At 41.3% G+C, this 57,671-nt stretch carries 44 protein-coding genes, 3 tRNA genes, 2 other RNA genes and 2 pseudogenes (1 of these 51 running past the window's edge); 36 read left to right on the top strand and 15 right to left on the bottom strand.

The window, feature by feature from the left end; genetic code table 11:
- The 8 genes and pseudogenes from ATH1_RS20950 to ATH1_RS0112380 all read right to left on the bottom strand — a co-directional run.
- Nucleotides 1-221: hypothetical protein (locus ATH1_RS20950; RefSeq protein ID WP_010422239.1), on the bottom strand; the 221-nt coding region annotated here is incomplete at its 3' end.
- Nucleotides 222-242: 21 nt separating this feature from the next.
- Nucleotides 243-368 (bottom strand): annotated as a pseudogene (locus ATH1_RS20955) (DUF1156 domain-containing protein); the annotation flags it as partial.
- Entirely contained in the window at nucleotides 365-1,024 is a 660-nt protein-coding gene (locus tag ATH1_RS0112355; RefSeq protein WP_044115248.1) for a DUF4276 family protein, read from the bottom strand. The gene ATH1_RS0112355 and the pseudogene ATH1_RS20955, both read right to left, overlap by 4 nt.
- Before the next feature lie 8 nt (nucleotides 1,025-1,032).
- Nucleotides 1,033-2,133, bottom strand: a complete 1,101-nt coding sequence (locus tag ATH1_RS0112360; RefSeq protein WP_010422243.1) for an AAA family ATPase — start codon at nucleotides 2,131-2,133, stop codon at nucleotides 1,033-1,035.
- Nucleotides 2,102-2,593, bottom strand: a complete 492-nt coding sequence (locus ATH1_RS0112365) for a hypothetical protein (RefSeq protein WP_010422247.1) — start codon at nucleotides 2,591-2,593, stop codon at nucleotides 2,102-2,104. Before ATH1_RS0112365 ends, ATH1_RS0112360 begins: the two co-directional genes overlap by 32 nt.
- A gap of 473 nt (nucleotides 2,594-3,066) precedes the next feature.
- Nucleotides 3,067-3,468, bottom strand: a transfer-messenger RNA (tmRNA) gene (gene ssrA / locus ATH1_RS20635).
- Between the two features lie 74 nt (nucleotides 3,469-3,542).
- Nucleotides 3,543-4,193, bottom strand: coding sequence for a ribulose-phosphate 3-epimerase (gene rpe, locus ATH1_RS0112375; RefSeq protein ID WP_010422252.1), 651 nt, complete (start codon nucleotides 4,191-4,193; stop codon nucleotides 3,543-3,545).
- A gap of 315 nt (nucleotides 4,194-4,508) precedes the next feature.
- Nucleotides 4,509-5,378, bottom strand: coding sequence for a sigma-70 family RNA polymerase sigma factor (locus ATH1_RS0112380; protein WP_010422254.1), 870 nt, complete (start codon nucleotides 5,376-5,378; stop codon nucleotides 4,509-4,511).
- Between the two features lie 656 nt (nucleotides 5,379-6,034).
- On the opposite strand from ATH1_RS0112380, the gene rho reads away from it, so the two are divergent.
- From rho to def, 7 genes are all read left to right on the top strand, one after another.
- Nucleotides 6,035-7,783 (top strand): transcription termination factor Rho, encoded by a 1,749-nt coding sequence (rho, locus tag ATH1_RS0112385; RefSeq protein ID WP_010422257.1) that lies wholly within the window; start codon nucleotides 6,035-6,037, stop codon nucleotides 7,781-7,783.
- Between the two features lie 225 nt (nucleotides 7,784-8,008).
- Nucleotides 8,009-9,196 (top strand): AAA family ATPase, encoded by a 1,188-nt coding sequence (locus ATH1_RS0112390; RefSeq protein WP_010422260.1) that lies wholly within the window; start codon nucleotides 8,009-8,011, stop codon nucleotides 9,194-9,196.
- A 352-nt stretch (nucleotides 9,197-9,548) separates the two neighbouring features.
- On the top strand, nucleotides 9,549-13,085 hold the full coding sequence (gene nifJ, locus ATH1_RS0112395) for a pyruvate:ferredoxin (flavodoxin) oxidoreductase (protein WP_010422264.1): 3,537 nt from the start codon (nucleotides 9,549-9,551) through the stop codon (nucleotides 13,083-13,085).
- Nucleotides 13,086-13,432: 347 nt separating this feature from the next.
- The gene (locus tag ATH1_RS0112400; RefSeq protein WP_010422266.1) at nucleotides 13,433-14,443 is read left to right on the top strand and encodes a dihydroorotate dehydrogenase-like protein; all 1,011 of its coding nucleotides are present in this window, start codon (nucleotides 13,433-13,435) and stop codon (nucleotides 14,441-14,443) included.
- 201 nt (nucleotides 14,444-14,644) lie between these two features.
- Nucleotides 14,645-17,356 carry a pyruvate, phosphate dikinase gene (ppdK, locus tag ATH1_RS0112405; RefSeq protein WP_010422269.1) on the top strand — a complete coding sequence of 904 codons (2,712 nt, stop codon included), beginning with the start codon at nucleotides 14,645-14,647 and terminating at the stop codon, nucleotides 17,354-17,356.
- 89 nt (nucleotides 17,357-17,445) lie between these two features.
- Nucleotides 17,446-17,865, top strand: a complete 420-nt coding sequence (gene ruvX / locus ATH1_RS0112410) for a Holliday junction resolvase RuvX (RefSeq protein ID WP_010422272.1) — start codon at nucleotides 17,446-17,448, stop codon at nucleotides 17,863-17,865.
- 168 nt (nucleotides 17,866-18,033) lie between these two features.
- The gene (gene def / locus ATH1_RS0112415; protein WP_010422275.1) at nucleotides 18,034-18,591 is read left to right on the top strand and encodes a peptide deformylase; all 558 of its coding nucleotides are present in this window, start codon (nucleotides 18,034-18,036) and stop codon (nucleotides 18,589-18,591) included.
- 40 nt (nucleotides 18,592-18,631) lie between these two features.
- Here def and ATH1_RS0112420 read toward each other — a convergent pair whose 3' ends face one another.
- Entirely contained in the window at nucleotides 18,632-20,341 is a 1,710-nt protein-coding gene (locus ATH1_RS0112420; protein WP_010422279.1) for an asparagine synthase-related protein, read from the bottom strand.
- 460 nt (nucleotides 20,342-20,801) lie between these two features.
- On the opposite strand from ATH1_RS0112420, the gene ATH1_RS0112425 reads away from it, so the two are divergent.
- The 15 genes from ATH1_RS0112425 (at nucleotide 20,802) to ATH1_RS0112490 (ending at nucleotide 38,681) form a co-directional block, all read left to right on the top strand.
- Nucleotides 20,802-21,572, top strand: a complete 771-nt coding sequence (locus ATH1_RS0112425; protein WP_010422281.1) for a polysaccharide biosynthesis/export family protein — start codon at nucleotides 20,802-20,804, stop codon at nucleotides 21,570-21,572.
- Nucleotides 21,569-23,917, top strand: a complete 2,349-nt coding sequence (locus ATH1_RS0112430) for a GumC family protein (RefSeq protein ID WP_010422286.1) — start codon at nucleotides 21,569-21,571, stop codon at nucleotides 23,915-23,917. The genes ATH1_RS0112425 and ATH1_RS0112430 overlap by 4 nt, the downstream gene beginning before the upstream one ends.
- A complete protein-coding gene (locus tag ATH1_RS0112435; protein ID WP_010422289.1) occupies nucleotides 23,901-25,151 on the top strand; it encodes an O-antigen ligase family protein in 1,251 nt (416 codons plus the stop codon). The genes ATH1_RS0112430 and ATH1_RS0112435 overlap by 17 nt, the downstream gene beginning before the upstream one ends.
- Complete coding sequence (locus tag ATH1_RS0112440; protein WP_010422291.1) at nucleotides 25,126-26,508, top strand: MATE family efflux transporter; 1,383 nt, start codon at nucleotides 25,126-25,128, stop codon at nucleotides 26,506-26,508. The genes ATH1_RS0112435 and ATH1_RS0112440 overlap by 26 nt, the downstream gene beginning before the upstream one ends.
- A gap of 294 nt (nucleotides 26,509-26,802) precedes the next feature.
- A complete protein-coding gene (locus tag ATH1_RS0112445) occupies nucleotides 26,803-28,050 on the top strand; it encodes a glycosyltransferase (RefSeq protein WP_010422294.1) in 1,248 nt (415 codons plus the stop codon).
- Nucleotides 28,051-28,058: 8 nt separating this feature from the next.
- Nucleotides 28,059-28,901: a glycosyltransferase family 2 protein gene (locus ATH1_RS0112450; RefSeq protein WP_010422297.1), complete on the top strand. Its 843-nt coding sequence runs from the start codon at nucleotides 28,059-28,061 to the stop codon at nucleotides 28,899-28,901.
- A 47-nt stretch (nucleotides 28,902-28,948) separates the two neighbouring features.
- Nucleotides 28,949-30,115: a sugar-transfer associated ATP-grasp domain-containing protein gene (locus ATH1_RS0112455; RefSeq protein ID WP_010422299.1), complete on the top strand. Its 1,167-nt coding sequence runs from the start codon at nucleotides 28,949-28,951 to the stop codon at nucleotides 30,113-30,115.
- A 10-nt stretch (nucleotides 30,116-30,125) separates the two neighbouring features.
- Nucleotides 30,126-31,301 (top strand): sugar-transfer associated ATP-grasp domain-containing protein, encoded by a 1,176-nt coding sequence (locus ATH1_RS0112460; protein ID WP_044115243.1) that lies wholly within the window; start codon nucleotides 30,126-30,128, stop codon nucleotides 31,299-31,301.
- A gap of 4 nt (nucleotides 31,302-31,305) precedes the next feature.
- Nucleotides 31,306-32,529, top strand: a complete 1,224-nt coding sequence (locus ATH1_RS0112465) for an asparagine synthase-related protein (RefSeq protein ID WP_010422305.1) — start codon at nucleotides 31,306-31,308, stop codon at nucleotides 32,527-32,529.
- A gap of 234 nt (nucleotides 32,530-32,763) precedes the next feature.
- Nucleotides 32,764-33,894 (top strand): glycosyltransferase, encoded by a 1,131-nt coding sequence (locus ATH1_RS0112470; protein WP_139035398.1) that lies wholly within the window; start codon nucleotides 32,764-32,766, stop codon nucleotides 33,892-33,894.
- A 3-nt stretch (nucleotides 33,895-33,897) separates the two neighbouring features.
- Entirely contained in the window at nucleotides 33,898-34,989 is a 1,092-nt protein-coding gene (locus ATH1_RS0112475) for a glycosyltransferase (RefSeq protein ID WP_010422310.1), read from the top strand.
- The gene (locus ATH1_RS0112480; RefSeq protein ID WP_010422313.1) at nucleotides 34,986-36,431 is read left to right on the top strand and encodes a glucosamine inositolphosphorylceramide transferase family protein; all 1,446 of its coding nucleotides are present in this window, start codon (nucleotides 34,986-34,988) and stop codon (nucleotides 36,429-36,431) included. Before ATH1_RS0112475 ends, ATH1_RS0112480 begins: the two co-directional genes overlap by 4 nt.
- A 31-nt stretch (nucleotides 36,432-36,462) precedes the next feature.
- Entirely contained in the window at nucleotides 36,463-36,846 is a 384-nt protein-coding gene (locus ATH1_RS20960; protein WP_010422315.1) for a glycosyltransferase family protein, read from the top strand.
- The gene (locus ATH1_RS20965; RefSeq protein WP_010422318.1) at nucleotides 36,839-37,534 is read left to right on the top strand and encodes a glycosyltransferase; all 696 of its coding nucleotides are present in this window, start codon (nucleotides 36,839-36,841) and stop codon (nucleotides 37,532-37,534) included. Before ATH1_RS20960 ends, ATH1_RS20965 begins: the two co-directional genes overlap by 8 nt.
- Entirely contained in the window at nucleotides 37,512-38,681 is a 1,170-nt protein-coding gene (locus ATH1_RS0112490) for a glycosyltransferase family 4 protein (RefSeq protein ID WP_010422321.1), read from the top strand. The genes ATH1_RS20965 and ATH1_RS0112490 overlap by 23 nt, the downstream gene beginning before the upstream one ends.
- Nucleotides 38,682-38,844: 163 nt before the next feature.
- Here the strand turns inward: ATH1_RS0112490 and ATH1_RS0112495 are convergent, their stop codons facing one another.
- A complete protein-coding gene (locus ATH1_RS0112495) occupies nucleotides 38,845-40,368 on the bottom strand; it encodes a pectate lyase family protein (protein ID WP_010422324.1) in 1,524 nt (507 codons plus the stop codon).
- 417 nt (nucleotides 40,369-40,785) lie between these two features.
- On the opposite strand from ATH1_RS0112495, the gene ATH1_RS0112500 reads away from it, so the two are divergent.
- The 12 genes and pseudogenes from ATH1_RS0112500 (at nucleotide 40,786) to trkA (ending at nucleotide 54,618) form a co-directional block, all read left to right on the top strand.
- Nucleotides 40,786-41,553 carry a hypothetical protein gene (locus ATH1_RS0112500; protein ID WP_245531786.1) on the top strand — a complete coding sequence of 256 codons (768 nt, stop codon included), beginning with the start codon at nucleotides 40,786-40,788 and terminating at the stop codon, nucleotides 41,551-41,553.
- 414 nt (nucleotides 41,554-41,967) lie between these two features.
- Complete coding sequence (locus ATH1_RS0112505; RefSeq protein ID WP_010422329.1) at nucleotides 41,968-42,501, top strand: acyltransferase; 534 nt, start codon at nucleotides 41,968-41,970, stop codon at nucleotides 42,499-42,501.
- A 65-nt stretch (nucleotides 42,502-42,566) separates the two neighbouring features.
- Complete coding sequence (locus ATH1_RS0112510) at nucleotides 42,567-43,835, top strand: pectate lyase (RefSeq protein ID WP_245531787.1); 1,269 nt, start codon at nucleotides 42,567-42,569, stop codon at nucleotides 43,833-43,835.
- 491 nt (nucleotides 43,836-44,326) lie between these two features.
- Entirely contained in the window at nucleotides 44,327-44,578 is a 252-nt protein-coding gene (locus tag ATH1_RS0112515; protein WP_010422333.1) for an acyl carrier protein, read from the top strand.
- 3 nt (nucleotides 44,579-44,581) lie between these two features.
- Nucleotides 44,582-46,573, top strand: a complete 1,992-nt coding sequence (gene asnB, locus ATH1_RS0112520) for an asparagine synthase (glutamine-hydrolyzing) (RefSeq protein ID WP_010422336.1) — start codon at nucleotides 44,582-44,584, stop codon at nucleotides 46,571-46,573.
- 5 nt (nucleotides 46,574-46,578) lie between these two features.
- Nucleotides 46,579-47,586 carry an NAD(+) synthase gene (gene nadE / locus ATH1_RS0112525; RefSeq protein ID WP_010422339.1) on the top strand — a complete coding sequence of 336 codons (1,008 nt, stop codon included), beginning with the start codon at nucleotides 46,579-46,581 and terminating at the stop codon, nucleotides 47,584-47,586.
- Nucleotides 47,587-47,597: 11 nt separating this feature from the next.
- A complete protein-coding gene (locus ATH1_RS0112530) occupies nucleotides 47,598-49,178 on the top strand; it encodes a class I adenylate-forming enzyme family protein (protein WP_010422342.1) in 1,581 nt (526 codons plus the stop codon).
- A 304-nt stretch (nucleotides 49,179-49,482) separates the two neighbouring features.
- Nucleotides 49,483-50,619, top strand: coding sequence for a sugar transferase (locus ATH1_RS22800; RefSeq protein ID WP_010422345.1), 1,137 nt, complete (start codon nucleotides 49,483-49,485; stop codon nucleotides 50,617-50,619).
- Between the two features lie 124 nt (nucleotides 50,620-50,743).
- Nucleotides 50,744-50,979: pseudogene (locus tag ATH1_RS22805) on the top strand (hypothetical protein).
- Nucleotides 50,980-51,072: 93 nt separating this feature from the next.
- The gene (locus ATH1_RS0112540) at nucleotides 51,073-52,656 is read left to right on the top strand and encodes a ComEC/Rec2 family competence protein (RefSeq protein ID WP_010422347.1); all 1,584 of its coding nucleotides are present in this window, start codon (nucleotides 51,073-51,075) and stop codon (nucleotides 52,654-52,656) included.
- Nucleotides 52,604-53,164: a hypothetical protein gene (locus tag ATH1_RS0112545; protein WP_139035400.1), complete on the top strand. Its 561-nt coding sequence runs from the start codon at nucleotides 52,604-52,606 to the stop codon at nucleotides 53,162-53,164. Before ATH1_RS0112540 ends, ATH1_RS0112545 begins: the two co-directional genes overlap by 53 nt.
- 113 nt (nucleotides 53,165-53,277) lie before the next feature.
- Nucleotides 53,278-54,618, top strand: a complete 1,341-nt coding sequence (trkA, locus tag ATH1_RS0112550; protein WP_010422353.1) for a Trk system potassium transporter TrkA — start codon at nucleotides 53,278-53,280, stop codon at nucleotides 54,616-54,618.
- Between the two features lie 21 nt (nucleotides 54,619-54,639).
- Here the strand turns inward: trkA and ATH1_RS0112555 are convergent, their stop codons facing one another.
- The 5 genes from ATH1_RS0112555 to ffs all read right to left on the bottom strand — a co-directional run bounded on the left by ATH1_RS0112555 (nucleotide 54,640) and on the right by ffs (nucleotide 55,874).
- A complete protein-coding gene (locus ATH1_RS0112555) occupies nucleotides 54,640-55,257 on the bottom strand; it encodes an L-threonylcarbamoyladenylate synthase (RefSeq protein ID WP_010422356.1) in 618 nt (205 codons plus the stop codon).
- 102 nt (nucleotides 55,258-55,359) lie between these two features.
- Nucleotides 55,360-55,432: transfer RNA gene (locus tag ATH1_RS0112560), tRNA-Gly, on the bottom strand.
- A 76-nt stretch (nucleotides 55,433-55,508) separates the two neighbouring features.
- A tRNA-Tyr gene (locus ATH1_RS0112565) sits at nucleotides 55,509-55,591 on the bottom strand.
- Nucleotides 55,592-55,699: 108 nt separating this feature from the next.
- Nucleotides 55,700-55,773, bottom strand: a tRNA-Thr gene (locus ATH1_RS0112570).
- A 7-nt stretch (nucleotides 55,774-55,780) separates the two neighbouring features.
- Nucleotides 55,781-55,874: signal recognition particle sRNA small type (ffs, locus tag ATH1_RS20650), an RNA gene on the bottom strand.
- A 417-nt stretch (nucleotides 55,875-56,291) separates the two neighbouring features.
- On the opposite strand from ffs, the gene ATH1_RS0112575 reads away from it, so the two are divergent.
- Both ATH1_RS0112575 and ATH1_RS0112580 read left to right on the top strand, forming a co-directional pair.
- The gene (locus ATH1_RS0112575; protein WP_010422358.1) at nucleotides 56,292-56,861 is read left to right on the top strand and encodes a DUF4199 domain-containing protein; all 570 of its coding nucleotides are present in this window, start codon (nucleotides 56,292-56,294) and stop codon (nucleotides 56,859-56,861) included.
- Nucleotides 56,861-57,671 carry the 5' portion of a glycosyltransferase family 2 protein gene (locus ATH1_RS0112580; protein WP_010422362.1) on the top strand. The gene runs 137 nt beyond the window's last position, so the window shows 811 of its 948 coding nt (coding positions 1-811); its start codon is at nucleotides 56,861-56,863; its stop codon lies off the right edge, out of view. Before ATH1_RS0112575 ends, ATH1_RS0112580 begins: the two co-directional genes overlap by 1 nt.

A 57,671-nucleotide genomic window follows, 5' to 3' on the forward strand; every position in this document is an offset into this window, starting at 1 on the left:
GCCGACTGCGCACATAAAGGTAATTGTCCGGGCAATCTTTTTTTGCAACGCAGGTTGTCCTCTATGGGGTCGATGACAGTGGTCCACGGAATGTCGTCGTAGGGTTTGTAAGGGTCACCCTGTTGTTTGTTGTTATCTTTGCCCAGCAAATGGCCCACTGCTTCTTTAAAGGTCCAGGGACAATCCGGTTCAAGCGGGTCGGGCACCAGAGTGGCAGACACTACGGCCCGGCAAACGGGCAGTGGCCGGCGTGCCCATCACAGGTGCAGGGTAGAGATGTGACCATGTCGAATGGATTTATCGCGTACGCTTTCGGCCGATATTTCTTTTACCGGCATAGCTGTTTCTATAAGCTTTTTGCAGTTCATGAGTAGTTTTCTATATTATCGATCCACTGGTTGAAACGGGGACATTTTTCCCTTATTTTTGACAGGCCTGTTTCCTGGGCAAGAATGGGCCCCATCACTACTTTGTCGTAGTTTTTTAAATGATAAAGAAGTCTACTGGAAGGGGCAGATTGTGGCTGGTCATTGATTTCTTCCGGGTTGGGATATTCCTCAAACACCCGTTCAAAATTCTCGTAGTCGTTTATTTCCGAAACAGGGAAGTTGCTTTTTAGTACATTTATGTCACAAAAAAGCAATCCTTCAAACTCATGTAACTGAAGGTAGGGTAGAAATCTGGTTCTCAGGTTTTCGGGAATGTCATTTTTCATCCCTTCCTCCAAAATGGCCATTCTTTTAGTTTTATCTCCTTCTTTATGTGCAGATTCCCATTGTGGGTAGTTAAATCGTGCCGGAATGCCATAATAATCAATGAGAGTGGTTACTAATGCAGATATATCCTGCTTTAGCAATGAAATAATTTGTGCTTTCAGATTAATCCAGGGAACAATCCCACCACCTGATTTTTTTATTAAAGGCGTTTGAATAGAGATGTTTTGTCTAATGAAAAATGGTTCTAAAACATCTTTACAAAATTCTTTTTCTGTGAGTCCCTCGCAAATTATGATTACTCTTTTCATGGAAGTACTCATTTGGGCTGTCCTCCATTAATTAAATGACGTTGCCATAAATCACCAATGTCGTATTCGTCAAGCCAGATGGATAATTCGGTGGCATTCAAACTGGCAAAAAGGCTTTCTCCATTTTTCTGATCGACTGTAACGATTTGTTCGGGGGCAAAATGATTTATTAAATCGGCCGACTGAGTGGAGGCAATGACCTGTGTCCCTTTTCTGGATGCAATATTAATCATGCCGGCCAGTTTGGTAATAGCCGATGGATGAAGACCTAACTCCGGTTCATCAATGATGATGGTTGAAGGAAGTTGAGGCTGCATAAATAGCACACAAAGGGCGATGAAACGCATCGATCCATCCGACAGGTCATTGACGCCATACACAGTCGAGCTGTATTGATCCTGCCACTGTAATCTGAGATAGCCCTCAGAGTTGGGTTCAAGTAAAAAGTCCGAGAAAAACGGAGCAATACTTTGTATCACTTTAATAATCCGGTTATAAGTTGTTAAATGAGTTTCCTTAATGTTGTAAAGAAAAGCAGCAAGGTTGCTTCCATCTTCATACAGAAAGTATTTATCATTTTCGATGTGACTCATCTTGTTAAAAGGTGAATTTTTCCCGGTGTCATGAAAATGGTATTTCCTGAGGCTTTTTAGAAGTTGACGAACTTTATTGACAGATTCAGCGTCTGTTTCTTTTAGTTGTGATTCCCGGCCAAAAGTCTTAAGTTCTTGTTTTTGTTCATTAAAATGTTTCACAGCTTCACTAACAAATATCACCCCTTCAGAGGCTGCTTCAAGTTCAACCAGGTAAACGTACTCTTCATTGTTAAAACTGATCTCAAAATCAAGAATCGTGGTTGTATTGATTCCTTTATGAAAAATTTTATCCTCACCGCCCTGCAGAGAGATATGCTTTTGAAGTTTTTGTTCACTTAAAAGGCTAAGGAATTCAAAGAAAGAAATAAAATTACTCTTACCGGCCCCGTTGGCGCCAATAAAAATATTAATGGGCGAAAGCGATATCTTTATCTCCCGAAACGACTTATATCCTGATATTTTAATATGGTCAATCATAAGTTTAATTCTTAACTGATTGATTTGTTTTTCCATTCGTCCAAAGTGAGGAAAAATTGCACTCCTCTGGTTTTAACTTCAAAATTAAGATTTTTCGCCGGGTTTTGTATTCTGCTCCCGTATCATCAGCCAGGAGAAACCGGATTTTTGGGAGTGGTAACAGGTATTTATATACTGCTTCAACCTGGTGGGGGAGCGGATCAACAATACTGCAGTTCACTGCAAACAGCGGATCGAACTGATAGGCTGAATGAATACGTTCTGTTTCGGCAAAAAGAGAAAATCGTACCGGATCACCAGTGAAATTAAAGCTACCTACTGATGTTAAAATTTCCAGATTTTGGAAAGTCGATTCGTCTACAACTTTTGTATTCACCTTGTGACTATTAATGCCATTGTAGGTGAGTGAATACATTTTTCCTAACCTCTGTACTTTTGTTACAATAACGGATTCTGTGGGAATCAGGTTTTTTACTATCTGACCAGGTTCAATCATAAGCTATTCTAATTGAGGCATAAAATTATATAAAGCGCGCTTGTTGTACAAATTGACGTTGATATCAATTACAACATTTTCCATTTCATTAAGAGTTAGCTAGTGCCCGTCTATAAATTTGCAAAAAATTTCACAATATGTGTTTCTGCTCATAAAGTGTCAGTTGCAAGGCAAGCGTAACGCAGCAAATGGTGCTTTATGGCATGGCACATGACTATTATCGGCAACGAGTGTTTTCTTATTCTTCCGGCACATCATTGAACAGCAGTATAAGTACTTCTGCCACTAAAGGTTTGACAGGAGTAGATTATGCAGGCTGGCTTTTAACAGGGACGATATCAGCCCAGGATGCTACCTCAATGGGAGCTTCGGAAAGTAATTCTGTATCTGTTCTTGAAACGCAGATTATATGTGTCCCTCCGCACACATATAAAATGGTTTCAGCGTTCTTTATTTATGATTCGGGAATTGTTTTGTGGAGCTGCCGGGAATCGAACCCGGGTCCAGACAAGGAAGCCATAAGCTTTCTACATGCTTAGTCGCTTGTTGATTGTCGGGACTGGTCAGGGAAGCGACACCCGAACCAGACCTTAGCTCCTTAAATTTCGTCCGAAGCGCGGAGCAAGCCTCAAACTAGTTTCGGTTTTCCTGCATCTCCTGATCGGATAGCCCCGAAACAACGGCATCCGGGAGATGTCCCGTCCCGGCTCCTTGAACCGGGATTAAGCGTAACGTACTGTTATTCGGTTACGCAGCGAGAGCGTAATTGTTTTCGCCAGTTAAAAAGTTTGAACCCTGGGATTTACGAGCCAGCTGCACAACGCTCGGCATGCTTACTTACCACTTTACCTTGCTGTCAAGTCCATGTCAGCCCCGTTGGTGATAATGGTGGTAGTCTTTTTACAGAACTGCAAAGATAATGCCTTTTTATGGTTTGTCAATGATTTTGTCAGCTTGTTTTGAGTTGTCGGATGGTGCCGGCAGGATCGTCGGATTTGAAGATGAAACTTCCCGATACCAGGACATCTGCTCCACAATTGTATAGTTTCCCTGCATTTTTGTCAGTAACGCCGCCGTCAACTTCAATCAGGGCGTTGCTGTTTCTTTTCTGAATCAGATTTTTCAGTTTTTCGATGCGGGTGTAAGTGTTTTCGATGAATGTTTGTCCGCCGAACCCTGGATTGACCGACATGATAAGCACCAGATCCACCATATCAACAATATCTTCCAGAAGAGTTACCGATGTGTGCGGGTTAAGTGTAACGCCAGCTTTCATCCCTGCCTGATGTATTTCTTCAATGGTACGATGCAGATGAGTACATGCCTCGTAATGAACATTGAGAAGATGTGCGCCGGCTTTTTTGAATGCTCCGATGTACTTTTCCGGACTGACAATCATAAGGTGAACATCGAGCGGCTTGCGAGCCAGCTTGTTGATGGCTTCAACAACCGGGAGTCCGAAAGAGATGTTGGGGACGAAAACGCCGTCCATAATATCGAGGTGAAACCAGTCGGCGTCGCTCCGGTTTACCATGTCAATATCCTTTGCAAGGTTTGAAAAATCTGCCGCCAGTAACGACGGTGCAACCATTTTACTCATGTGTTAATAGATTTTTTCCCTGTCAATAAATAGATTCTTCGCTTCGCTCAGAATGACAAACAGCTAAGTGTCATTCTGAGGAGGCGCGGAGAAGAATCTCATCGGATTAGGCTAAGGCTAAGGCTGAGGTTGAGGCTGAGGTTGAGGCTGAGGTTGAGGTTGAGGTTGAGGCTGAGGTTGAGGTTGAGGCTGAGGTTGAGGTTGAGGTTTAGGTTAAGGTTGAGGGTTCACCACAGATGACATAGATTTTACTATGTTCAACCGGTCAACCAACCGACCAATCAATCAATCAATCTCTGCGCCCCGAAAGCCGTCTCAATCATCATTAATAAAATTCCGGAGAATTCTGCTTCGGTACGTGTGTTTTAGCCGTTTGATGGCTTTTTCTTTTATTTGGCGAACTCTTTCGCGTGTCAGGTTGAAAAGTTTTCCGATTTCCTCGAGGGAGTAGGGCGGTTCACCTCCAAGCCCGTAATAAAGCCGGATAATGTCGGCCTCGCGGGGCGAAAGGGTAGATAACGACCTTTCGATTTCCTTTCGAAGGGAATCGTCAAGGAGCTGTGAGTCGGGACTCGCATTATCGGAAGAGAGCAGAACATCGTAAAGCGTATTTTCTTCGTCCGGCTTAAGAGGTGCATCCATCGAAACGTGCCTGTTGGAAACTTTCAGGGCTTCTTTTACATCTTTGGGAACCATGTCAAGTACTTCGGCAATTTCTTCGGAAGTTGGTTCACGCTGATATTTCTGCTCAAGCAACGAGAAGGCATTATTCACTTTGTTGACGCTTCCGATTTTGTTAAGGGGCAGCCGTACAATGCGTGCCTGTTCGGCGAGCGCCTGAAGAATAGATTGGCGAATCCACCAGACCGCATAAGAAATGAATTTGAAACCACGTGTTTCATCAAACCTTTGTGCAGCTTTTATCAGGCCAAGGTTGCCTTCATTGATAAGGTCGGGCAGACTGAGTCCCTGATTTTGATATTGCTTGGCAACAGATACAACAAATCTGAGGTTGGCATTTATCAATTGTTCCAGCGCTTTTTCGTCGCCCTGTTTTATTTTTTTGGCAAGTGCAACTTCCTCCTCCGCCGAAATCAGCTGAACTTTCCCAATTTCGTGAAGGTATTTGTCTAATGAAGGGGATTCCCGATTGGTTACCTGTTTGGTAATTTTCAGTTGTCTCATAATAACTTGGTTCGATGTTTAGGAGTTGTAATATTAACAAAAAACTTACTTCCCTGTTTCAACAGAACGTTAGATTTTTATATTTAGAATATTAGAAGGTTTCTAAATTATTGGAAAACTGAATTTTAACCTTTCGATTTTCTGTAGTAATAATTTTTTGAGACAGAATATTGTGTTAAAAACGGTTTAAACGCGATGACGCAATGACGCAGAGTGCTTTAATTTAGTGCCTGTTTATAAAGTCTGGAAAGTTGTACCAAATCATGTGTCTGTTCAGAAAGTGGCGGTTGCAGGGCTTGCGAAGCGGCCAAAAACGGAGTTTACTTATCGTAAATGAGTATTTTGGCGGCAAGCGTAACAAAGCAAATGGTACTTATATGAATAGATACTATTTAAATAAAAACCTTTGCGTCATGGCGTCTCCGCGTTTAACTTTTAAAAAATATCGAAATATATTTTGCAAGTTTTGACAGAATAGTGTATTTTTGCAAAGAATTCCATCCCGGATGGCCGCTCGTTTGCCATTTCTGGTTTTTACTTTAAACAAAATATGACCTTCATTGGGAACGCTGTTGTCTTATCTCCTTGACCATACCGAACCAATGTTAGAACAGATAAAATCCAATTTCACTTATTAAAAGTAGTAGTATATTTATATGCTTGATATCATTGAATTGAACAGCAAGAAACTTGTTGAGTTACGCCAAATTGCCAAAGAACTTGGTATTAGGCGTGTTGAATCGTATAAAAAACAAGACCTGATTTACAGGATACTTGATGTTCAGGCTATTAAAGAGTCTGAGAAGAGAAAAGGAACCGAGAATAAGAAAAGTACCGAAGAAAGTACTAAAACAGAGAAACGTCCCGGAAGAGGACGGCCTCCAAAAAAGGAGGTCACAACCAAAAAACAGGAGGAAGTAGCTCAATTCCAGGATCCCGGACAAAAAGATAAATCCGAAAAACAGAGACGGCAAACAAATGTGCCGGAACAGAAGAGCGAAGCCGGACAAAAGGTTAACGGGAACCCGCAAAAGTCTGAAAAAGTAGCTGCCGAAGCAACTGCCGAAAGCGACAGAAAATCTGCTCAGCTTCAACAAGAGAAAGGTGATGACCGTAATGCCACGCAAACATCCCGTAGGCAGCAGGATAAGTGGCAACAACAACGTCCCGATAAGCAACAGCAAAGCAACAATGATAACGATCAGCAACCGTCTCATCAGCAGCGTAAGCGGCACGACAAACAAAGCCAACAGGATAACAAATACAACGACAAGGCCTTCGAATTTGAAGGTATCGTTACAGCTTCGGGTGTCCTGGAAATCATGCCTGATGGTTATGGCTTTCTGAGATCATCCGACTATAATTATTTCAATTCACCCGATGATATTTATGTTTCGCAGTCGCAGATCAAACTGTTTGGTCTGAAAACCGGTGATACCGTAGAAGGAAGTATCCGTCCGCCCAAAGAAGGAGAGAAGTACTTCCCCCTCATTAAGGTGGAATCGATTAACGGAAGATCGCCTGATTTTGTGCGCGATCGTGTGCCATTCGATCATCTGGTACCGGTTTTTCCCGACCAGAAATTTAATCTCTCCGAAGGCCCTTACAGCAATATCTCAACGCGGATTGTCGACATGTTTGCCCCAATCGGAAAAGGTCAGCGGGGATTGATAGTGGCGCAACCAAAAACCGGGAAGACAGTATTGCTGAAAGATGTGGCCAATGCCATTGCATCCAATCATCCCGAGGTTTACATGCTTATTCTCCTCATTGACGAACGTCCCGAGGAAGTGACCGACATGGCCCGCAGTGTGAATGCCGAGGTGATTTCTTCCACTTTTGATGAGCCTGCCGAGCGTCACGTTAAAGTGGCCAATATTGTTCTTGAGAAAGCCAAACGTCTTGTTGAGTGTGGCCACGATGTGGTGATACTGCTCGATTCCATTACCCGCCTGGCTCGTGCCTATAACACGGTTTCGCCTGCATCCGGAAAAGTCCTTTCCGGTGGCGTGGATGCCAATGCATTGCATAAGCCCAAACGATTTTTCGGTGCTGCCCGTAACATCGAAGACGGCGGATCACTTACCATCCTGGCAACTGCTCTTACCGAGACCGGTTCCAAAATGGACGACGTGATATTTGAAGAGTTTAAAGGAACCGGTAACATGGAGCTTCAGCTCGATCGTCGCCTCTCTAATAAGCGTATTTATCCCTCTGTGGATATCAATGCTTCCAGTACACGTCGCGAAGAGTTGCTTCTTGATAAGGACACTTTGAATCGCATCTGGATATTGCGAAACTATCTGTCTGATATGAACCCTGTTGAAGCCATGGAATTTCTGAAAGACAGAATGCTGAAAACAAAATCGAATGAGGAGTTTCTGATTTCGATGAATGATGGGTAGATTAGTCGGTAGTTTATAGAGAATAGTCAGTAGGGAGCGTTTTTAATTCTGTTTAACTTCGCTGACTGTATGAAGATTATGAAATTATATAAAAAGGTCACCATGAGGTTGGTGGCCTTTTTTATCTTTACTAATTATAAATAACAATCAATCCCCAAAAATGTAATCTGCATATTGCAAAATCCAAAAACCTTTGTTTAAATTTGCCAACAAAAGCTAAAGGGAATGGTTTTGATGCAGGCTTTCATAAAAACACACCGTTATCTTCTGGATCATCTGAATGTTCCGGTGCACCGGCATTTGCTCGAATACGTAGACTGGGATCATCGTCTGATCGGAATTCAGGGCGCACGTGGTGTGGGCAAAACCACTTTTCTGCTCGACTATGCCAAAACTTTTTACGGTAACAATAAATCCTGCCTGTACGTCAATCTGAATAATCTTTATTTTGCCGAAACCAGTGTGGTTGATTTTGCCGATGAGTTTAGAAAAACAGGAGGTAAAATACTATTACTCGACCAGATTTATAAGTACCCCGACTGGGCGGAGGAATTAAGGTATTGTTACGACCACTTTGATGATCTGAAGATTGTATTCAGCGGATCGCCGTTGATGCGTGTGGATGAAGGAAATGCTTATCTTGATGGCTGTGCCCGTGTCTATAATCTTGAAGGGTTTACTTTCAGGGAATACCTCAATCTTAAGACCGGGAATGATTTCAAGCCGGTTGGGTTGAATGAATTACTTCGCAGGCATGAGGAAATTGCTGCTGAGGTGGTTGATAAAGTTAAGCCCCTGGCTTATTTTACCGACTATCTGCACCACGGGTATTATCCTTTTTTCCTGGAGAAACGGAATCATCTCGAAAATCTTCTTAAAACCATTAATCTGGTTCTTGAAATAGACATTAGTTATTTACAACAGATAGAACTGAAGTATTTGCCCAAACTGCGCAAATTACTATATATTGTCGGAAAATCCGCTCCTTTTCAACCCAATATAAGCCGGCTGAGTAATGATGTTGAAACCAGCCGGGCTACCATCATGAACTATCTTAACTATTTGCGCCAGGGGCGTCTGGTCAATCTTCTTTACGAGGATGAACCCGATCCTTTGAAAAAGCCGGCTTGCGTGTATATGCATAACCCCAACCTTGTTTTTTCTGTGGCTTCAGGCGATGTAGAAATGGATGTTTTGCACAAGACGTTTTTCTATAATCAGGTTGGATATTTGAATCGCGTCAGTTTTGATGGTGAAGCAGATTTCAGGGTTAACAATGATATGCCTTTTTATATCGGGGGACGCAATATTGAGAAAAAAACGGAAGTGAACAATGGTTTCTTTGCCCGCGATATGGTTGAGATTGGTGAGGCTAACCAAATTCCTTTGTGGTTGTTTGGTTTTTTGTTTTAAAAACCTTAAATTTTAGAGAATTTGATTATCAGATTTTAAGACTTTGGATAAATGGTATAATATGTTGAAAATAAGATTTTAACTGATTTATAAGTATGATTGATTACCGGAGTTTTCAGAAGGAATTAAAAAATTTTAGGTTTAACATTTTACATCTGACCTGCCTTATACATAACTCAAGTAACTTTATTTATTTCAGATAGTTGCTTAGTTATGTATAAGGTTGGCTGTCTGTAAAGTCGGGAAAAGTTGTAACAAATCAAGTGTATCGAATTAGGAGACCACTCCTAAAAGTCTCTTTTAGGAGCTAACTAAGTTATAGAATTTTAAATATAATAAGGAGAACAGACAAATGGTTAAAAACAAGAAGTTCATTACCTGTGACGGGAATTATGCTGCTTCTCACGTGGCATATATGTTTAGTGAGGTAGCTGCCATCTTTCCCATTACCCCGTCGTCAAACATGGCCGAAAATATTGATGAGTGGGCGGCCAATGGACGAAAAAACTTTTTTGGAGAGACAGTAAAAGTTGAAGAGATGCAATCGGAAGGTGGCGCTTCCGGTGCGGTTCATGGCGCTTTGCAGGCAGGTGCGCTTACTTCCACTTTTACGGCTTCTCAGGGATTGTTACTGATGATCCCCAATATGTATAAGATTTCCGGTGAATTATTGCCCGGGGTTTTTCACGTCAGCGCCCGTAGTCTTGCAGCTCAGGCTCTTTCAATTTTTGGCGATCACAGCGACGTGATGGCAACCCGTCAGACCGGCTTTGCCATGCTGGCTACCGGGAGTGTTCAGGAAGTGATGGATTTGGCCGGTGTAGCCCACCTGGCAGCCATTAAGAGCCGTATCCCGTTCCTGCATTTCTTTGACGGGTTCCGTACATCTCATGAGATTCAGAAAATAGAGGCCATTGATCTGGAGGCTTTGGCAGCTCTGGTGGATAGAGATGCTTTGAAGAAGTTCCGTGACAATGCCCTGAATCCCGAACATCCGGTTACCCGTGGTACTGCTCAAAACCCGGACATCTACTTCCAGTCACGTGAATCTGCCAACCCCTTTTACGATGCAGTTCCTGATATTGTGTCCGATTATATGGACAAAATTACGGAAATAACCGGGCGTAAATACCGGCCATTTGATTATTATGGCGCCGATGATGCAGAACATGTGGTTGTTGCTATGGGTTCCGTAACCGATACCATTAAAGAAACTGTTGATTATCTGAATGCCAATGGAGAAAAAGCAGGACTGATTGCTGTACATCTGTATCGTCCTTTCTCTGCAAAATATTTTTTCGAGGCATTTCCCAAAAGCGTCAAACGTGTAGCTGTACTCGACCGGACCAAGGAGCCGGGTGCAAACGGAAACCCGCTTTATCTTGACATCCGCGACATCTTCTATGGAAAAGAAAATGCCCCAATCATTGTCGGCGGTCGATATGGTCTCTCTTCCAAGGATACTACTCCGGCTCAGATCATATCCGTTTTTGAAAATCTGAAGAGGAAAGAGCCCAAGAACGACTTCACAGTGGGTATTGTCGACGATGTTACCTTTAAGTCGTTGCCACTCAAAGAAGAAATAGACCTGGCGCCCAAGGGTACATTTGCAGGTAAGTTTTACGGTATTGGATCGGACGGAACGGTTGGTGCCAATAAGAACTCCATCAAAATTATCGGAGACAATACCGATAAATTCGCTCAGGCTTACTTTGCCTACGACTCTAAAAAGTCAGGCGGTATTACCATTTCTCACCTGAGGTTTGGCGATGAGCCGATTCGCTCGCCCTATCTGGTAAACACCCCCGATTTTGTGGCTTGTCATGTTCCTTCATATCTGGGTAAATACGATATGCTGAAAGGCCTTAAAAAAGGTGGTACTTTTCTTTTGAACAGCATTTGGGATGCTGAAGAGACCAAAAAACGCATCCCTGCCGATATGAAACGGTACATGGCCAAAAACAACATCAACTTTTACATTATTAATGCCACACAGATTGCCAAAGAAATCGGTCTCGGTAACCGTACCAATACCATCATGCAGTCCGCCTTTTTCAAAATTGCCGAAGTTATTCCTTACGACCAGGCTGTTGAAGAAATGAAGAAGTTCATCGTGAAGTCTTTCGGCAAAAAAGGAGAAGATATCGTCAATATGAACTTCAAGGCGGTTGACGAAGGTGGTAATGTGACCAAAGTTGAAATACCTTCCGACTGGGCCGATGCTCAGCCCGAAGCAGAGTCAAACGGTAAGCCCGTTCCGGAATTCATCAGTAAGGTTGTGTTCCCCATTAATGCTCAGAAAGGGGATGATCTGCCCGTGAGTGCTTTTAAGGGACGTGAAGACGGCACATTCCCTCCCGGAACAACAGCTTACGAAAAACGCGGAATAGCCGTTGAAGTACCCGAATTGCTGATAGATAACTGTATTCAGTGTAATCAGTGTGCTTATGTTTGCCCGCATGCTGCTATTCGTCCCTTTCTTCTCAACGAGGAAGAGTTGGCCAATGCACCCGAAGGCACCCTTACCAAGAAAGCCAACGGGAAAAGTTACGAGGGATTACAGTATCGTATTCAGGTGAGTCCTCTCGACTGTACCGGTTGTGGTAGCTGTGTGGAAATTTGTCCTTCCAGGGAAAATTCTCTTGTCATGAAACCTATTGAGTCCCAGATGGCTGAAGCCGAACGCTGGGACTATATGGTTGAGAAAGTTTCCATAAAAGAAAATATCACACCAAAGACCACCAATCTCAAGGCTTCTCAATTTGCTCAACCCTTATTCGAATTCTCCGGTGCTTGTTCCGGTTGTGGCGAAACACCTTACATAAAGCTGATCACTCAATTGTATGGCGATCGTATGATGATAGCCAATGCCACAGGTTGTTCGTCAATTTATGGCGGTTCGGCTCCGGCCACACCTTATTGCGCCAACAAAGAAGGACGCGGACCTGCCTGGGCCAACTCGTTATTTGAAGATAATGCCGAGTATGGTATGGGGATGGCTGTCGGTGTTGATAAGCTTAGGGACAGGATTGAACGTCTCATGAAGGAGAATATGTCAGAGGTTTCTGCAGATACCAAAGCGGCTTTTGAAGCCTGGATAGAGGCCAAAGCAGACGGCGAAAAAACACGTGAGGTTTCAAACGCCGTGGTGAAAGCTCTGGAGAATGAAAAACATGAGGTGGCCAAAGAAATCCTTGCACTTAAAGATTACCTGGTGAAGAAGTCGGTCTGGATTTTTGGTGGCGATGGCTGGGCCTATGACATCGGTTACGGTGGATTGGACCATGTAATAGCTTCTGGTCGGGATGTCAACATTCTTGTTATGGATACCGAAGTGTATTCCAATACCGGAGGTCAGGCTTCCAAATCGACACCGATTGGTGCTGTTGCAAAATTTGCAGCTGCCGGTAAACAGGTTCGGAAAAAGGATCTTGGCCTCATGGCTACTACCTATGGATATGTTTACGTTGCTCAGGTGGCTATGGGAGCCAATATGAACCAGTACTTCAAGGCGATTAGAGAAGCCGAGGCTTATCCGGGGCCATCGCTTATTATTGCTTACTCACCATGTATTAACCACGGACTGAAAGCCGGTATGGGGGCGGTACAAAGCGAGACTAAACGTGCTGTTGAGTGCGGTTTCTGGCATCTGTATCGTTACAATCCAATGCTTGAAGCCGAAGGAAAGAATCCTTTCGTGCTCGACTCTAAAGAGCCCGATTGGAATAAGTTCGAGGACTTTCTTAAAGGAGAAGTACGGTTTACGGCGCTCATGAAAACTTTCCCCGAGCAGGCAAAAGAGCTCTTTAAGGCGGCACAGGAAAATGCCAAATGGCGTTATAATACGTACAGGCGACTGGCTGCTATGTCGTATTCCGAGGCGGAATAAATGTTTTAGTATTCAAAATAAAAAAAGAGGCTGTCTCATCACGGACAGCCTTTTTTATATATTCATAATATTCAGGAACACTTTTGGTTGATTTGTTCATTATGCTTTATTAACTTAGTGGTGTAATTAACGCTTTGGGTTTAATGAACTGCAGTCAACAAAACAATTGTAAAAATGTTAATTAATTAGTGTCTGCCCATAAAGTACCATTTATCGCGTTATGCTTGCGTAACACGGTAATTGTTAGTAAATGAGCATTTTAGCGACAACCGTAACACAGCAAATGATATTTCATGGACAGACACCAATTAAACTTCTTATTTTAATAACAAAAGAAGCTATAGAATATGGACCTATCTACACATTACATGGGGATTCCCCTTAAGAATCCGTTGATGGTTGGAGCCAGTAATCTGGTTACCGACATGGAAATTGTAAAAAAGCTCGAAGAAGCTGGCGCATCTGCCATTGTTTACAAATCGCTTTTTGAGGAACAGATTAATCTGGAAGCTGCCGAGTTGGAAGATGACCTGCACGAATACGACGACCGTAATGCCGAGATGATAGATCTTTTTCCAAAGGTCAAACATTCCGGCCCCAGAGCACATTTAATGGCTGTAAAAGAGCTTAAAGAATCGGTTTCGATACCGGTCATTGCCAGCTTGAACTGCATCTTCGACTCTACCTGGGTTGAATATGCGGAATTATTAGAAAAAACTGGTGTTGACGGTCTTGAAATTAATTTCTACAGTACCATCACGGACGCCAATAAGACCCCTCAGGAAATAGAATCGACACGTATTGATATTTTGAGACAGATAAAAAGGAAAGTAGAAATTCCGGTTTCAGTTAAGCTTAGTCCTTTTTACACGAATGCGCTGGAATTTATCAGCCGCCTGAGTGAAGACGGAGCCGACGCTTTCGTTTTGTTTAACAGGCTTTTTCAACCCGATATCAATATCCGGAAAGAATCATTCGAAATGCCGTACAATCTCAGCCACAAAGGCGATAATCGTTTATCTGTCAGGTATGCAGGTTTGTTGCATGGTCGCATACCAGCCAATATTGCTGCCAATACAGGTATTCTTGATGGCGAAGATTTCATAGCAAGCCTTCTTGCAGGGGCCGATGTTGCACAGGTAGTAAGTACCATATATCGTAACGGTGTCGACCAGATTACCAAAATGCTTGATGAGTTGGGCGACTGGATGAAAGAAAAAGGGTATCAGACGATTGATGATTTTAAAGGTAAGATGTCACACAGCCGCATTAACGAACCTTTTGCATATAAGCGCGGTCAGTATGTCGACTTTTTAATGAAGTCGAAAGAGTATTTTAAAAAATATCCTATGCGGTAAAGAGCCGTGATGAACAACAGTGAAAAGGCCGGATTGTTGATGTTACAGTCCGGTTTTTTTCGGAACTATTTGACAAAGTGGAAGTAAAAAGCATCTAAACTTTCAAAATATTGAATTTTCCCTGGGAAAATAATTAATTTTAGACCTGAGAAATTGCAATTATTTAAGTGTTAATCATAAAACATTACAAAATAGATAATTATGAGTAAAAAGCGTGTTTACACATTTGGAAATGGAAAAGCAGAGGGCCGGGCAGATATGAAGGACCTTCTTGGTGGCAAAGGGGCCAACCTTGCCGAAATGAACCGCATTGGAGTACCGGTGCCACCTGGATTTACTATTACAGCGGACGTTTGTACCGAATATAATGAGTTAGGTCACAAAAAGGTCATCGAGCTTCTTAAAGATGATGTTGATAAAGCCATCGGTCATGTTGAGAAACTGACCGGTACGAAATTCGGAGATAAAAACAACCCACTTCTGGTTTCTGTACGTTCGGGTGCCCGTGTATCAATGCCCGGGATGATGGATACCATTCTTAACCTGGGGTTGAATGATGAGGTAGTGGAAGGATTGGCAAAAAAGACCGCCAACGAGCGTTTTGCATGGGATTCTTATCGCCGGTTTATTCAAATGTATGGCGATGTGGTAATGGGCCTGAAGCCCGAGTCGAAAGAGGATTCGGATCCTTTTGAAGAGATCATGGAAAAGGTGAAAGAGGAAAAAGGTATTGAACTGGATACCGAATTCACTGTAGATGATCTTAAAGGGTTGGTTCAAAAGTTTAAAGATGCTGTGAAAAAGCGTACGGGAAAAGACTTTCCCACCGATCCATACGATCAGCTATGGGGCGCTGTTGCTGCTGTTTTTGACAGCTGGCGTAATGCCAGAGCCGTTTATTACCGCCGCCTGCATGGTATTCCGGATGAGTGGGGTACTGCTGTCAACGTTCAGGCCATGGTGTTTGGAAACATGGGTAATACTTCCGCTACCGGCGTTGCTTTCAGCCGTGATGCTGCTACCGGAGAGAATATCTTCAATGGCGAGTATCTGATCAATGCTCAGGGTGAAGACGTTGTGGCAGGTGTTCGTACCCCGCAACAGATTACACTGGAAGGAAGCCGGCGATGGGCTAAACTTCAGGGCATTTCGGAAGAAGAAAGAGCCAGTAAATATCCTTCGCTTGAAGAGACAATGCCGGAGATTTACAAGGAACTTTTTGAAGTTCAAAGAAAGCTTGAAGAGCATTACAAAGATATGCAGGACCTTGAGTTTACCATTCAGGAAGGAAAACTCTGGTTGCTGCAAACACGAAACGGCAAACGTACCGGGGCTGCCATGGTGAAAATTGCCATGGACATGTATCGTGACAAGTTCATTGATGAGAAAACGGCACTTCTGCGTCTTGAAGCCGGAAAACTCGACGAGCTTTTACACCCGGTTTTCGATTCTCTGGCCATTCGATCGGCCAAAGTATTGACTAAAGGATTACCTGCTTCTCCGGGAGCTGCTACAGGTCAGATTGTTTTCTTTGCCGATGAGGCTGACAAATATGAACAAACCATACTTGTTCGTACCGAAACTTCACCCGAGGACCTTGAAGGAATGCACGTTGCCCGTGGTATCCTTACTGCCCGTGGTGGAATGACATCACATGCTGCCGTTGTGGCCCGCGGAATGGGAAAATGTTGTGTGTCGGGTGCCGGTAAAGTGAAACTTGATTATCGTGCCCGTACAATGACCATCGATGGTAATGTTTATAAGGAAGGAGACTGGATTTCATTGAACGGTTCAACCGGAGAGGTTTATGAAGGAAAAGTAGAGACACGAAAGCCTGATTTAAGTGGAGATTTTGGTCTGGTAATGGAACTGGCCGACAAGTTTTCACGAATGAGTGTGCGCACGAATGCTGACACGCCTAACGATGCTAAAATTGCTCGCGATTTTGGCGCAAAAGGTATCGGGCTGTGCCGTACAGAGCACATGTTCTTCGAAGGCGAGCGCATCAAAGCCATGCGTGAGATGATCCTGTCCACTTCTTACGAAGGTCGTAAAAAGGCACTTGCCAAATTGTTGCCTTATCAGCGGGAAGACTTCGAGGGTATTTTCGAAGCCATGGCCGGCTATGGTGTAACAGTACGTCTGCTCGACCCGCCGTTGCACGAGTTTGTGCCTCACCAACAAGCCACACAAAAAGCTTTGGCTGATGAGATGGGAGTACCCATTGAGCAAATCCGCAATACGGTTGCTGATCTGGAAGAATTCAACCCCATGCTGGGACATCGTGGCTGCCGTTTGGGTATTACTTATCCTGAAATTACTGAGATGCAGGCTCGTGCAATAATTGAGGCTGCTCTTAACCTTAAGAAGAAAGGAGTCGATGCACGTCCTGAAATTATGGTGCCTCTGGTGGGAACACTGAAAGAGTTCCAAATGCAGGCCGAAATTATTCATTCTACTGCCCAAAAAGTGTTTGAAGAAAAAGGCGATAAGATTGATTACCTGGTGGGAACAATGATTGAAGTTCCACGTGCAGCGCTCACTGCCGATGAGATAGCCAAAGAGGCCGATTTCTTCTCGTTCGGGACCAATGACCTCACGCAGATGACTTTTGGATATTCCCGCGATGATGCCGGAAAATTCCTGCCCATCTATCTGGACAAAGGTATCCTGAAAGAGGATCCTTTCCAGGTACTCGACCAGAAAGGAGTTGGTCAGCTTGTCGAAATGGGTACCAAACGGGGTCGTGAGGCCAAAAAAGAACTGAAAGTCGGTATCTGTGGTGAACATGGTGGTGAACCCTCTTCAGTTGAGTTCTGCCATCGCACAGGCCTGGATTATGTAAGTTGTTCGCCCTATCGTGTGCTCATCGCACGTTTGGCTGCTGGTCAGGCTGCTGCCCGCGAGCAATAAACAATTTTTGGATAATAGCTTATTTAGAAAGCGGGAGCCGGGCGGTTCCCGCTTTTTTTGTTAATTTTGTGCCCGAAAAATAAATTGTTGTGGGAAGAATCCTCGCCTTCGATTACGGTAAAAAGAAAACAGGACTGGCTGTTACCGATCCGTTACAGATCATTGCGAACGGGTTGGATACTATCCCATCGGCCAGAATCTATTCTTTTCTGGAGGAATATCTGGCCAAAGAAGAGGTGGAAGCTTTTGTGGTCGGACATGCTACCAAAGATTCAGGCGAAGACTCGGAATCCATGAAGCAAATCCGGCCGTTTGTTCGCTCTTTGCAAAACAAATACCCGCACATCCCCGTTTACATGGTGGATGAACGTTACACCAGTAAAATGGCTTTTCAGACCATGATTGATGCCGGGCTGAGTAAAAAGAAGCGTCAAAATAAAATGTTGGTCGATAAAATCAGTGCAACAATTATACTTCAGACTTATCTGGAAGAGAATAAACGGGGTTAGATATCTGATTGCTTGCCTGAAGGCGCGGAGTAATTTTTATCTTTCCCTTATACCACAATAGATCGTGAGATTTCTTTAATGTATTGCTATGCCAGACAATCAGACCAACACCCCTAACAATCTAACAGTCTAACAGTCTAACAGTCTAACAGTCTAACAATCTAACAAATGATATATCCTGTAGTTGTATACGGGCATCCGATATTAAGAAAAGAAGCCGAAGACTTTTTGCCCGAAGAAAAAGAAGAACTCAAACAATTAATTGACGATATGTTTGAGACTATGTACAATGCAGATGGTGTTGGCCTGGCAGGTCCGCAAATAGGTCTTTCCAAGCGTATTTTTGTAATCGATGCAACCCCTTTGGCTGATGATTTTCCTGAACTGGCTAACTTCAGGAAAGTTTTTATTAATGCCCGAATACTTGAGCGTGCGGGTGATAAAGTTATTGATTACGAGGGGTGTTTGAGCCTTCCGGGAATAAGTGAAGAAGTATCACGACAGTCAAAAGTGAAAATCCGGTATCTGGATGCCGATTTTAATGAACATGAAGAAATATATGAGGGTTGGTCAGCTCGTGTCATTCAACATGAATATGATCACATCCAGGGAATTTTATTTGTAGACCATCTGGCTGCATTGAAGAAGCGCCTCCTTAAAGCCAAACTGAACGCAATAAGCAAAGGAAAGGTGAATGTGAACTACAGAATAAAACTCCCAAAATAAGCGGTTGACATCTGTGGCTTTAACAAACGATTGTTGGTGTTTATATCTGTTCTTTCAATAACTTATTCATCTTTAAGACTATAAAAGTCCTGAAACCCAAAAGGTTGTAATCTATCGACAATTTGGAAGAGGCTCTGTCTTTTAAATAATTCTTTATTGAAACCGGAAGTATTTGTTTTAATAAGAGTTTTATAGAAAAAGGTTTAGCCTCATTGGATTTCTGATCGTCAGCTATTTTTAGGTTTTTAATGATCTGATTAAGAAATTCTTTCGAAAAAATTTCTTTGGCGAAATCCGATTCAAGTTCCTTTTTAATTAAGTCTACAATTCTTTTTTGTTTAACACTGTTGGGCAAAAGAGCTTCGGCGTGCCGGGTGGCGAAAGGCACTTTAGGGCTCATCGATTTGACGATTTTCTTGTATAAAGTTTTGTTATTACGCAAATGATCGGGTAATTTTCTTGCTTGCAGAAGTATCTTTTTTGAAAGAAGGGGGTTGGCAATTTCCACATAAGATAACTTGAGGTCGGAAAGAGCAGCCAGAGAAACAGGCTGGTGGAATTCATGATTAAGCCGGTCGGCCCACTGTTTAAGTGATTCGTTCTCTCTTTGCAGAAGATCATCAGGAATATCCTGCTCAGGAATATTGTATTTTCTGTATTCCTTCAGATTAGAATAATCAGAACACAAGCCAAGCCCGGGATAGAGTCTGGCTGTAAGCGTTGAAGACACTTCTTTCCCGCCAAAACCCTCGTCACCTCTGATAATGCCTTTGACACCACTTTCGAAAAGTGCCTTCCATATATAGAATCCATCCATGTAAGCGGCAAAATTGTCGAGGCGACCTTCTCCGTTAATTAAAAATCGATGAAGAATTTTTTCAGTTGGTTCATCCGATAAGTTGGTATAAAAATACTGATGTGAGACATTGAATGTATCGGCCAGTTTTTTTGCTATATAAGCATCGTTTTTCCGCTGTTTCAATGATGATTTAAGGCCCCATGTAACAGTCTTCAGATTGTCCGTTTTACCTTTTTGCTTAAGAAAGCAGAGAATGCCCCGGCTGTCGTACCCTCCCGAAAGAGGAAGCACCCAATCAGAAAAATTAAAGTCAATGGAATTAAAAGTTGATTCCATTGTTTGTTTCAGTTTTTCTTCGTGAAATTTATTGTCTTTTTTGACTTCTTCAAATACTATGGGGTTTTGTTTTGTTTGAATACTCCAGTCATGCTTATTCAGAATAACAGCAGAATCGGGTGGTACCATATTTATTCTTTTGTCCCAGGAATATTGGGGCCCAATACATCCGGTAGCAAGCATCCAGGGAATGACTCTTTGATTAAAATCAAATCCGCCGATAAACAGGATTATAGCCCGCTGCGAGGTTGAAGCCACAAAGAGATCATCGTTTTTATAATACCAGATGGTTCGTGAAGCAACCGCATCAGTAACCAACTCACAAAAATCATCGTTGTTACGAATAATGGCGTACGAACCGTCGGGATGTTTCTCACCGGGAATATGCCAGTTATCTGCTTCTTCGAAAAGCATGCCCAGCATCAGGCTGTTGTCTTTGATGATCAGGGTGTCTTGCGGGTTGGTTATTCCATAAGCGACATTGGTGTTTGTCACCACTTTATGTGGTATGGGAGTTATATTGTCGGGCGTTATTTTGTCACAAACGGAATGCATTTTATGCTCGGTATCCCGGGGAAGTTCTTTTCGTGAGCATATCCAAATGGTTTTGGCCATAATTTTTGATTTTTAGTTAGAAATTTCTGATATCCTGAATGGAAAAACTTCAACAACGTGGTGAAACTTTACAGTAAACATTTTACCACATTATCGCTGCATGTCATCAGAACATCTTATATAAACAGGTAAAAAATAAAACAACCATTTATAAATGGCAATGAAAAATTGATCAAATGCCGGGTTGTTTATGTGTATGTAATTCGGGGAGGTTTATCCATTATTAAAAAGCCTTCACCCTGTGTAGTCCTTAATTTGTCAAATGCCATGTTTAGCCGAAAGAGCTTGATATTTCCCGTTTCATTTTATATAACTGTTTGCAGGTTAGTGTCTAAAAGAAGATGTTGATACACTTTTATTCATGTTTTCGGGAGTGTTTAGCGAGAACCGTCGATAAAAAACAAATTGACATTCTCCTTTTACTTGCTCTAATTTTGCTTGAAAACATAAGGTAAACAGTATGTGGAGAATAATCATATTCAGTTTGATTCTGGCGCTTTTGTCGGGATGTATGACCAGACGCAGAATGGTTTATGTTCAGGACGAGGGTAAGAAAAAGGATCTTGGTGTAGAGTTTCTGAATGAACAAGAACGGGCTCTTGTGCAGACCTTTGATGAGTTGTACGTCCATGTCAGCAGTTTCAGTGAAGAAAACCCCGAAATGCTTTCGGGTGGCGAAGGAAGGATAGGCGGAAGAACCAGTACCGATTATTCATTGATATCCTATCAGGTTGATGAAAACGGGGATATTGATCTGCCCTTGTTAGGAAAGACGCATGTGGCCGGAAAAAACGTTGATGAGGTAGCCGCTCAAATACGGGAAGAGTTGAAAAGTTATTTTTATTCCCCTTCGGTAAAGGTGTCATTTGTAAATAAAAATGTGACAGTTATCGGCATGGTTGAGAACCCGGGACGGTATTTTTATTCGGGGGAGAACATCAATATTTTCCAGGCATTGGGCCTGGCCGGCGATATTCAGGAATATGGCGACAGGGAAAAGGTTGTTATTTTAAGGGAGAGTAACGGGCGAATAAGAAAAAACTCTGTTGACCTGACCGATAAACGTTTGTTCATTTCTGATTTTTACTATCTCAAGTCGGGAGATATTGTTTATGTGGAACCCTTGAACAGGAGGATATGGGGCATCGACCAGGTACCTTTCTCACTTATTCTGTCTGCCGCAACAACTTCATTGTTAATCTTTGATTACATAAGGAGGAATGATTTATGATTCAAAAGAACCAGGTTTCCGATGATGTGAGAAGTGTATTTCGTCGTCTTGTAAAATATTGGAAGTTATATCCTTTTTTTCTGATATTATTTATTGGGCTGGCTTTTTTTTACATAAGGACCAAGCCCGGCATACATGAGCTTAGTGCAAAGCTGGTGGTTCATGTGCGTGAAAGAGGCGTACAGGATCCGTCATCTTTTATCCCGGGTTCTGAATTATTTGCCGGACGCAACAATTTTGAGAACAGTTTACTCACCATTCAGGCTTCACCTATCATCCGGGAAGCCATTTCCAGGTTCAACAGCCGGGTGGAATATTACAAGGTTAATTTTTTTGATGATGTGGAGCTCTATAATTCCAGTCCTTTTAATGTAGTAATGGACGGCGCAGTGCCTCAGCTTGTCGGGGTGCCTATTCAGTTGGAGGTGCTGTCAAAAGACCGGTACCGTTTGTCTGTTGAAAAAGGAAGTGGAGGTGTTTATGACTTTTTGAATCAGTCGTTTACCAGAAAAGTGGAAAACCTTGAGTTTTCGGCAGTGGGAGAGTTCGGTAAGCCGTTGGAAAGTGATTATTTTAAATTTACTATATTCTGGGAAGAAGAAGCGGTACCGGAAGATGAGAATCTGTTTAAGTTTCAGATATTGACGGATGATCAGCTCGTGGCTGCTTACAAAGACCGGTTAATACTGGAACCTGCCAATCTTAACGGCACTGTGATTAATGTTAGTTTCAGAACGGGAAACACCAGTAAAGGAATGGATTTTCTCCAGGCCTTTCTGGAAACGGTTATTGAAAATAACCTTGAGCGGAAAAACCATATTGCCAATTCTACCATCGATTACATCGACAAACTGCTTGAATCGGTTTCTGATTCTTTGAGACGGGCAGAACGTACACTTCAGCGTTATCAGTCGGCCCGCGACGTGATGGACGTTAGCCAAAGCGCTGAACGACTCTATAATGAGTTGTCGCGGGTTAAAGAGCAACAACAGGAATATGAATCCCAGGTAGACTACCTTCGGTATTTGTCAGAACAGATTTCTCAGGATGATGATTATACAGAGTATTCCATGTCGGCCATTATGGCTTTGAATAATAATTCCCTGAGCATTCTTATGGAAGAGTATATTGGACTTGTCGGTCAGCGTACCCGCCTGATAGAAAACCAGCAAACCAAAAGTCCATTACTAAGTCAGGTGGAAGCCAGGATCAGCAATTTGAGGCGAACCATCCGTGAGAATGTCAGATATTCATTGAACATTGCCGGGCAAAACCTACGAAAAGCTGAAACACGGTTGGCCAATATAGAACAACAGATCAAGCAGTTGCCCGAAACACAAAGAAATTTGCAAACGTTTCGGCGCGATTTCAGACTCAATGACGAAACTTATACTTACCTGATGCAGAAAAAAGCTGAGGCTCAAATTGCGAGGGCTTCAAATTTGCCGGATTATGAGGTGTTCGATCCGCCTTCATATTCGCAACTTGTGAGCCCCAGGGCAAAAAGAATTACAGGTTTTGCCATTTTTCTGGCATTGTTTTTTTCAACGTTTACTGCTTTGGCATACGATAACGCTTTTGGTAAGGTTAAGGATGAAAAAGATTTTGCCGGTATGGATGGCGTTCATTATGTTGGGGAGGTTCTTCATACCCGGTCGCTTAAAAAAATGACAGGCAACAATCAGTTTACCCCTCAGGCCGAGTCGATTCGGACTTTGAGGAGTAATTTACTGGCATTTTGCAAGGGTGGCCTTCCACATTCCGGCAAATCGCAGCTCATCTTGATTTCTTCTTCCGTGCAGGGGGAAGGCAAAACATTTACATCGTTTTTTCTTTCACGCTCGCTGGCCGGTCTCAATAAACCAACGCTTCTTATGGAGCTTGACCTCAGGCGTCCTCGTCTTGTGCAAAATTACGCACCTGACTTAAAGAACAAGGCTGGACTGGTTGATTACGTGAATGGGGATATTGATCTGAAGAGTGTAATCTATCATTCATCAGAAGAAGGCTTTTATATTATTCCCGCAGGGAGTATGTCCTCCAATCCCAGTGAAATATTGGAGTCTGATAAATTCAGGGAGATGCTCGAAGAGGTCAGGAAACATTTCGATTTTGTGGTACTTGACTCAGCTCCGCTTATTGTAGCTGATACAAGGGCCACTATACCACTGGCCGATACTGTTTTGATGGTGACTCGTGCAGGATATACACCACTGCATGTATTGAAAAAGACCATTTCTAATATGAAAGAGTTTAAGGCCGAAAGGGTAGGACTTGTATTAAATGATGTTTCAATGGGGCTGAACCGGCGATATTATAACTACAAGTATGGTTACAGAAAATAATAATATATATTCTTTTCATTTCTGGGCCCATTGGTATTTTATTGCGCTTGTACTCTCGCCTTTGATTTGTTTTGTGGATTATTATTCTATAGATCAGGGGTTTGGTCGTTTATTTGGTAGTACAATTGTTTTTTTTGCTTTGATGTTGTTTATTGCCCGCGGGACAGAGAATGTAGTTTTCCGGAATTACTTGTCGGCCGGTATAATTCTGGCACTTTATTACACAACATGGGACCTTGTTTTGTGGCAGGATACGATTGCCCGGAAGGGAATTTTTTATGAATTTTTTCTGAATCGGACACTTCAAACGGTTGCCGTATTGTTTGTCGTGGATAACCTGACTTTTTCGGATAAGCTGATGGATGTGTTGGTACGGCTGATGAAAGGGCTGATTGTGCTGGGTGCAATAGTATCGCTGTTACAAGTTGTTTATGACCCTTTCTTTTTTACGCCGGAAAAATTTCGGGAATCGATGTTGCATTACGATTGGGGAACCAACGTTTTGCATGTGAGAAGGTTGTCGGTTTTTGGCTTTACCGATGTAAATGACGTGGGCTTGTCTTTTTTACCGATGGTTGCCCTGATTACCGGTTACGAAATCAAGGAGCGTGACAGAATACCGGTTTTAATACTGATACTGGCATTTTTTATTGCAGTAGTAAATAATTCAAGATATATACAGTTGGGATTTTTTGTAGCAGCAGCCCCGGTCTTATTTTACCAGAAAAGAGTTTTAAGAAATTTGCTGGTCGCCGCAGTCGGATTGGTTGTAATGGTTTTATTTATGGGGGTTGTGCTGCAAATCATCGGATATGATGTTTCTCAGTATGTTGAGGAACGTTTACTTGATGAATCGGGAGGAACCCGTATTCTGGCTTTTGAAATATTTATGAGGTTTTTCCCTGATAATCCTTTTTTCGGGACGGGCCGGCACCTCACTGATGATGTGATTGTAGCCTTAGCCAACCGTTCATCCCAGATTCATGTCGGATATCTTTCCCATTTGTTTTCTTATGGGCTTGTCGGCACGTTTCTGGCGTTTCTTTTTTGGGGGTTAATTACCCGGAGGTTGTGGCTGGTGGCCAAAAAAACGGGATTTTATGGTAGTTTTTTCGGATTTATGGTGTTCTGGTGGGCCAACGTAACGATGGTTTATTACTGGGTATTTACGTTTGGGCTCATTTTGTGTTATTTGTTTGCATCTTATTATGACTCAAAAGAGGAATCTGTTTGAAATACTTAAACGGCGATTTCTGAAATCGGATACCAAGCGAGGTGAAGGATTGAAGAAGAATATTCTGGGACTTCTTGCACTGAGAGGACTTGATGTGGGAGTCAGTTATCTTCGCTTTCCTTTGACACTGAAGTTTCTCGGCACCGAACTTCACGGCGTTTGGCTCACGCTGGGAGGAATAATTAACTGGTTTGGCTTTTTTAATGTTGGTCTGGGGACAGGCTTGCGTAATAAACTGGCCGAAGCTCTTGCTCAGGGTGAAATCTCTTTGGCACGAAGTTACGTTAGCTCAACTTATGCCATAATCAGTATAATTAGCTCAGTTTTGCTGGTTTTATTGATGATCAGTGTTTATACATTGGACTGGCCTGCGATTGTAGCTGTTTCGGATAGTTACGAAAGTATGCTTATTTCAACCCTTTTGATTGTCTTTTCTTTCTTTACGATTCGGTTTGTTCTGAAACTGGTTGGTATTATTTTGGTGGCTGATCAAAGACCAGCTTTAAGTCAGCTTTTACGTTCCATTTCCAGTGTTTTGTTTTTCATAGGGATATGGTTTGCACTGAAATACCGGATCATGTATGGAAACCTGGTTGTTGTTGGTGTGTTGTCAAGTGGTTCGGTTTTGTTGGTTCAGGCTGTGGCTTCTATAATTTTGTTTTCGGGCAGGTACAGGCATATCAGGCCATCTGTAAAATATGTCGACTGGCGAAAATTCAGGAGCCTTGCATCTATCGGTATTCAGTTCTTTATCGTTCAGATATCGGTTATTGTGATGTTTTCGACCGATAATATCATCATTGCCCAGCTTACCGGTCCGGCTGATGTTGTTCCCTATAACGTGGCACGAAAATATTTTGGCATTGTAGAGATGTTGTTCATGATTGTGCTTGAACCATTCTGGTCGGCATTCACCCAGGCTTTTGTAAAAAAGGAATTCAGATGGATTCGGAAATCCATCAACCAGTTGCTTATACTTTGGGGTATTTCCGTAGTCGGAAGTCTTATTATGCTGGCACTTTCGGGATGGGTTTATGACATCTGGATAGGGGAAATGGTTGCGGTTCCGTTTCATCTTTCGGTATTGATGATGTTGTTTTTTATGATAAAAACCTGGAATAATGTTTTTGTATATCTCATTAATGGAGTGGGGAAGATACGTTTACAGCTCTACATGTCGATTGTTATCACGGTAATAAACATTCCGTTATCGATATTTTTTGCCAAATATCTTGAGATGGGGTCGGGAGGTGTCATCCTTGGAACGATTGCCTGCCTGGCTTTTGGTGCAGTATTGCACCCGGTTCAATATAAAAAGATCATCAACGGAACGGCCCGGGGAATATGGGATAAGTGATTTAGTCATGAGCATGGAGCAGTGAGCATGGGACTGAACCCTTCCAGTGGTTTCCGACACTGGAAGTGATGGAAGGGAAGGATATGAGTACAGAGGTATAGAGATACAAGGTCCTCCTAAAGAGGGAAACTATGTGGCTAAAATAAAGCGGCATAACCAAAGGACTAACGAAAAATCCTCTTCCAGTGGCCTTTGATACTGGAAGTGGTGAAAGAAATATCTAATATCTAATATCTAATATCTAATATCTAATATCTAATATCTAATAATCTAACAATCTAACAATCTATTATAATGCATGTTTTATTTTTAAGCACAAACCAAAGTAAAGGAGGGGCCGCTATTGCAGCTAACCGGTACTTTAATGCATTTAGAAGTGTTGGTGGTGAATCTGCTTTTGCTGCGCTGAATGTGGAGAAGCCAGGGAATGGTTATGTTAAGCTAAAATACAGTTTCCCGTTTCGGAAACTGGTGAAGTATTTATTTAAAAAGGAGAAACGAAAAACGTTCAGACGGAAAATTCCCGGCGAAGGTTATTGGTCGGTATCCATGTATCCGCGCTTTCAGTACCGCAGGATAAAACGTCTGAAGCCCGAAATATTGTGTCTGAACTGGATTAACGACGATTTTCTGTCTGTGCGTGAGATAGGTAAGTTTAAAGTTCCGATAGTATGGGTGTTTCATGATATGTGGGGAGTTACCGGCGGATGTCATTATCCGGGCGATTGTACGGGATTTCAAACGGGATGCGGAAACTGCCCTAAGTTAAAATATTCGCATGAGCACGATTGGAGCCGGTATTTGTGGCGCCAAAAATATGAGAACTGGAAAGATTTGGACATTACCGTATTATGTCCCAGTCACTGGATGGCCGGTATGGTTAAAAAGAGCCTTCTTTTTGGCGATAAACGCATTGAAGTTTGTCCTTACAGCATCGAACTTGATGTGTTTAAGCCCATGAATTCTGTTACTCTCAGAGAAACCTTAGGGATAAGACAAGACCAGAAAGTTTTACTTTTTGGGGCAGTCAACTCCATGCACGATACGCGTAAAGGTGCCCACCTGCTGGTTGATGCTCTTACCAGGCTTGAAGGAAAGATTCCTGCCGATGATCTTGTCTTCCTTGTGTTTGGTGCAAAAAAATCACCTGAACTTGAGAAAGTTCCTTTTAAGGTTGTAAACCTTGGATTTATTCGTGAGAAAAGTGAACTGGCAAAGTATTATGCCGCAAGTACCGCATTTGTACTGCCATCACTGGAAGATAATCTTCCCAACACTGTTCTGGAATCACTGGCCTGCGGAACACCTGTTGTGGCATTCAATATCGGAGGAATTTCAGATATGATAGACCATGAGCAAAACGGATTACTGGTAGAAGAAACAGATACGAAAAAGCTTGCCGAAGCCCTGGAACGGATGGTAAAAATGCCGGACGATCAGTACCGTATGATGCAGTCTGATGCCCGCAAGAAAATAGAGACCGGTTTTTCACCCGAAGTCATTGGGAAAAGACTTCAGCAAATCTTTGAGTCAATAATGTAAAAATAATTATGAGTAAAACGAGTTTACCTAAAGTTACCATTGTAACACCATCATATAATCAGGCCGATTTCCTGGAAGAAACCATGCTCTCGGTACTGAATCAAACGTACCCGAACATAGAATACATTGTTGTGGATGGCGGTTCAACAGATGGTAGCGTAGATATTATCAAAAGGTACGAAAACCGGCTGTCCTGGTGGGTGAGTGAGACTGACACCGGGCAGAGCGATGCCATTAACAAGGGGTTTTCTCATGCTACAGGCGAAATATATAACTGGCTCAACTCAGATGATATCCTATATCCGGAAGCGGTGAGTGTTGCCGTTCATTTTATGCAAAAATATCCGCAGTACGAGTTGGTTTACGGCGACAGGGTTGTTATTGATAATAAGGGACGAATACTGGATGTTTTTGAACCGGTATCGGTGTCGAAACGTATGGCAGGATTTGCGCTTCGTATACCCCAGGAAACAACATTTTTTACTTCACGGATATGGCATAAAGTCGGAGGGTTGAACACGGAATTGCATTTTGTGATGGACTCGGATCTATGGCATCGTTTTTTGGAAGAGACACGGTTTTTCCATATACCGGTTTTTATGGGGGCTTATCGAAATCATGAGGAGTCTAAATCGGTATACGGGATGGGAAAGACTGTTTCGGAAAGAGCAATTACTGAAGTAAAATATCTTAGAAAAAATTATTCCACTTTTTTTTCCAGAATAAAATACCTCAGAAGAGGCATGAGATATTTTAATGTTTTTCAGCAGGCATATGAAAAAAACAAACGTAGACGACGATTATTGAAGGAGGAAGTTCGCGAATTGATCTTTGATAATGGGAAAAGTTAAATACTCTGTATGTTGTTTAGGTGATTTAATGACTATAATCCAGTGCGATGATACAACTCTCTAAAGGCGTAAGTTTTGCCTATAAGGTATTGCGTTCGTCCGCAGCTAAAATGTATTACCTGCGTGCCGATTTGGAATTCGATGAAAGCAATAGAAATGCTTTAAAGAAACTTCACCCAATAAAAAAGGTTGATAAAGAGGTGTTTAATGCTCATAAAAAAATGTGGCTTGGATGGAGTGCGTCTGCTTTTTTATCTATGAGTTCATTACATTTATTCAAGACCTTGAGTGATATTCAGACACCAAAATTTTTACCAATTAACGTGTATTTTACCACAGTAAATCCAATTCTAAATAATAAGATGATGGGATGGGCTTATGCCCAGAAAGGTAATTATTATCAACTTTTTGGTATTGACAATGAGCCTGTTACTATCCTAAGAAACTTAAATGGTCTTTTTTTCGATTTTAAAGGCAACAATATCAATAGTCCTAAAGATTTTTTGGAGACAGAATTGAAAAAGCTAACGAAAATTATAATTAAACCGGCATCAGAATCTTGGGGAGGAAAAAATGTACTATCATTTGAAAAAAATTTGTATGGAGAATGGAAATGCATTAACAATGAAAGAATCAACCTGGAATTATCTGAATTAGATACTATTTACAATGATAATTATGTTATTCAGGAATATTTGGAACAGCATCCTTTCTATAAAAAGCTAAATCCGACTTCATTCAACACCCTGAGAGTTTATGTTTACCGGTCAGTGATTGACCAAATTCCTCATGTATTGCATACTACGTTGAGAGTAGGAAGGGCTGGAAGCATCGTTGATAATGTAAAGGCAGGAGGTATAAGTTTTTATGTGATGCCTGATGGTAGGTTATTACATGGATTTGATCACGATTTTAGAAGAGTTGAATGGATATCCGGCGACCCATTAATTAAGTTGTCCGATTTGGGTAAAATACCGGGATTAAAAGATATTCATGATCTGGCTTTGTTTGTTGCAACAAAAATACCATATAGTCGTGTCGTGGCATTTGATATAAATATAGATAGTTATGGAAAGCCCAGATTGATAGAATTGAATACTTTTTATCCAGGGATTTCAATGCAGGTTTATGGATTTCCCTTTTTTGGAGAATTTACCGATGAGGTGATTTCATACTGTAAAGAACAGAAGAAAAACGATTATTTGATGATTTAATCAACTTACAATGAAAACGGTAGTAAAATATGAGTTATTAGTAAAATATCGGATGATTTTTGATTTCTTTTACAGAGCCCTGAAAAAAATGGTACGCCTGGCATCTAATCATCTTATCTATTCCGGTTGTCTTGTCACCGCATATCTTTCAAAAAGCAAAAGCTCCTTTTCTGACGGGGTATCTTCGCAGGAGGTAGGAGAATTTAAAAAAAGATGGAAAGGAATTTCGAATTATGTTCCAAAAGTATTTTTAGAGATTTACCAACCTTTTTCCGGGATAAAAACATCGGATTTTGTTCCGGATAGTATTTTTTTTACACACATTGAGCCGATTATGAACAATGTGGAGTTTTCACGCAGTTTTGCCGATAAAAACATGTATTCTCTTTTGATAGACCATAGCTTTCAACCTAAGGTTCTGCTAAGAAGAATGCATGGGCGCTTTTTAGATAGTGATTATCATACAGTTTATCATATAGATGATTTTCTTTCAATTTTGGCAGTTAATTATGAACGGGTTATCATTAAGCCTTCAATTTTGTCTCAGGGGGGCAGACGTATCAGGCTTCTCGAATCCAGGGACGGCAAACTTTTTTTTGAAGATGCACATGTAACCCTGGGCTGGCTGTCCAAAGAATATAATGACAATTTTCTGATTCAGGAATATGTCCAACAACATCCGTTCTATTCTGCCTTTAATTCTTCGTCTTTGAATACTTTGAGGATTTATACTTACCGGTCGGTAAAAGATGAAAAGGTTCATATACTCTCTTCTATGTTGAGAGTTGGGAAACCAGGATATTATATAGACAATATAAGTTTGGGAGGAAAAGCGTGTGGGTTGTTTGCGGATGGAAGACTAAATGGAATTGCTAATGATTACGAGGGAAAAACCTATAAGAGAGTTGGAAATGTTGACCTGACTTTACATGAGAAGGTAGTGGGATTTGAAGATGTGATCCGAAAAGCCAAAAAGGTTGCAGAAACTCAATACTATTCCAGGTTAATTGGATTTGACTTTTGTGTAAATGAGCAGGAGCAAGGTTTATTGATCGAATTAAACAATTATGATGTGGGAATTGAACGTGTGCAAAAATGCAACGGCCCCTTATTTGGTGATTTTACCGATGAAATTATTGACTATTGCAGAAAGAAAAAGGGATCTTTCAAATACATAATCCGTTGACAGAATGGAAATACACTCAAAAATATCATCCTTTCTTGAATTGGGATACTTTATGGATTATTCGGAGCAAACGGTTCGGCTTCCTGATAAAATATTCCCGACAGACCAAGATGGTCTGTCGCAGAAGGAACTGTTTGTCACGGCCAGGCAGAAGTTATTGAAATCTTTTAGTGCTGCCTTTTCACCTGGTCAGGTTTGTGTGGTTCCGTTAAGCGGAGGTCTTGACAGTCGTGCTGTTTTGGGTGGACTGCTTCAGTTTAGTGAGGCTTCCAACATCATTACTTATACTTTTGGTATTCCCGGATCGTTTGACTACGAGATAGCAGCGAAAGTTGCCAGGTCTGTTGGCGTCAATAATATCAGAATTTCCCTGGAAAAGTATGAGTTTTCGCTGGAGGAACTTTTGGCCGTGTCGAAAGCCATGGATCATCAAACCTTATTGTTTTTTCATACGCCTTACAGAATGGTTAAACGTGATTTTGGCGGAGGGGTTCATTGGTCGGGCTTTTTAGGCGAAGCGATTACCGGGGATCATGTTCGCGGCAATCTGGCCAGGTCGCTCGATGAAGCAGAAAGAAAATTTTTGAATTTCAACCGGTATGTGAAGGGAGAGGACAGTGCTTTGTTATCTGATGGCATGTCATACGCGCAAAATAAACTTGACCGTCCGCAACCCGCTCAGGGTTTTTTAACTTTTGAAGAAGGTCTGGACTTATTGAATCGTCAAAACAAATATATAGCACCTCATGTCATGCTGAAAACATTTGAGCATCGGGCTCCTTTCAATGACCCGGAAGTTATCAGGTTTTTTCTGGGATTGAGTGAGGCGCAAAAACGACATCAGTTTTTCTTTAAAGAATTCCTGCAATGGTGGAAGCCCGACCTCTTCAGTTTGCCTGTAAAAAACAATCTTGGATATTCTCTTGGCGTAGCCGGGTGGCGGTTAGAGTTCAGAAAGAAATGGATTGGATTCAGGAAAAGACTTGGAAACAGCAATGACCCTAACATCAATTATTTTAATTTTTCTGTACGGGTTGTTGATGATGAAGTATTCAAACAGCTTGTATGGTCCCAGTTGAGCGATCTGGATCAGCGAAAAATTTTGCCGGAAGCAATCAGGCCCTTGAAATTATGGAAAGAACATCAGGACAGAATTCAGGATCATGGTAAAATAATTCAGGGTCTTGCTTCTCTGGAGATTCATCTGAAAGCAGGAAAAAAGTTATGACACGGGTATGACAAGGAATGCCATTATTGCCAAAATAAAATGCGATGCCGAAGGTTTGGTACTAATTCTATATTAATGAAACGAGCATGACAAAGATTGCCTTAATAGATTATCAGATTTTTAGATATAAGATTTAAGATGAAATGAACACAGATAGTTTTTCCACAATAAGAATATGTATAAATCTTTCATGCGAGTTCCATCAGACCAATAATTTAAGTAAATTATATACGGATGAAAAATATGAAATTATTATATGTATCAGAAGTGTATCTTCCCGGTCGTAAGGCCAGTGGTATCCATGTAATGCGCATGTGCAAGGCATTTTCTGAACAAGGCCTGAAAGTCAGACTGTTGGCGTTTCGTTCGAAGCAGTACTCTGATGTTGAACATTTGTTTGATTATTATGGTATTGATGACAGTTTTGAAATTAAATTTTTGAGAAGTCCCGGTACCGGAAGGTTGGCAGCTTTTTATATGGCTTTAAGGGCAATGTTCGAAGTGCTTTTTTTTCGGCCCCATATTGCTTATACCCGTTCGCCTGTGTCCTCTTTGTTTTTTTCTCTTTTGAACCGGCCGTTTGTTTTCGAATCGCATGCAATAATGGATCGTTCCGCCCATAAATGGCTTTCTTCATTTTTTCAGCATTTTTCAAATGTAAATAACTTTCTTGGGCTGGTGGTTATTTCTTCAGCATTGAAAAAGATGTTTGTTGAAAAAGGAACCCCTCCCGAAGATATATTTGTCGCACATGATGCAGCCGACGCCAAGTCTTTGGACGAAAAAGGAGAATTAAAAGGTAATTTCGGCTTTAATGCCGGATATTTTGGGAATATATACAAAGGGCGTGGTGTTGAAATCATTGTTGCCATGGCGAAAAAGAGACCTGAAATAGGTTTTCACATTATCGGGGGGATTGCAGAGGATTTACCCGGAAACCCTGAACTCCCTGATAATTTGGTTTTTTATGGTTTTCTGCCTCCTTCTGAAGTTCATTTATACCGTAACGCATGCGATGTACTTTTAGCACCTTATCAGTCGGAAGTGTTTGTTTCCAATAAGCAAGCCTTTTCTACCAGTTTATATATGTCGCCACTGAAAATATTTGAGTATATGTCGGCCCGGAAGGCAATTATTGTAAGTGATATGCCTGTCTTGAGGGAGGTGTTATCGGATACTTCCTCCATGTTGGTTGCCCCGGCAGACGAAAATGCATGGGTAGATGCTATAGATATTCTGAAAAGAGATGAAACAAAGCGAGAAGAGATTGCACGAAATGCTTATCAGAAATTTTGTGAAGAGTTTACATGGGGTAAGAGAGCCGAATCCATTTTACAATGGTTACTTGACCGGTTAAAGAATTGACTTATGAAGGTTTTAATGATAATAGAAAGTTTGAGGGATGGAGGGAAGCAACGACGTATGGTTGAGTTGTTAAGGGTGTTCTCTGCCAGTAAGAAGTACGAAGTAATGGTACTTTTTCTTAAGAACTCTGTTCATTATGAAGAAATATATAATCTTCCCGGCGTGCAGACATATTATTTAGAACGCAGGTTTCGTTCCGATCCCGGTGTGTTTTATTCTTTTGTTCGTGAAGCCCGGAAGTTTGAACCCGATTTGGTTCATGCATGGGGAGGACTGCCGGCCATTGTTGCGTTGCCTTATGTGTTGTTCTACCGTAAGCCCTTTGTAAACGGGATGATTGCCAATTCCCGGCTTAAGCTTTTCTCGCCGGAATGGTTCAGGGTGAAATGTTCCTTTCCATTTTCAGACGTAATAATCTCAAATTCGGAAATCGGCCTTAAAGTATATAAGGTTCCTGAGCGCAAAAAAAGATTGGTAAGAAACGGGATTAATTTTGACCGTATTGTTCATCAGGATAGTACAGAGGATATAAGAAACCGCCTTGGAATTCCCCGTGATAAAAAAATTGTTGGTATGGTAGCTACCATCGACTGGCGCAAAAATTTTCCTATGTATGTAAATGCTGCCTTGTCGGTATTAGAGAAAAGAAATGATACTCTCTTCATCATAGTAGGTGACGGGCCGGATAGGGAAAAGATAGAGGCCATGATTCCCGAAGAGAAAAAATGCCATTTCTTTTTCACCGGAAAAATACACAATGTTGAAGAGGTGGTCTCCTTGTTTGATGTGGGAGTGCTGGCTTCTTATGGTGAAGGAACCTCAAACAGTCTGTTGGAATACATGCTTTTTGAGAAACCAGTGGTTGCAACGGATGTTTTTGGTATTAATGAGGTTGTAGAAGACGGAGTTAACGGCTATTTAGTGCCCCATGATAATTTTATTGAAATGGGAATAAAAATCTCCAGACTTCTGGACAACAGGATACTTGCTGTTAAGATGGGGAAAGAAGGCAGAAAGACCGTTGAATCCGGATATTCTATTGGTCAAATGGTAGCCGGATATGAAAATATTTACAAAGAAGTTATTCGTCTATGAAGAAGCGTCTGTTCATAGCAGTTGAGAATAGATATGTTGCCCGGTGGGTAGCAGATATGCTTAAAGATTTTTCTTCCGGAAATGAGGTGGAAATAAATCTCCTCATCACGAAGCAACAGAAAACCGGTAGTCGGGTTTTAGACAGATTTTTACCCCCAAAACTCAGAAAAATTTTCAGTAAAGTGGATATAACCGGTTTGTTTCCTGTAGTTTCCGGTGATAACAGTTCCCCCTTTTTGGGAATGGTTTCACATCAATTGCGGAAATTAATCCCGGATACCGGCAATTTTCCTTCCAAAAGATTGTTTTTGGAAAAGGGGAATAAGATAAGTGCCGGTGGATATGAGGGTGCCTGGTTTTTTCTTTGGCACTTTTTGGCACTTTCCTCTCCTCTTGTAATAAAGGATGAAGATGCGAATTGCAGTTATCATGCATTTTTTCAGGTTGGCAGCTACAGCTTTGAAAAAAACTCCGGTTTTTTAAGATTCAATATCGAAAAGCTTCTGAATCAATTGATTTTTGCCGGGAGTCATGGTTTACCAAAAGCTAAATCATCTGATATTCAGAGAGGCAAGTTATTGAAAATACTCAAATATCCGTTTTGGAAATTTTTTCAGAAATATCGCGAGAGATTTCTTGCTCCCCGATGGCGATTAATTACAATGGATATAGAGGCTCTGAATGAGATGAAACGGATTAATTCTAAAGTGATTTCTCCCCCTGTCGGGTTAGAGTGGGCAGATCCAATGCTGGCTGATTCCAATGAAGGATTGTTTCTTTTTGTTGAAGAAGAAGTGAATGACAAAGGACACATTTCGGTAGTTCGTTTAAACAGAGAGACTCTGTCTTTTACTGAGGCTCCGCAAAAAATCATCGAGAAGCCCACCCATCTGTCATATCCATTTGTTTTCAGAGTTGGCTCCGACTGGTATATGATACCCGAGAGCAGTGAAGAAAGAAAAATGACCATATACAAATCATTGCAGTTCCCCCTGGTTTGGGTGCCGGTCAGGAATGTTTTCGAAAATGAACAATGGGTAGATACAACACCTTTTTTCCACGATGGTAAGTGGTGGATTTTTTCGGTGAAAAAACGGGTTGATTATGCATCCTCCTACCAGGATCTGTTTTTGTTCTATTCGAATGATATCATTAACGGAGAATGGCATTCCCACCCTAAAAATCCGGTGGTTTCCGATGTTCGGCATGCCCGTCCGGCCGGAGCGGTCTTTTCATATCGTGGAAAATTATTTCGTCCGGCACAGAATTGCCTGCACAAATACGGGGGCAGTCTGATGTTGTGCGAGATAATAAGGTTGACCGACGATGATTATGAGGAGCAGATATGTGGAGAATTTCTTTTTCCCTGGTACAGTAAATTGTCATCGTTCCATACCATTGCTGTTTGCAATGACCGGCTGATGGGAGATTGTTATTATTAATTTTATCTGTTAATCTGATAATCTGATTTGCATGGCAATAGCAGTTTTTATCAAACAATTAAGTGTAGGAGGTGCCGAAAAACAAAGTCTTTTGCTTACCCGGGAACTACAAAAGCATTATCCTGCTTATCTGGTTGTCTGGAGCCGGAAGATAGTTTCCCCCGGCTACCAGGATTTTATTGAAATGAACAACTTGAATGTTATTTTTTTGGAAGGCCCGGCATTGCATAAAGCTTTCTTTCTTTGGCGTTTCTTAAAAGAAAAAAGGGTTTCTTTTTTATTTAATTTTCTGTTAATCAACAATTTTGTAGGAGGTTTGACGGGAAGACTCGCCCGTGTCCGAAAAATTTACGGAGGGATACGCAATTGTGAGATAGCATCAGGGAAATTGTTATGGCAAAAAAATAGTGCATAATTATATTTCACATTATACTATATTCAATAACTATGCCGGAACCGTTGCCCTTTCGAAGCAGGGATTCAGAAAGGATAAGATGCTGGTAATTCATAATGGCATTGATGTTGACGGGGAAATGTACCTGCGACAGGAAGCTTTGGTGCCCGTCATTTTTACGGCAGCACGATTCCTTCCCCAAAAAGATTACTTTACCGCATTGAAGGCCATTCAGATACTTAAAAGACGGGGCAGAAACTTCCGCTATGTTATTGCCGGTTATGGTCCGCAAGAAAATGAAATTAAATCCGCAATAAAAGAATTGGAAATTGAGGACTGCATACAGATGAAAGTAGCTCCTGATAATATTAAAGAGCTGTATCGTGAGGCTGACATCTATTTATCTACTTCGTTAAAGGAAGGTTTATCTAACTCAATAATGGAAGCTATGGCGGCAGCCTTGCCTGTTGTTGCTACAAGTGTCGGCGATAATGAGCATTTGGTAGAGAATGGACGCACTGGTTATTTAGCAGACAGAAAGTCACCTGTTCAGATAGCCGATGCTCTTGAAAAGCTGCTTGACAATTATCAATCTGTATTGCAGATGGGTGGGAAAGGATTTCAACGGTTGAAAGACAAATTTTCGACCCGTCTTTTTTTGAACCGATATAAAGCGTTAATTAGTGATGACAGACAAGAACCGAAATAATAAACCCAAAATCGGAGTTATCGGATTGAAAGGCTTGCCTGCATTTGGCGGCTCAGCAAGAGCGGGTGAGAACATGATGTTTTATCTAAAAAATGAATTCCATTTTGTGGTATTTAACACAGATACTCATACGTCACGTAAAACAGGCATTTACGACGGGATCGAACAGATCGTATACCCTGAATTTTTTATAGGCGCATTAAATACGTTTTATTATTATCTGCGTTCAACATTTCATTGTTTGTGGGATGGAAGTTTTGACGTAATTCATGTTTTTCATGTCGATGCGGCCTTCATTGTTCCTTTGCTGCGTCTTCGTTACCGGGTTGTATCGGGCCACAGGGCACGCCCCCAGTTTGCTGCCAAATGGAGCTGGCCGGTCCGTCAATACTTCAGATTTATGGAATGGTTGTTTTTTAAGATGCCTGCAGATGTAATAACTTCAGTCAGTCGTCCCGTTGCAGAATTGTTTCAGCCCCGTACCAAAAGAAAAATTCTTTTTATTCCGAACGGGATTGTTTTTGATGAGAAGCTGGAGCTTCCGTTAATAGACGAAAGGAATTATGTGCTTTTTGCATCTGGCAGGATCATCGCATCTAAAGGGGTGCATTTGATGCTTGAAGCCCTTGTGAAAATAGGATATACCGGACGTGTTTTGATTATCGGGAATCGTTCTCATTCGCCGGAATATGCTAAAAAACTGGATAAAATTTCCAAATCGTTGAATATTCGTTTTATAAATCTTATCAAGGATAAACAATTGTTGATGGCTTATTTGAAGAACGCCCGGTTATTTGTCTTCCCGAGTTATCATGAGGGGATGTCGAATATGTTACTCGAGGCTGCCTCCGCTCGTGTACCATTGATATGTAGTGATATTCCTGAGAATAAACAGGTTTTTAACGACGATGAAACTTTCTTTTTCGAAGCAGGAAGCTCAACCGATCTTGCAAAAAAAATTGAGCAGGTGCTAAGCAACAGACCGTTGGCTGTTGAAGTTGCCCAAAAAGCCTATGATAGGCTTAAGCGTGAATATAACTGGAAAATCCTGGCAGAACAATATTCGAAAATTTATTGGAGACTTATAGAAACTAAAAAACCCCTGAATTCAGGTGATTCTGAAATTCAGGGGGGTGAAATTCTGTGAATGAGTCTGATCCTAAAAGAACTATTTTCGTCAGGGTCGAGAAGCGGGAAATTTTTGAGCCGGATTTAACTGACTGTTAATGAGTGTTTAAAAATAACCTGCAACAAGGAGATTGACAAAAATGACTTTTTGGAGTGAACTCATGAATAAGGCAGATTAAATATTAAAGAGTATAATCGCCTGCTAATTCGTTAAGATACATTTCCACATTGGTGTAAAAAGAACAGATGGTATATTTATTTCCATCTTCAGGCGAATCAGGATCGAGACCTTTTGCAATTTCCCATTTGTCAGGAATACCATCTTCGTCTGTATCTTTTGGTGCGGTTTCCTGAAATTGAGTCGGATAACCGCCTCTGTCTGAAGGAGAATCTACAAAATCGCCGGTGTAGGTTCTTGTTTCTTCAATAATCCGTGCATCCACATCGTCCAAAACCGGGTATCGTGCCCCTGCGTTATTCAGCACGTAGTCAGCAACCTCATCTGTTTTGAGTATTTCTGAATAATGAGAATCCCAGTTGGCAGGAGCTTCATCAACCATGAATTCGGCATAAAAATCAGGAAACTTTTTGAATGAAGTACTTACCTCTTTTATGGGGTTAACATTTCCTTCATCGTCAATGTAGTTCTCATCTATAAAGAAGGTTGAACCATCTACAAGGTACCAGTTGCCGGTTCTGTAAAGTGGCAAGTCAGAGCTGGTGCGACCTTTGCGGTAGAAGTTACGAAAAATAACCGCATCGTTAATGGGCAGCTCTTCTTTGTATATCTGCGTGTGTGTGCCGTATCCGGGCTTGATTGGTCCCCAGTTATATATAAGATTATTCACAACATGAATGTCCTGACTGTTACTTGAAATCAACGGATTCCTGTTCATATTGTGGGCAAACAGATTTTTGATGATCGAAATTTCATGCAGGTCGTTGAGCATTAACAAACCTTTGGAATGCTCACCTTCGTCGTGAAGACTGTTCGAAAGACCTTCTGCGATGATGGTCCTTTGAATGGTAATATTCCTGGATTCAGTTGAAATGTCCAAATTTTCGTCAATACTCCATGTAAGGGACATATTGTCGATCATGATGTTATGACAATCTCTGTATTTATATATAAAAAGAGCGTCGCGTGCCGAGGGTAGCATCCCCGTTTCAGTATCATCTCCGGGTCTGATCCTGAAATTCCGCATAATGATATCATGCGTTTCGATTTGGATACCGCCATTTTTCAACGTGATACCAGAGCCTGGGGCAGTCTGACCTGCAATGGTGACATAGGGCTCTGTTATTTTAATATTACTGCTTAGTTCAATAATTCCGGAAACTTTGAAAAGAACATTTCGCGGCCCCGACTCTACCTCAAGAGCATACCTTAGTGTTCCTGGTTCTTTGGTATCTTCAAGGGAAGTAACATAAATCGTTTTACCTCCGCGACCACCTTTCGTGAACCGTCCATATCCTTCGGCTGACGGAAATGCTATCGTTTCAGTGAATTCGGGAACGTTGTAGTCACCAGATGTGTCGGTGGTATCTTCAGGTTCTTCTTCCTGATTTTTCTCCTCCTCCTCTTCTTCTTGTTCCTCTTCTGTTTCAGGATCTGTCACAGTTTCAATGTCATCCAGTTGACAACCCCATACTAACCCGATAATCCCAATGGACACAAGTGCCCTCTTCAAAAATTTGTTCTTCATGGCTCAATTTTAATTTGTAATAGTTGTTACGCAAAAATTTTCAAAATGTTGTTTCGTCAATTTTTTTGAATCTATTTAATTTTTGGTTTTGTTTTATACTGGTTGTGGAATAAGGATTTTAGATGCTTAGTTAAAAAAGGTTAAAGTTATTCGTCACCGAAAAACAGATATTCGTCAAAAATTAATTGAAGATGTTAAAATTGACAGTTATACCCGATGAGAGTATGAGGGTTCATTTTATCCTGGTATTTGTTCAGTTGGTCAAAAAAAGTAGACATTTATATTTGAGGGCTTTAATTTTCGGGCATTGTTAAAATCCTAAATCTTCATATCATGAGAAGTGAGGCAGGAATATTTTTTAGTGTTGCTTTATTAATGATTCTGATTACTGGTTGTCAAAATTTTAATTCGGATAAAATGAAGAAAGAGACCACAAAGAAGGTGATGTTTCTGCATCACAGTACAGGTAAAATGATTTGGAGGGGAGGGAACAATCTGATTGCAAAAGTAAAGGGAAAACTTGGTTTTGAAGGGGCGGTTGAAAATTGGTTCAATGCTTATAATAAGGCCAATGACAAAAACTATCTGATTTCTGAAATGGATTTCCCGAAAAAGGAGCCTTACGGCTGGAAGAACTACCCTTTCGATTACTATAAAATATGGGTAAAACACGGAGATTCCGATTACTATATGAGCGAACCGACTCTGAAAACACTGGCACCGGAATATGACCTGATTATTTTCAAGCATTGTTTTCCTTCCAGTAAGATTGTTTTTGACGGAAATCCTGATGTTGATTCTGAGAAAAAGATGATCGGGAATTATAAACTTCAATACGATGCTTTGAGAAATGAAATGCACAAATACAGGGACACTAAATTTTTGCTTTGGACACCGCCTGCTTTGACAAAGGGTGTTACAAATCCGGAAGCAGCAAGGGCTGCAACGGAATTTTCGGAATGGGTGATTAATGAGTGGGATCAACCCGGTGATAACATTTTTGTTTGGGATTTTAGAACTCTCGAAACCGACGGGGGTGATTTTATTTTGCCGGAGAATGCTGTAAGTGAAAGGGACTCACATCCGTCTCACCGATTTGCACGTAAAGTTTATCCCATGTTTTGTAAACGTATTGTTGATGTATTGGAAGGCAGAGGTGATGTGGAAAATATTGTTGGCGAATAAAACTTTGAGGGTATTTACCAATAGACCGTTAGGGTTTTAGTCCCCGATGCATCGGAACAAGTGGTTGCAAATTTCTTTGTAAACAAAGCGGCAAAGCCGGGAGAAAGATCAAAGCTTTTTGCTCGTTTCGCATAATTTCGGTATACTGCATTTTAGCGGAAATAATCCTTTAATCACAAACAACTGACTTGCAATTCATTACAAAAGTTCGACGGAGTATTGATTTACAATAGTGCGTTGAAAATACCTGAACGCAAGCGTAATACAGCAAATAGTAATTATAGGACCGACATTACTGATTTTATATCGATAAATGTTTAAATGAAACGAGCATGACAACGTTTTCCAAAACAGAACATGTATAAGTTCTTGCATGCGAGTTCCATCCGACCTTAATAAATAAATTTTATACGGATGAAGTATTTGTATAAGATTGCCTTAAGATTCGTTCGGATTTTTCCGGTCAATTGTTTCCGGATATGGCTTTTAAGAAAACTTGGCGTTAAAATAGGTGATAGATGTCGTTTATTCAGAGCAGATTGGGGAACCGAACCTTATCTTGTTGAACTTGGAGACCATGTTGTAGTTTCCAATAATGTGAGATTTTTGACTCACGACGGAGCAGTCTGGGTTTTTCGTGACGAGCATCCGGAATTGGATGTTTTCGGGACAATCAGGATTGGAAGTAATGTTTGCCTTGGCTTTAACACAGTCCTTCTTCCAAACACCGAAATCGGCGATAACTGTATAATTGCTGCCGGCTCGGTTATTAAAGGTAAGATCCCGAAAAATTCTGTGGTTATGGGCAATCCCGCAAAAGTCGTGATGTCAATTGATATGCAAAAACGACTGGTGCTAATGAGCCGTTTCACATTCAATTCCAAGGGGATGTCTTTTCAGAAAAAGAAGAAAATGCTGTTGGATTTTTTTGAACATTTTGACAAATAAGGCCATTGATGATGAAAAGAGGTCGCAAAACCCGGGACGGGTTTCATCAGACTAATTTTATTCTAATGAAGAGGATATTCAGATTTTTCAGCTTGTTTTTTTTATTACTTTGTTCGCAATCTCAATTCGCTCAAAATATCTACCCCGGGGCTTATGGGTTTGGAACTCAGTCGGGAGGAGCTTATGCCGGCGATTCAATTCCTGCCGTATTGTTTGTGACCTCTCTTGATGATAATGGAGAAGGTTCCTTAAGATATGCGCTCTCTTGTGACTATCCTCGCATTATCATTTTCAATGTTTCAGGGACTATTCGTCTGGCAGGAGCGTTATTTATAAAAGAGCCCTGTGTTTTTATAGCCGGACAGTCCGCCCCGGGAAAGGGAATATCGGTAACAGGTGCACCGGTGATTGTTAATACTCATGATGTCTTAATTCAGGATATCCGGTTCCGGCTTGGAAGTGCTTATCCGCGAAAGTCGGATTGTGTCAGTATAACAGGAACCTTGCATGATGTTTATAATGTGGTTTTCGATCATTGTTCGTTTGGCTTCGGACTTGATGAAAACATCGGGATATTAAACTCCGGTCCGGGGATAACCATCAGTAATTCTATTATCGGATATGGACTTCACAAGTTTGAGCATTCTTGCGGACTTTTAGCCATGAATTCAGAAAAAATAAGTCTGATTGGTAATATTTTTGCTTTTAATCATGACCGCAATCCCAATATCCGGGGCGATACAAAGGATGTAGAGATACTTAACAATCTCATCTATAATTCGGCATCTCATGCTATATATCTCGGGAGCAGAGGCCCGGATAACAGTCCTGTTAATGTTTTAATTGAAGGAAACATTTATGTAACGGGCGCTGATAACATGAATCGTTATCTTCTTTCGGTTCATCAGGATGTTGCTGACAGCTTGAACGTATCATGGCACAAAAATCTGACTTTTCACGAAACCAAAGTTTTTAAAGGAATCAGGGAACAAGTGTTTGATCAATCGGGCCGTTTTAACCCGGTTGATCCAGGGCCTTTTCCTGCTTCTGATAAAGAATTAATTGCTTTAGATAAACTGGAACAAATTCTTTTGCACAATTCGGGTGCCAGGGCACATAACCGGGATGGAGTTGATAGTTTGTTGATAGCGAACATAATGAACCGAAGTGGGAAAATTATTTCTGTGGAATCAGAACTGAACATCCAATCTGAATTGCCCGTCATGAATGAAGGCTTTGTTTTACCCGATGATCCACATCATACTCGTGCAGACGGATTCACAAACCTTCAGCATTATTTGCAGGAGTTGCTTTTGGTGAAATCTCAACCTTGAAAGTTATTGAGTCGTTAGTCAGTAGCCAAAAGTTGTGGTATCAGACAACGACATAGGTTAATTTACCGGTTAGACAATCCGGTTGTTTTTCGGTTGTCACTATTTAGAATCAATTCATGTAAATTATCCTGCAACCTGACAAATTAGGCTGGATATTCATTGGGGCTTCCTTTAACTTGAGACAGAATTTTTGCTTGGAATCCGCAAGGAATTGTATTAATGCTTGCATGCGGGTTCCATCCGACCTTAATAAATAAATTTTATACGGATGAATAATCCGGGCTAAATCGGGTTAACCTGACTTAAACAAAGGGTTTTCATCCCTAAATGTAAAACCTTTGCTGAAATTAGGTTGAAATGAGAAATTTTTGTTTTCAGGGATAATACATTTTTGATTAATTGATGGAAATATTTAAAACAACAATGAGTTTGGCAATAAAGATGCTTTTTAGACCGGGCTCATCAGAATAGATGAGAAAACTTAAAGTTATATGGAAACCATGGTATTAAACAAAGAAGAGATAAAAGCATTCATTGCAGAAACTTCTTTTACTGATCCAAAGGAAATTAAAGATGATACAATGCTCTTTGAAGAGGGTATTTTTGATTCTATGGGATTATTGAACCTTCTCTCTTTCCTTGAAGAAAATTACGGTGTTCAGACTGATGATACCGATCTGGTTGAGGAAAATTTTCAGAATCTGAAAGCCATAGAAGATTATGTGGCGAGAAAGAAAGGGTAGCTTATGTGCGGTATTGCGGGTTTTACTGGTCGTTTGGGAAGTTGGGAAGAATCCCGGAAGGTATTGAATAAAATGCTCACAAGGATTCGATACCGGGGACCTGATGAAGCGGGAGTCTTTGTTGATGATGAGGTGTCGCTCGGAAGTGTCCGGCTGAGTATTATTGATATTTCTACAGGACATCAGCCGCTTTGTGATGATACTGGCAGATACTGGATTACGTTTAACGGTGAAATATTTAATTACCGCGAACTTAGAAGAGACCTTGAAGAAAGAGGCTGCCGTTTTTCCACGCATAGTGATACCGAAGTTTTATTACTGGCTTTTCGCGAATACGGGCCTGCCTGTTTGAATATGCTTAACGGTCAGTTTGCTTTTGCTGTATGGGATGCAAAAAGGAGAAGTATCTTTTTGGCACGTGACCGTGTGGGGATTCGTCCTCTTTTCTATACTTTCCGCCACCGGCAATTGCTTTTCGCATCAGAGATTAAATCGATATTTGAGTTTCCGGGCATTGAAAGGAAATTTGATCACCAGGCTTTAGAACAGGTTTATACATTCTGGACCACTTTATCACCACGTACTGTATTTGAGGATATTGTGGAACTGCCGCCCGGTCATTATTTACGTTTCGAAGACGGACATGCCGAACTGAATAAATATTGGGAGCCTCCGGTTGTTGGTAGTGATGGTGTTTTCAGAGGTTCGATCGAAGATGCGGGCGAGGCGCTGGAATCTTTATTGACCGATGCTGTAAAGCTTCGTTTAAGGGCCGATGTTCCTGTTGGTTCCTATCTTAGCGGAGGGCTCGATTCTTCGGTTATTGCAACACTCATTCGAAAGAATAGTCCGCAAGATTTGCTTCAAACTTTTTCCATTGGTTTTGCCGATCGTGAATTTGATGAAAGGAGTTTTCAAAACAAGATGGTAGAGCAATTAAAGACTCGTCAGCACAGAGCTTTTTGCAGTTCGGACGATATTTCTGAATATTTTCCCGCGGCTGTCTGGCATTCCGAAATGCCTTTGCTTCGGACGGCTCCTGTTCCAATGTTCCTGTTATCGCGGCTCGTCAGAGAAAATAATATTAAGGTAATCATGACCGGCGAGGGTGCTGATGAAATACTTGGGGGATACAATATTTTCAAAGAAATGATTATACGCCGGTTTTGGGCAAGATATCCAAACTCCCGGTTTCGTCCCTTATTGTTGAGCAGACTTTATCCTTATCTTTCACAGCTTAAAGAGTTGTCGCCTGCTGCTTTGAAAATGTTTTTCGGTTATCGCCTGAAGGACGTGGATTCTGTTTTGTATTCTCACCTGTTGCGTTGGAACAATACTTCAAGAATTAAAAGAATGATGCTTCCCGGAATATCAGGGAAGCAAAATTTTGTTGACTGGTTGGAGGGCGAGTGGGATTCAATTCTTTCAAATGCCGGCGATCTTGCAAAAGCCCAGTACATCGAAACCAGAATATTCATGTCGGGCTATCTGCTGTCATCCCAGGGCGACCGTATGGCTATGGCCAATAGCGTGGAAGGACGTTATCCGTTCCTTGATCACAGGGTGATGGAGTTTTGTGCTTCTCTCCCCGACAATTTTAAGCTGAGTGGATTAAAGGAGAAGGTGTTGCTCAAAGACAGGTTCAGGAACCGTTTGCCTCATGAAGTGGCAGATCGCGCGAAACAGGCTTACAGAGCCCCGTTAGCAAATCCGTTCCTCATTTCTTCTAAGAGTGGGTATGTGCATGATTTGCTTTCTCCGCAAACAATCAAATCGGCAGGAGTATTTGATGATAAGTCAGTGTCGGTTCTGCTTGCAAAGCTCAGAAATGGGAAGGCACATTCCGAGACGGATCAGATGGGACTGGTTGCCATCCTTTCTACCCATTTACTCTGGAAACAATTTATAGGGGATTTTCAGCCCGTTTCCGACAATAATGCCATCGAAACTGAATTACGTAATACTGTTGCATCGCAACCGCCTCAAAAGTTCTGAATAAAATGAAGAAATTTACTCAAAGCATTCTGAAAATTGATAATCCGGAAGCACTCATTGATAAGATTAGCCAAAAACTGAAAGAAGATGTTTTTCGCCGTTTTCGCAGGCAGGGCGGAATTGTCGGTATAAGTGGGGGGGTTGATTCTTCGGTTACTCTTGCTATTGCTGCACAGGCGCTGGGGCCCGGAAAAGTTGTGGGCGTCCTTCTTCCCGAACAGGACTCAAGTCCCGACAGTAAATCGTTGGCACTGAAACTTGCAGATAAATTTGGTGTTGATACGGTGGAAGAAAACATTAGCGCAGCGCTCGATGGTTTTGGGTGTTACAGAAGAAGGGATGAAGCAGTGAAAAGCGTGATTCCCGAATATAATCCGCAAAGAGATAAAATGAAGATCGTTATTCCCAAAGAGATACTTGAACGGAAACTCCCGCCTGTTTTTTATGTGACCGTAGTGTTTGCCGATGGCAGTAAAATTTCCAGAAGACTTCCGCCCGATGCTTTTCTGCAGATTGTGGCAGCATCCAATTTCAAGCAAAGGAGCCGGATGTCGATGCTTTATTTTCATGCTGAAGCCCGGCACTTTGCTGTTATCGGAACACCCAATAAGCACGAAGTAAAACAAGGCTTTTTTGTGAAATACGGGGATGGTGGCGCCGATGTTATGCCCATCGGGAATCTTTATAAAACACAGGTTTATCAACTTGCTGAACATCTGGGGGTACCTCGTGAAATTATAGAACGGACACCAACTACCGATACTTACACAGCAGAGCAGACACAGGAAGAATTTTTCTACCAGATGCCTTTCGACAAAATGGACCTTCTCTGGTTTGCCTGGGAAAATGATTATGCTCCCGCCGATGTGGCAGGGGAGATGAATATGAGCGAAGACGATGTCAGGAATAACTATGCCAATTTCGAGCGAAAATTGAAAACCACAGAGTATCTCAGAACAGGGCCTCTTCTCGATTATGATTTTTGGCACCCTGATTTTCTTGAAACCAGATGAGCAATTGAGTGATGAATGCCATTGATTATTTTTTTCAGGATTCGGCCGGTCTCGATAAAGAACTTCTGATATCGGGTAAAGAATACTACAGTTACAGGGAGATTTCATGCAAAGTTTACCGGCTTTCGAGATGGTTTAGTGCTCATTTTTGCAAAGGAGATAAGATCATCTTAATTTCTCCCAATAACAGCTTTTTTGTTACTGTTTATCTTGCAGTTATGAAAGCAGGTTGTGTGGTGGTTCCTTTAAATCCGGGGATAGAACTGTCAAACCTTGAATACATTGTTTCAAAAACCGGATCGGGGCATGCTTTTTTACATTCTTCTGTCAAAATAGATGAGATACCCGGAATGGAAATATTCCGTGAGGACGGTCTTCTTTTGGATGATGGAAATCTATTATATGGAACGAACAAGAGTTCTGCAACTTCAGACTCCCGAAAGAATATGCACAATAATGGTTCACACCGCTCTTCCTCTCGTCATGAATTCTGGTCGACGCAGGAACTAACTGAATTTCATGCAACCGAATATGTTGATGGACCGGATATGAAGGCGGATGATCCGGCCCAGATTATTTTTACTTCGGGGTCGACTGCTGTTCCAAAAGGGGTTATGATTTCTCATGGGAATCTTGTGGCCAACACAAACTCGATTTTGAAGTATCTAAATCTTGACCGCAATGATAACATGCTTGTGGTATTGCCATTCTTTTATTGCTATGGGCTCTCTTTGCTTCATACACATCTGAGAGTGGGAGGGACACTGGTTTTAAATAATAATTTTATGTTTCTGGGAAGTGTCCTTCGCGATTTAAGACAATATAAATGTACCGGATTTGCCGGAGTTCCCAGTCATTTTCAGATTTTACTTCGAAAATCGGATTCATTCAGAAACGGACACTTCCCGCATTTGCGTTATGTGACCCAGGCAGGTGGAAAATTGCACAAAGCATTTATAGCCGAGTTTACTAAGTTGTTTCCCGAAGTTCGGTTCTTTGTTATGTATGGACAAACCGAGGCTACAGCCAGATTGTCGTATCTGCCGCCCGAAAAATTACCCGAAAAACCCGGCTCCATAGGAAAAGGAATTCCCGGTGTGATATTAAAAGTAATAGACGAAAAGGGAAATAGCGTGATTCCAGGCCAGACCGGTGAAATTATAGCCAAAGGAGAAAATATTATGTTGGGATACTTTGGTGATGAAGAGGCTACACAGCAGGCATTGAAGGATGGATGGCTGCATACCGGAGATTTGGGTACAATAGATGAGGATGGGTATATCTATCTGAATGCGAGAAAAAAGGAAATAATCAAGGTGGCCGGAAAACGGGTTGGCCCCAAAGAAATTGAAGAAGTTATTGTTAGCCTGCCCGGAGTTATCGATTGTACGGTTGAAGGCTATGACCATCCCGAACTCGGCGAGGCTATCCGTGCGGTTGTTGTAAAAAATGAAGAGTCCGTACTTACAACAGATGATATTCGAAGTGTATGTGCCAGGAATCTGGCATCTTACAAAGTTCCTACAGAGGTTGTTTTTCAGGCAAAAATGAAGACAAGCTCAACAGGGAAGAAGGTTAAAGGCGCTCTCTGACCACAATAAATTGTCATTGATTATTGGGCTTATTTGTCATATATCAACAATTACTGTCCATTCCTCAAAACCGGCTTTGAAAAAAATCATTTTTGACAAAATGCTGATAATGATGCTTGAGTGGACTTTTTTTTGAAATTAGTGGATGATTTCATCCTGTATCTTGCTCTATATTTCTTATACGTTGGTGTAACACTTATTTACAAAGCTACTGCGGAACAGTAAATTGCTTAAAAATTGAAAAGCAATTTGCGTTTTGAAAAGACGAAATCGTTTGTTCAAGATACTAAAACTATCGAGGGCCATGAAGTTTCCGGAATTACTCACACAAGTTATTACAGATTTGCCTGAAAAAGGGCAGTCTGTAATAACTTCACCGTTTGTCAGACCAAGTATTGACAGTAGGAAAGAAGCGATTTTAAAAAACATCAGCCTGGATGTTTATCAGTTTTTTGTTAATCATTTGGTTCCTGAACGGCATAATGTTTCTCTTATAGATACCAATATACGGGAAGAAATCAGCGGACAGTTAAGGGAAAATACACGGTCCATTATTAATATCCGCCGGTTGAACGAAACAAGGTATATCAATAAGTTTTTGATGGAAATCAATAGAAATATTCCTGATGCAGGTATTTTTATTGGTTGTGTTGAGCCGGTTAAGTGCGTTAAGATGCGTTACAGGCAAAAAATCAGAATCCCGTTTATCTTTTCGGCTTTCTGGTTGTTGATGTTTCTTTTTCACCGTGTGATGCCTAAAATACGCTACATACAAAAGGCATATTTTTCTTTAACCCGTGGCAAATACCGGTATCTGACAATGGGAGAGACGCTTGGAAGAATTGTTAGCTGCGGGTTTGAAATAATTGAATATAAAGAGATTGAAGGACTGTTGTATTTTGCAGTCATAAAAACCCGTGAACCGGCTTATGGAATGAAACCCAGCTTCGGACCTATGTTTCCCATGGAGAGAGTTGGACGACACGGCAAAATAATAAAGGTGTATAAGTTAAGGACAATGCATCCTTTTGCAGAATTTCTTCAGGATTATATAACCAAACTGAATGGATACAACAAGACCGGTAAGCCTGCTAATGACTTCCGGATTGCCTCCTGGGGGAAGTTTTACAGGAAATACTGGTTGGATGAATTACCACAGTTGCTTAATGTACTCAAGGGAGAATTGAACATTGTAGGCGTCAGACCGTTAAGCAGAACTCGTTTTAATGAGCTGCCCGAAGATGTCAGAAAGATCAGGGTACGATTTAAGCCCGGATGTATTCCTCCCTATGTTGCTTTACTGATGCCCGATGCCGATGGAAATATTGAGGCCGAACGTATTTATCTTTCCGAAAAAGTAAAGCGCCCTTTAAGCACTGATTTTAAATATTTTTTCCTCGCTGTATATAATATTTTTTCCGGGAAAATAAAAAGTTCCTGAAATGTAAATTCAGAACTTGAGAAAAGCAGTTCAATAGATTTTTAGATGTGAGATTCCTGCTTATGTGAATTATTGTTTTTTTGGTATGTCAGTATCAGTAAATCCTACTAATGGCTAAAAACTACTGATTAAATTATTCATATCTGAAAAGTTGATTATTTATGAGTGCAGTCTAAAAAGCCTTTTGACCCCTAAATCCCCTAAAGGGGACTTTTTCAAACTGCTGATTTTTAGCAGTTCCCCTTTAGGGTCAGGGGTGAAAATGGTAAAAATCAGCAGTTTGAAGGCTTTTTATACTGCACTCATTTATTATTAGGAAAAACAGAGAATTATTTGTATCTTGAAATGTCGGGGAAATGATTCCTCACGGGGTTTTGTATTACACATTCTTTTGTGTGCCTTTTTTAAGTGCAGACAAAGAAAATAAGGATAATACAAAATCCCGTTTTTGTTATGTTTCAGGATTTCTTAAAACCGGTTCCTTTCCTGCGATTTGTTATTGCTCTGGCAACAGGTATTTATTGTTCCGAATATCTGAATAAGAGCACAGTCGGAGTGTTTTTTGCCGGGTTTGTGCTTCTGTTTGTTTGTCTTCTGTTTGTCTTCTACATCCCTTCTGTATATAGAAGGTTTTCTTTACGATGGCTGTGCGGAGTATTCATATTGCTGTTTCTTTTTCATTTGGGAGTTATATCATCTCTTTTATCCCGTCCCCTGCATATTAAAGGAGAATACGAGGTTGAAGCTACAGCCGAAGTGGTTGAAGTTGATGTTACCTATTCGGGATATCTGAGAATTGTAGTTACCCCCCATGAAATATTATCGAGGGATTCTGTTCCTGTTGGGCCGTCCGATTTGTGGCAAATAATTGTTGAGCCGGCAGATTCATCTTTTATAGTTCCTGTTTCTTCGGGGAATAAGATAAGGTTTAAAACCAGACTTGAAGGTATTTCATCGGGAACTCCTAATCCAATGGCGTTTGATTACGGAGGATATCTTTTTCGTCAGGGGATATCCTGTTCCGGCTTTGTTAATAAAGATGATTTTTTTGTAGAGAGCAGGGACAGCGCTAAAGGTTTTCTTCAGCGGATAAAAGAAGCCAGCAGTAAAGCATACGGGATATATGAAGAAAACGGTATCAGCGGAAAGCAACTGCAGGTTTTATCGGCTCTGACTCTTGGAATGCGCCAGGAGCTTGATAATGAGATAAAAACATGGTTTGTTCACTCCGGAGTTATTCATGTACTGGCCGTATCAGGTTTGCATGTTGGAATTATCTTTTTGTTTCTGAATTATATTCTGAACAGTTTTCTACCCCGGAGAAGTTTGTTCAGATTGTTCTTTGTTATTACTGTTCTGGTGGTTTATGCATTGCTGACAGGCGCTGCACCGTCGGTTTTAAGAGCAGTAATTATGCTTTCGGTGATACAGACAGGGAATTATTTCCGACGTCAAAGCAACATATATAATCTTTTGTGCGTGTCGGCATTTATTATACTATTGATTCAACCATCTTCTCTTTTCCATGTCGGTTTTTGGTTAAGTCACCTGGCTGTTGCAGGTATTGTAACCTTTTATCCTTTGTTGCACCGGTTTTATGCTTACCGAAACATTTTCGTCAGAAGTATTGGCGACATGACTTTGGTGTCGGTTTCTGCGCAATTGGGAACATTTCCCTTGTCTTTATATGTTTTCAGAGCCTTTCCATGCTGGTTTCTGGTTTCCAATTTTTTTATTTTACCATTGATTGCCCCGATATTGGTTTTAGCCAATTTGTTAATAGTTACTTCAGGTAGTGATTTCCTTTCCAGCCTCATATCCGGTCCTTTGGAAGAGCTGCTGACGTTTATGATTGAAATGGTTGAATGGCTTAATTCGTTGCCATCGGCCTATATAAGCGGTTTATGGATTGGAGGTTTGACAATGCTTCTGATTTACTCTTTTTTGATAACAGCAGCCGGATGGATTTATTCAAAAAAACAGAATGTTTATAAAACTCGCTTTGGTTTCTTTCTTGCTGATAATTGCTGCTTTTAATGTTGAGTATCTACTTAAGCGTACCACCAATGCCTTTGTAGTTTTTGACGGCGGAAGAACGGCTTATGTGGGAACCGTCAACGGTGGGAGAGGAATTTTGTATGCCGATCAATTTTCCGAACGGGATATCGATTTTGTATGCAGCGGTTTTTTTGCCAGGTATTCTTTTGATGTTCAGCGCGTCACTGTTTTCGAAAACAATGAAATGGATGAGATAGAGCTGTTCCCGGCCTCAAACGGCATATACCTTGGACTTGGGGATATTAATCTGTCTGAAGTCGATGTGGTGGACGACCGGAAGGATAAAATAAAAGGAATAGTGGTTTTGGGTGAAACGAAAGGGGATTTGCTCTCTTTTGTTGAAGAGGTCGGGTGTCGAAGCATAATTATCGCCGGTAGTTGTCCCCCCTGGTGCTCAGAAGAGTGGTCTTCAAAACTGAACGATAACGGCTATTTGGTGCATGACGTTCGTGAAGAAGGAGCCTATGTGAATTTTGGTGATAGATGAGTCTGTTTTACCTTCCGGGATTTACCCTTATTTTTTAACGGACTATTGCTTCCAAAGTTCAATTATTATATTTTAATTTGTTGCGTTGTTATAAATGAGAATTTGCAGCAAAGATGAAAATACTTATTGCAGGGGCAGGAGAAGTTGGCACACATCTGGCGAGACTTTTTTCAAATGCAGACCATGATGTTACTTTACTAGACGAGGACGAAGTGAAATTGCACCGGTTAAGCCGACTGCTTGATGTGATGCCTGTCAAAGGGTCAGTTACTTCCATTCGCGACCTGGTAGAAGCCAGGGTAAAATCGGCAGATTTGTTTATAGCGGTTCCTCCTTATGAGGAAGTGAGCATTTTGGCGGCTATGCTTGCTAAAAAGCTGGGGGCTAAAACCACCATTGCCAGGATCAACAATTATGAATATCTGGTGCCCGAAAATAAGGAGTATTTTAAGCAACTTGGCGTTGATGAGATGGTATACCCCGAACATCTTGGCTCTCAGGAAATAATTGCATCTCTGAAGCAGGTTGGAACCAGGCAACTTTTTGAGTTCTCAGACGGGCGGTTATTGTTACTCGCACTGAAAATCCGGAACAATGCTCCTATTGCCAATCTTACTTTGTTACAAGCCTCTGCGCTTCATGAAGTGAATGATTATTATACGGTGGCCATCTACCGCGATGGAAAGACGATTATTCCACGTGGGGATAATCGTTTTATGCCCGGTGACCTGGCCTACGTTATTACAACACGTCCCGGCATTACCCAGGTTTTGGCCGATGCCGGAAAACATCAGTTCGAGATTCACAATGTGATGATACTTGGGGGAAGTCGAATTGGGAAAAAGGTGGCAAAAGAACTGGAGCATCATTACAAAATTAAGCTGATCGAAATTAACAGGGAGAAGACTTTGAAACTCGCCGATTCTCTGGAGAATACGCAGGTTGTGAGTGGCGACGGCCGAAGTCTTGAGCTGCTCAAGGAAGAAGGGATCCAAAAAACCGATGCTTTTGTGGCAGTAACTGGTAATTCGGAAGTTAATATTCTGGCCTGTCAGATGGCTAAAAAAATGGGGGTGCGAAAAACCGTTGCGGAAGTAGAAAATATGGACTACATAGATCTGGCCGAAAACATTGGTATAGGGACACTTATTAATAAAAAGCTGATTGCTGCCAGCTATATTTACAGGTACACTATGAAAGCCAGTGTTTCTAATGTTAAGTGTCTGACAGCTACCGATGCCGAAGTGCTTGAACTTATTGCTCAGCCAAATTCTAAAATAACTAAGGGGCCGCTGAAGAAAATCGATTTACCCAAAGACATGAACGTGGGTGGTATTACCCGTGGTGACAAAGTATTTATTGCCAACGGGGATACACGTATTCAACCCGGCGACAAGGTTGTTGTGTTTGCTTTGCCTTCAGGTCTTAAAAAAGTAGAGAAAATGTTTTCCTGATTTCGGGTCAACGGATCAGATTTATAGTTCAAGTTCACCCTTGCCTTCACGGATTATTTCAAAATCGGGACCATTCGTACAGTCAACAATGGTAGAAGCTACATTATCTCCATAGCCACCATCTATGACAGCGTCAACCACATCTTTATATTTTTCGTGAATTAGTTCAGGATCGGTTGTATATTCAAGTACGTCATCTTCGTCTTTGATGGATGTGTTGAGAATCGGGTTGCCAAGCTGTCTGACGATTTCGGTAATGATGGGGTTGTCGGGTATTCTTAACCCTATCGTCTTTTTGTTGCTTTTAAAAAATTTGGGAACATTGTTGCTGGCCGGTAAAATAAAGGTAAAAGGTCCCGGCAGATTTTTTTTGATAAGCTTGAATGTTGTACTGTCAAGAGGCTTTGTGTAATCGGAAAGGTGGCTCAAATCATGACAGATAATGGACAGGTGGTCTTTCCTTGGATTAATCCCTTTTATGCGGGCAATTTTTTCCAGTGCTTTTGAATGGTTAATGTCACAACCTAAACCATAAACAGTATCGGTAGGATAGATGACGATTCCGCCATCACGTAATATGTCAACAACTTTCTCTACTTCACGAGGGTTCGGATTTTCGGGATATATTTTGATCAGCATCTCAACAGATTTTTTGGTTTTGAACAAATATATGAAACGAAGATGACTTTTGGAATGGAGAAAAACAAAAACCCGATCGATATTTTCGATCAGGCTTTCGTGAGCGGGAAACGGGACTCAAACCCGCGACCCTCAGCTTGGAAGGCTGATGCTCTATCAACTGAGCTATTCCCGCGTTTGTACCTTGGTCTTAGAAAGCTTGGCTACGCGTGTTGAACGCGCCCCCTTTAAAATTGCTTCGAAAAAAGTTGTGGGGAGAGCAGGATTCGAACCTACGAAGGCGTATGCCAACAGATTTACAGTCTGCCCCGTTTGACCGCTTCGGTATCTCCCCGTTTATTTCGGAACGTTTGCAGCCCTTATGCTGCCTTGCGTTTGGGACGCCAAAAATAGTAAAAATATCTTTTAAACAAATTCTCCTGAGAAAAAATAATTTTTTTTGAGCCAATAGAGGGATTCGAACCCCCGACCCGCTGATTACAAATCAGCTGCTCTGGCCAACTGAGCTATATTGGCAGGTGGGTAAGCTACCTATATCGCACCGCTACAACCGCCTACCCTTGCTGCCGTCAGGCCCTGGGGGAATTCAGCAGGAGCTGGTCGTATAGGACTTACCCGCGCACAAAAGTAGAAAATTTAATATTGTCCGCAAACATCCCATAGAAAAAATTTCACCTAAATGCGCCGGTATGGGCTAATCTGTTTGATTTCAATTTGTCTGTGAAATGGTAATTTTAAATTTCACCGGACACAGTCCTGTTAATTTGGAGTTAAGATGCAGTCGGTATGTTTTTTTAATTCTTTTTATGTATTTTAGCCGGGCATTAGATTGCTTATAGATCAGATTAAGGTGGATGCAGATATTTTAATTGTTGAGTGCGGTATAAAAAGCATATTTTTGTCAAAATCAAGGCGTTTTGAATTTTTGTACCGGAGTTAACTTGTTGTTAATGAGGATGCAAAAATTTAAAACAACAACGAGTTTGGCAACAAAGATGCTTTTTAGACCGTACTCATTGTTAATTTTTTAGATTATGGAAACGTCATCATCTGAAGACATTAAAGATACAAAAAAGCTTAAGGCACGCTTTATCCTCAACCAGGGAACCTTCATGGGGCTTACTCTGGCCGTTGTATATTATTTTGCCCATATTACCGGCATAATGGACTCTTTTTTCCATAGCCTGCTGACCTGGATCGTTTTTGCCGGATTTATTCATGTTTCAATGGTTCGATACCGCGAGCATTTTATGGACGGATTCCTGTCATACTGGCAGGGAGTTTGGGTGGGAACCCGTATGGGAATTCTTTCGGGAATTATTGTTGGTGCCTATTTGTTTTTCTATCTGAAAGTTATCAACCCCGGCTATATTGAGGATTTAATTGTTCAGATGCAGGAGACTTATCTTGCGGTCGGCATGGCGGAGGATGAAGTACTTCAGATGACAGAAATGTACGGGAAGCTTATGATTAATCCGGTAGCATTAATCATTTCCGGAATTTTTTCTACAGGCCTTTGGGCTTTCCTTTTTTCTTTGGTAATTGCAATATTTCAACGTCGAAAGGCCGATCCTTTTACTGAAGCTATGAAAGAAGTTGAATAATGGATTTATCGATAGTTATTCCTTTATATAATGAAGAGGAATCTTTGCCCGAACTGATTGCATGGATTGATGAGGTACTTCAAAAAATGCGTGTTTCGTTTGAGGTTGTGCTCGTCGATGATGGCAGTTCTGATAAATCGTGGGAAACCATTCTCAACCTAAAAAGTCGATTTGGTTATTTAAGAGGGATACGGTTTCGACGTAACTATGGTAAATCTGCCGCGCTAAATACAGGTTTTAAAGCCGCAAAGGGAGATGTGGTAATCACTATGGATGCCGATCTTCAGGATAATCCCGACGAAATTCCGGAATTGTACCGTTTGATCAGGAAAGAAGGGTTTGATTTGGTTAGCGGCTGGAAAAAGAAACGGCGTGACCCCCTGAACAAAACATTGCCCAGTAAATTATTTAACCTTACAGCACGACTGGTTTCCGGGATTAAACTACACGATTTTAATTGCGGGTTAAAGGCGTATAAATCCGAAGTGGTTAAGAATATAGAAGTTTACGGCGAAATGCACAGGTATATACCTATTCTTGTTAAGCGGGCCGGATTTAACAATATTACAGAGAAGATTGTGAACCATCATGAACGAAAATATGGCGTATCTAAATTTGGGATGGATCGTTTTCTGAAAGGATTTCTGGACCTTTTATCGGTGATGTTTATCTCAAAGTTCGGGAATCGTCCGATGCATTTATTTGGAGCATTGGGAACATTAATGTTTTTAATTGGTTTTGCCCTGGCAATTTGGCTGGGCGCCCATAAACTTTATTGTGTGGCTCATGGTGTTGAGGCACAACTTGTTA

Origin of the sequence: Anaerophaga thermohalophila DSM 12881 (genome assembly GCF_000191885.1) — a bacterium.
In the GTDB taxonomy this organism is placed as follows: domain Bacteria; phylum Bacteroidota; class Bacteroidia; order Bacteroidales; family Marinilabiliaceae; genus Anaerophaga; species Anaerophaga thermohalophila.

What these genes read in the sequence shown, in the direction of transcription:
- ATH1_RS0112355 (WP_044115248.1), bottom strand. Translation starts at nt 1,024, where the DNA reads ATGAAAAGAGTAATCATAATTTGCGAGGGACTCACAGAAAAAGAATTT.
- ATH1_RS0112360 (WP_010422243.1), bottom strand. Translation starts at nt 2,133, where the DNA reads ATGGAAAAACAAATCAATCAGTTAAGAATTAAACTTATGATTGACCAT.
- ATH1_RS0112365 (WP_010422247.1), bottom strand. Translation starts at nt 2,593, where the DNA reads ATGATTGAACCTGGTCAGATAGTAAAAAACCTGATTCCCACAGAATCC.
- rpe (WP_010422252.1), bottom strand. Translation starts at nt 4,193, where the DNA reads ATGAGTAAAATGGTTGCACCGTCGTTACTGGCGGCAGATTTTTCAAAC.
- ATH1_RS0112380 (WP_010422254.1), bottom strand. Translation starts at nt 5,378, where the DNA reads ATGAGACAACTGAAAATTACCAAACAGGTAACCAATCGGGAATCCCCT.
- rho (WP_010422257.1), top strand. Translation starts at nt 6,035, where the DNA reads ATGCTTGATATCATTGAATTGAACAGCAAGAAACTTGTTGAGTTACGC.
- ATH1_RS0112390 (WP_010422260.1), top strand. Translation starts at nt 8,009, where the DNA reads ATGGTTTTGATGCAGGCTTTCATAAAAACACACCGTTATCTTCTGGAT.
- nifJ (WP_010422264.1), top strand. Translation starts at nt 9,549, where the DNA reads ATGGTTAAAAACAAGAAGTTCATTACCTGTGACGGGAATTATGCTGCT.
- ATH1_RS0112400 (WP_010422266.1), top strand. Translation starts at nt 13,433, where the DNA reads ATGGACCTATCTACACATTACATGGGGATTCCCCTTAAGAATCCGTTG.
- ppdK (WP_010422269.1), top strand. Translation starts at nt 14,645, where the DNA reads ATGAGTAAAAAGCGTGTTTACACATTTGGAAATGGAAAAGCAGAGGGC.
- def (WP_010422275.1), top strand. Translation starts at nt 18,034, where the DNA reads ATGATATATCCTGTAGTTGTATACGGGCATCCGATATTAAGAAAAGAA.
- ATH1_RS0112420 (WP_010422279.1), bottom strand. Translation starts at nt 20,341, where the DNA reads ATGGCCAAAACCATTTGGATATGCTCACGAAAAGAACTTCCCCGGGAT.
- ATH1_RS0112425 (WP_010422281.1), top strand. Translation starts at nt 20,802, where the DNA reads ATGTGGAGAATAATCATATTCAGTTTGATTCTGGCGCTTTTGTCGGGA.
- ATH1_RS0112430 (WP_010422286.1), top strand. Translation starts at nt 21,569, where the DNA reads ATGATTCAAAAGAACCAGGTTTCCGATGATGTGAGAAGTGTATTTCGT.
- ATH1_RS0112435 (WP_010422289.1), top strand. Translation starts at nt 23,901, where the DNA reads ATGGTTACAGAAAATAATAATATATATTCTTTTCATTTCTGGGCCCAT.
- ATH1_RS0112440 (WP_010422291.1), top strand. Translation starts at nt 25,126, where the DNA reads ATGACTCAAAAGAGGAATCTGTTTGAAATACTTAAACGGCGATTTCTG.
- ATH1_RS0112445 (WP_010422294.1), top strand. Translation starts at nt 26,803, where the DNA reads ATGCATGTTTTATTTTTAAGCACAAACCAAAGTAAAGGAGGGGCCGCT.
- ATH1_RS0112450 (WP_010422297.1), top strand. Translation starts at nt 28,059, where the DNA reads ATGAGTAAAACGAGTTTACCTAAAGTTACCATTGTAACACCATCATAT.
- ATH1_RS0112455 (WP_010422299.1), top strand. Translation starts at nt 28,949, where the DNA reads ATGATACAACTCTCTAAAGGCGTAAGTTTTGCCTATAAGGTATTGCGT.
- ATH1_RS0112460 (WP_044115243.1), top strand. Translation starts at nt 30,126, where the DNA reads ATGAAAACGGTAGTAAAATATGAGTTATTAGTAAAATATCGGATGATT.
- ATH1_RS0112465 (WP_010422305.1), top strand. Translation starts at nt 31,306, where the DNA reads ATGGAAATACACTCAAAAATATCATCCTTTCTTGAATTGGGATACTTT.
- ATH1_RS0112470 (WP_139035398.1), top strand. Translation starts at nt 32,764, where the DNA reads ATGAAAAATATGAAATTATTATATGTATCAGAAGTGTATCTTCCCGGT.
- ATH1_RS0112475 (WP_010422310.1), top strand. Translation starts at nt 33,898, where the DNA reads ATGAAGGTTTTAATGATAATAGAAAGTTTGAGGGATGGAGGGAAGCAA.
- ATH1_RS0112480 (WP_010422313.1), top strand. Translation starts at nt 34,986, where the DNA reads ATGAAGAAGCGTCTGTTCATAGCAGTTGAGAATAGATATGTTGCCCGG.
- ATH1_RS20960 (WP_010422315.1), top strand. Translation starts at nt 36,463, where the DNA reads ATGGCAATAGCAGTTTTTATCAAACAATTAAGTGTAGGAGGTGCCGAA.
- ATH1_RS0112490 (WP_010422321.1), top strand. Translation starts at nt 37,512, where the DNA reads ATGACAGACAAGAACCGAAATAATAAACCCAAAATCGGAGTTATCGGA.
- ATH1_RS0112495 (WP_010422324.1), bottom strand. Translation starts at nt 40,368, where the DNA reads ATGAAGAACAAATTTTTGAAGAGGGCACTTGTGTCCATTGGGATTATC.
- ATH1_RS0112500 (WP_245531786.1), top strand. Translation starts at nt 40,786, where the DNA reads ATGAAGAAAGAGACCACAAAGAAGGTGATGTTTCTGCATCACAGTACA.
- ATH1_RS0112505 (WP_010422329.1), top strand. Translation starts at nt 41,968, where the DNA reads ATGAAGTATTTGTATAAGATTGCCTTAAGATTCGTTCGGATTTTTCCG.
- ATH1_RS0112510 (WP_245531787.1), top strand. Translation starts at nt 42,567, where the DNA reads ATGAAGAGGATATTCAGATTTTTCAGCTTGTTTTTTTTATTACTTTGT.
- ATH1_RS0112515 (WP_010422333.1), top strand. Translation starts at nt 44,327, where the DNA reads ATGGAAACCATGGTATTAAACAAAGAAGAGATAAAAGCATTCATTGCA.
- asnB (WP_010422336.1), top strand. Translation starts at nt 44,582, where the DNA reads ATGTGCGGTATTGCGGGTTTTACTGGTCGTTTGGGAAGTTGGGAAGAA.
- nadE (WP_010422339.1), top strand. Translation starts at nt 46,579, where the DNA reads ATGAAGAAATTTACTCAAAGCATTCTGAAAATTGATAATCCGGAAGCA.
- ATH1_RS0112530 (WP_010422342.1), top strand. Translation starts at nt 47,598, where the DNA reads ATGAATGCCATTGATTATTTTTTTCAGGATTCGGCCGGTCTCGATAAA.
- ATH1_RS22800 (WP_010422345.1), top strand. Translation starts at nt 49,483, where the DNA reads ATGAAGTTTCCGGAATTACTCACACAAGTTATTACAGATTTGCCTGAA.
- ATH1_RS0112540 (WP_010422347.1), top strand. Translation starts at nt 51,073, where the DNA reads ATGTTTCAGGATTTCTTAAAACCGGTTCCTTTCCTGCGATTTGTTATT.
- ATH1_RS0112545 (WP_139035400.1), top strand. Translation starts at nt 52,604, where the DNA reads ATGTTTATAAAACTCGCTTTGGTTTCTTTCTTGCTGATAATTGCTGCT.
- trkA (WP_010422353.1), top strand. Translation starts at nt 53,278, where the DNA reads ATGAAAATACTTATTGCAGGGGCAGGAGAAGTTGGCACACATCTGGCG.
- ATH1_RS0112555 (WP_010422356.1), bottom strand. Translation starts at nt 55,257, where the DNA reads ATGCTGATCAAAATATATCCCGAAAATCCGAACCCTCGTGAAGTAGAG.
- ATH1_RS0112575 (WP_010422358.1), top strand. Translation starts at nt 56,292, where the DNA reads ATGGAAACGTCATCATCTGAAGACATTAAAGATACAAAAAAGCTTAAG.